The 56,595-nt window shown below is 70.1% G+C and carries 52 protein-coding genes and 1 pseudogene (2 of these 53 running past the window's edge); 28 read left to right on the forward strand and 25 right to left on the reverse strand.

The genetic code is table 11. The annotated features are described in order from the left end of the window. The 4 genes in view from TN53_RS00455 to TN53_RS00470 are tightly spaced (at most 10 nt apart) and all read left to right on the forward strand, a layout consistent with a single transcriptional unit that may run on beyond the window. Positions 1–402, forward strand: partial view of an SDR family NAD(P)-dependent oxidoreductase gene (locus tag TN53_RS00455; RefSeq protein ID WP_046256233.1) — the 3' end only. Its footprint begins 516 nt before the window's first position; the window shows 402 of its 918 coding nt (coding positions 517–918); the start codon falls outside the window, past its left edge; it ends in the stop codon at positions 400–402. Positions 403–404: 2 nt separating this feature from the next. Then, positions 405–1,289 (forward strand): amidohydrolase family protein, encoded by an 885-nt coding sequence (locus tag TN53_RS00460; RefSeq protein ID WP_046256234.1) that lies wholly within the window; start codon positions 405–407, stop codon positions 1,287–1,289. A gap of 10 nt (positions 1,290–1,299) precedes the next feature. After that, entirely contained in the window at positions 1,300–2,814 is a 1,515-nt protein-coding gene (locus TN53_RS00465; protein ID WP_046256235.1) for an acyl-CoA synthetase, read from the forward strand. Further along, positions 2,811–3,266 carry a MaoC family dehydratase gene (locus tag TN53_RS00470; RefSeq protein ID WP_046256236.1) on the forward strand — a complete coding sequence of 152 codons (456 nt, stop codon included), beginning with the start codon at positions 2,811–2,813 and terminating at the stop codon, positions 3,264–3,266. The genes TN53_RS00465 and TN53_RS00470 overlap by 4 nt, the downstream gene beginning before the upstream one ends. On the opposite strand, the gene TN53_RS00475 is transcribed toward TN53_RS00470, so the two are convergent. The 9 genes from TN53_RS00475 to TN53_RS00515 form a co-directional block, all read right to left on the reverse strand. Next, positions 3,257–4,087 carry a PaaX family transcriptional regulator C-terminal domain-containing protein gene (locus TN53_RS00475; protein WP_095046216.1) on the reverse strand — a complete coding sequence of 277 codons (831 nt, stop codon included), beginning with the start codon at positions 4,085–4,087 and terminating at the stop codon, positions 3,257–3,259. The two genes, TN53_RS00470 and TN53_RS00475, sit on opposite strands and share 10 nt — an antisense overlap. Positions 4,088–4,299: 212 nt before the next feature. Beyond that, positions 4,300–5,142, reverse strand: coding sequence for a hypothetical protein (locus TN53_RS00480; RefSeq protein WP_046256237.1), 843 nt, complete (start codon positions 5,140–5,142; stop codon positions 4,300–4,302). After that, a complete protein-coding gene (locus tag TN53_RS00485; RefSeq protein WP_046256238.1) occupies positions 5,142–6,809 on the reverse strand; it encodes a PHP domain-containing protein in 1,668 nt (555 codons plus the stop codon). Before TN53_RS00485 ends, TN53_RS00480 begins: the two co-directional genes overlap by 1 nt. Before the next feature lie 20 nt (positions 6,810–6,829). Then, positions 6,830–8,653: a LamG-like jellyroll fold domain-containing protein gene (locus tag TN53_RS00490; RefSeq protein WP_046256239.1), complete on the reverse strand. Its 1,824-nt coding sequence runs from the start codon at positions 8,651–8,653 to the stop codon at positions 6,830–6,832. A 35-nt stretch (positions 8,654–8,688) separates the two neighbouring features. Continuing rightward, positions 8,689–11,622: a glycoside hydrolase family 2 TIM barrel-domain containing protein gene (locus TN53_RS00495; protein ID WP_046256240.1), complete on the reverse strand. Its 2,934-nt coding sequence runs from the start codon at positions 11,620–11,622 to the stop codon at positions 8,689–8,691. Continuing rightward, positions 11,619–12,458, reverse strand: coding sequence for a carbohydrate ABC transporter permease (locus TN53_RS00500; RefSeq protein WP_046256241.1), 840 nt, complete (start codon positions 12,456–12,458; stop codon positions 11,619–11,621). Before TN53_RS00500 ends, TN53_RS00495 begins: the two co-directional genes overlap by 4 nt. Before the next feature lie 12 nt (positions 12,459–12,470). Further along, positions 12,471–13,421: a carbohydrate ABC transporter permease gene (locus TN53_RS00505; protein WP_046256242.1), complete on the reverse strand. Its 951-nt coding sequence runs from the start codon at positions 13,419–13,421 to the stop codon at positions 12,471–12,473. After that, positions 13,421–14,707 carry an extracellular solute-binding protein gene (locus TN53_RS00510; protein ID WP_046256243.1) on the reverse strand — a complete coding sequence of 429 codons (1,287 nt, stop codon included), beginning with the start codon at positions 14,705–14,707 and terminating at the stop codon, positions 13,421–13,423. Before TN53_RS00510 ends, TN53_RS00505 begins: the two co-directional genes overlap by 1 nt. Before the next feature lie 51 nt (positions 14,708–14,758). Continuing rightward, a complete protein-coding gene (locus TN53_RS00515) occupies positions 14,759–15,778 on the reverse strand; it encodes a carbohydrate kinase family protein (protein WP_046256244.1) in 1,020 nt (339 codons plus the stop codon). A gap of 152 nt (positions 15,779–15,930) precedes the next feature. Between TN53_RS00515 and TN53_RS00520 the strand changes: the two genes are divergently transcribed. The 5 genes from TN53_RS00520 to TN53_RS00540 all read left to right on the forward strand — a co-directional run bounded on the left by TN53_RS00520 (position 15,931) and on the right by TN53_RS00540 (position 22,636). Next, on the forward strand, positions 15,931–16,695 hold the full coding sequence (locus tag TN53_RS00520) for a DeoR/GlpR family DNA-binding transcription regulator (protein WP_046256245.1): 765 nt from the start codon (positions 15,931–15,933) through the stop codon (positions 16,693–16,695). Continuing rightward, complete coding sequence (locus TN53_RS00525; RefSeq protein ID WP_046256246.1) at positions 16,692–18,029, forward strand: 6-phospho-beta-glucosidase; 1,338 nt, start codon at positions 16,692–16,694, stop codon at positions 18,027–18,029. The genes TN53_RS00520 and TN53_RS00525 overlap by 4 nt, the downstream gene beginning before the upstream one ends. A 91-nt stretch (positions 18,030–18,120) precedes the next feature. After that, positions 18,121–21,174, forward strand: coding sequence for an alpha-mannosidase (locus TN53_RS00530; RefSeq protein WP_046256247.1), 3,054 nt, complete (start codon positions 18,121–18,123; stop codon positions 21,172–21,174). 3 nt (positions 21,175–21,177) lie between these two features. Then, on the forward strand, positions 21,178–22,428 hold the full coding sequence (locus TN53_RS00535) for an alpha-L-fucosidase (RefSeq protein ID WP_046256248.1): 1,251 nt from the start codon (positions 21,178–21,180) through the stop codon (positions 22,426–22,428). Between the two features lie 28 nt (positions 22,429–22,456). Next, the gene (locus TN53_RS00540; protein WP_046256249.1) at positions 22,457–22,636 is read left to right on the forward strand and encodes a hypothetical protein; all 180 of its coding nucleotides are present in this window, start codon (positions 22,457–22,459) and stop codon (positions 22,634–22,636) included. Here the strand turns inward: TN53_RS00540 and TN53_RS00545 are convergent. Then, positions 22,626–24,305: a carbohydrate binding domain-containing protein gene (locus TN53_RS00545; RefSeq protein ID WP_046256250.1), complete on the reverse strand. Its 1,680-nt coding sequence runs from the start codon at positions 24,303–24,305 to the stop codon at positions 22,626–22,628. The genes TN53_RS00540 and TN53_RS00545 overlap by 11 nt on opposite strands. A gap of 184 nt (positions 24,306–24,489) precedes the next feature. Continuing rightward, complete coding sequence (locus TN53_RS00550) at positions 24,490–25,629, reverse strand: ATP-grasp domain-containing protein (RefSeq protein WP_046256251.1); 1,140 nt, start codon at positions 25,627–25,629, stop codon at positions 24,490–24,492. Positions 25,630–25,901: 272 nt separating this feature from the next. On the opposite strand from TN53_RS00550, the gene TN53_RS00555 reads away from it, so the two are divergent. Continuing rightward, positions 25,902–26,810, forward strand: a complete 909-nt coding sequence (locus tag TN53_RS00555; protein ID WP_046256252.1) for a metallophosphoesterase family protein — start codon at positions 25,902–25,904, stop codon at positions 26,808–26,810. Further along, positions 26,758–27,432: a 4'-phosphopantetheinyl transferase family protein gene (locus tag TN53_RS00560; protein ID WP_046256253.1), complete on the forward strand. Its 675-nt coding sequence runs from the start codon at positions 26,758–26,760 to the stop codon at positions 27,430–27,432. The genes TN53_RS00555 and TN53_RS00560 overlap by 53 nt, the downstream gene beginning before the upstream one ends. A gap of 9 nt (positions 27,433–27,441) precedes the next feature. On the opposite strand, the gene TN53_RS00565 is transcribed toward TN53_RS00560, so the two are convergent. Then, positions 27,442–27,669, reverse strand: a complete 228-nt coding sequence (locus TN53_RS00565; RefSeq protein ID WP_046256254.1) for a hypothetical protein — start codon at positions 27,667–27,669, stop codon at positions 27,442–27,444. 222 nt (positions 27,670–27,891) lie between these two features. On the opposite strand from TN53_RS00565, the gene TN53_RS00570 reads away from it, so the two are divergent. Next, the gene (locus TN53_RS00570; protein WP_046256255.1) at positions 27,892–28,914 is read left to right on the forward strand and encodes an alpha/beta fold hydrolase; all 1,023 of its coding nucleotides are present in this window, start codon (positions 27,892–27,894) and stop codon (positions 28,912–28,914) included. A gap of 16 nt (positions 28,915–28,930) precedes the next feature. On the opposite strand, the gene TN53_RS00575 is transcribed toward TN53_RS00570, so the two are convergent. Both TN53_RS00575 and TN53_RS00580 read right to left on the reverse strand, forming a co-directional pair. Next, entirely contained in the window at positions 28,931–29,461 is a 531-nt protein-coding gene (locus TN53_RS00575; protein WP_046256256.1) for a hypothetical protein, read from the reverse strand. Positions 29,462–29,493: 32 nt separating this feature from the next. Then, a complete protein-coding gene (locus tag TN53_RS00580) occupies positions 29,494–30,150 on the reverse strand; it encodes a helix-turn-helix domain-containing protein (RefSeq protein ID WP_046256257.1) in 657 nt (218 codons plus the stop codon). A gap of 237 nt (positions 30,151–30,387) precedes the next feature. Between TN53_RS00580 and TN53_RS00585 the strand changes: the two genes are divergently transcribed. The 13 genes and pseudogenes from TN53_RS00585 to TN53_RS00645 form a co-directional block, all read left to right on the forward strand. After that, positions 30,388–31,047 (forward strand): hypothetical protein, encoded by a 660-nt coding sequence (locus tag TN53_RS00585; protein WP_046256258.1) that lies wholly within the window; start codon positions 30,388–30,390, stop codon positions 31,045–31,047. A gap of 110 nt (positions 31,048–31,157) precedes the next feature. Continuing rightward, the gene (locus TN53_RS00590) at positions 31,158–32,318 is read left to right on the forward strand and encodes an NAD(P)/FAD-dependent oxidoreductase (RefSeq protein WP_046256259.1); all 1,161 of its coding nucleotides are present in this window, start codon (positions 31,158–31,160) and stop codon (positions 32,316–32,318) included. After that, positions 32,315–32,617, forward strand: coding sequence for a (2Fe-2S)-binding protein (locus TN53_RS00595; RefSeq protein ID WP_046256260.1), 303 nt, complete (start codon positions 32,315–32,317; stop codon positions 32,615–32,617). Before TN53_RS00590 ends, TN53_RS00595 begins: the two co-directional genes overlap by 4 nt. After that, the gene (locus tag TN53_RS00600; RefSeq protein ID WP_046256261.1) at positions 32,610–34,001 is read left to right on the forward strand and encodes an NAD(P)/FAD-dependent oxidoreductase; all 1,392 of its coding nucleotides are present in this window, start codon (positions 32,610–32,612) and stop codon (positions 33,999–34,001) included. The genes TN53_RS00595 and TN53_RS00600 overlap by 8 nt, the downstream gene beginning before the upstream one ends. Positions 34,002–34,043: 42 nt before the next feature. Continuing rightward, on the forward strand, positions 34,044–34,949 hold the full coding sequence (locus TN53_RS00605; protein ID WP_046256262.1) for a dihydrodipicolinate synthase family protein: 906 nt from the start codon (positions 34,044–34,046) through the stop codon (positions 34,947–34,949). Between the two features lie 37 nt (positions 34,950–34,986). Further along, the gene (locus TN53_RS00610) at positions 34,987–35,988 is read left to right on the forward strand and encodes a proline racemase family protein (RefSeq protein WP_046256263.1); all 1,002 of its coding nucleotides are present in this window, start codon (positions 34,987–34,989) and stop codon (positions 35,986–35,988) included. Positions 35,989–36,083: 95 nt separating this feature from the next. Beyond that, positions 36,084–36,779, forward strand: a complete 696-nt coding sequence (locus TN53_RS00615) for a GntR family transcriptional regulator (protein WP_046256264.1) — start codon at positions 36,084–36,086, stop codon at positions 36,777–36,779. Between the two features lie 85 nt (positions 36,780–36,864). After that, positions 36,865–37,860 carry a LacI family DNA-binding transcriptional regulator gene (locus TN53_RS00620; RefSeq protein WP_199924478.1) on the forward strand — a complete coding sequence of 332 codons (996 nt, stop codon included), beginning with the start codon at positions 36,865–36,867 and terminating at the stop codon, positions 37,858–37,860. Positions 37,861–38,006: 146 nt separating this feature from the next. Beyond that, positions 38,007–39,353 carry an ABC transporter substrate-binding protein gene (locus TN53_RS00625; protein WP_046256266.1) on the forward strand — a complete coding sequence of 449 codons (1,347 nt, stop codon included), beginning with the start codon at positions 38,007–38,009 and terminating at the stop codon, positions 39,351–39,353. Between the two features lie 5 nt (positions 39,354–39,358). Continuing rightward, positions 39,359–40,318: a carbohydrate ABC transporter permease gene (locus tag TN53_RS00630; RefSeq protein WP_046256267.1), complete on the forward strand. Its 960-nt coding sequence runs from the start codon at positions 39,359–39,361 to the stop codon at positions 40,316–40,318. Then, positions 40,315–41,175 carry a carbohydrate ABC transporter permease gene (locus TN53_RS00635; protein ID WP_046256268.1) on the forward strand — a complete coding sequence of 287 codons (861 nt, stop codon included), beginning with the start codon at positions 40,315–40,317 and terminating at the stop codon, positions 41,173–41,175. The genes TN53_RS00630 and TN53_RS00635 overlap by 4 nt, the downstream gene beginning before the upstream one ends. Positions 41,176–41,208: 33 nt before the next feature. Then, positions 41,209–42,792: a glycoside hydrolase family 13 protein gene (locus TN53_RS00640; protein ID WP_046256269.1), complete on the forward strand. Its 1,584-nt coding sequence runs from the start codon at positions 41,209–41,211 to the stop codon at positions 42,790–42,792. A 198-nt stretch (positions 42,793–42,990) separates the two neighbouring features. After that, positions 42,991–43,470: pseudogene (locus TN53_RS00645) on the forward strand (discoidin domain-containing protein); the annotation flags it as partial. Here TN53_RS00645 and TN53_RS00650 read toward each other — a convergent pair. From TN53_RS00650 to TN53_RS00665, 4 genes are read right to left on the reverse strand one after another with little or no spacing between them, the layout of a single operon-like run. Then, positions 43,439–44,257 carry an ABC transporter ATP-binding protein gene (locus TN53_RS00650; protein WP_199924479.1) on the reverse strand — a complete coding sequence of 273 codons (819 nt, stop codon included), beginning with the start codon at positions 44,255–44,257 and terminating at the stop codon, positions 43,439–43,441. The pseudogene TN53_RS00645 and the gene TN53_RS00650 overlap by 32 nt on opposite strands. A 20-nt stretch (positions 44,258–44,277) precedes the next feature. Beyond that, entirely contained in the window at positions 44,278–45,090 is an 813-nt protein-coding gene (locus tag TN53_RS00655) for an ABC transporter permease (RefSeq protein ID WP_420719064.1), read from the reverse strand. Further along, positions 45,054–45,827, reverse strand: coding sequence for an ABC transporter permease (locus tag TN53_RS00660; protein ID WP_046256272.1), 774 nt, complete (start codon positions 45,825–45,827; stop codon positions 45,054–45,056). The genes TN53_RS00655 and TN53_RS00660 overlap by 37 nt, the downstream gene beginning before the upstream one ends. After that, a complete protein-coding gene (locus TN53_RS00665; RefSeq protein WP_046256273.1) occupies positions 45,824–46,795 on the reverse strand; it encodes an ABC transporter substrate-binding protein in 972 nt (323 codons plus the stop codon). The genes TN53_RS00660 and TN53_RS00665 overlap by 4 nt, the downstream gene beginning before the upstream one ends. 146 nt (positions 46,796–46,941) lie before the next feature. On the opposite strand from TN53_RS00665, the gene TN53_RS00670 reads away from it, so the two are divergent. Beyond that, entirely contained in the window at positions 46,942–47,796 is an 855-nt protein-coding gene (locus tag TN53_RS00670; protein ID WP_046256274.1) for an IclR family transcriptional regulator domain-containing protein, read from the forward strand. Here TN53_RS00670 and TN53_RS00675 read toward each other — a convergent pair. Genes TN53_RS00675 through TN53_RS00680 form a run of 3 tightly spaced genes read right to left on the reverse strand, consistent with a single transcriptional unit; the run spans position 47,711 to position 49,886 of the window. Then, positions 47,711–48,649 carry a PDR/VanB family oxidoreductase gene (locus tag TN53_RS00675; protein WP_046256275.1) on the reverse strand — a complete coding sequence of 313 codons (939 nt, stop codon included), beginning with the start codon at positions 48,647–48,649 and terminating at the stop codon, positions 47,711–47,713. The two genes, TN53_RS00670 and TN53_RS00675, sit on opposite strands and share 86 nt — an antisense overlap. Further along, on the reverse strand, positions 48,646–48,816 hold the full coding sequence (locus tag TN53_RS47745) for a hypothetical protein (RefSeq protein ID WP_095046218.1): 171 nt from the start codon (positions 48,814–48,816) through the stop codon (positions 48,646–48,648). Before TN53_RS47745 ends, TN53_RS00675 begins: the two co-directional genes overlap by 4 nt. Further along, positions 48,813–49,886, reverse strand: a complete 1,074-nt coding sequence (locus TN53_RS00680; RefSeq protein WP_199924480.1) for an aromatic ring-hydroxylating dioxygenase subunit alpha — start codon at positions 49,884–49,886, stop codon at positions 48,813–48,815. Before TN53_RS00680 ends, TN53_RS47745 begins: the two co-directional genes overlap by 4 nt. A gap of 367 nt (positions 49,887–50,253) precedes the next feature. Here TN53_RS00680 and TN53_RS00685 point away from each other — a divergent pair, with 367 nt between their 5' ends. Then, complete coding sequence (locus TN53_RS00685; protein ID WP_046256276.1) at positions 50,254–52,305, forward strand: phosphocholine-specific phospholipase C; 2,052 nt, start codon at positions 50,254–50,256, stop codon at positions 52,303–52,305. A 15-nt stretch (positions 52,306–52,320) separates the two neighbouring features. On the opposite strand, the gene TN53_RS00690 is transcribed toward TN53_RS00685, so the two are convergent. Then, positions 52,321–53,325, reverse strand: coding sequence for a hypothetical protein (locus TN53_RS00690; protein WP_046256277.1), 1,005 nt, complete (start codon positions 53,323–53,325; stop codon positions 52,321–52,323). Next, positions 53,322–54,128 (reverse strand): phosphatase PAP2 family protein, encoded by an 807-nt coding sequence (locus tag TN53_RS00695; RefSeq protein ID WP_046256278.1) that lies wholly within the window; start codon positions 54,126–54,128, stop codon positions 53,322–53,324. The genes TN53_RS00690 and TN53_RS00695 overlap by 4 nt, the downstream gene beginning before the upstream one ends. Before the next feature lie 224 nt (positions 54,129–54,352). Here TN53_RS00695 and TN53_RS00700 point away from each other — a divergent pair, with 224 nt between their 5' ends. Beyond that, positions 54,353–54,967 (forward strand): TetR/AcrR family transcriptional regulator, encoded by a 615-nt coding sequence (locus TN53_RS00700; protein ID WP_046256279.1) that lies wholly within the window; start codon positions 54,353–54,355, stop codon positions 54,965–54,967. 147 nt (positions 54,968–55,114) lie between these two features. On the opposite strand, the gene TN53_RS00705 is transcribed toward TN53_RS00700, so the two are convergent. Further along, entirely contained in the window at positions 55,115–56,122 is a 1,008-nt protein-coding gene (locus TN53_RS00705; protein WP_046256280.1) for a DUF2510 domain-containing protein, read from the reverse strand. 123 nt (positions 56,123–56,245) lie between these two features. Then, positions 56,246–56,595: the 3' portion of a GNAT family N-acetyltransferase gene (locus TN53_RS00710; RefSeq protein WP_046256281.1), read on the reverse strand. The gene runs 187 nt beyond the window's last position; the window shows 350 of its 537 coding nt (coding positions 188–537); its start codon lies beyond the right edge, outside the window — the gene reads right to left on this strand; it ends in the stop codon at positions 56,246–56,248.

Genomic DNA, 56,595 nt, shown 5'->3' on the forward strand with positions numbered 1-56,595 from the left:
TCCATGGAGCTGGGCCGCGCCGGCATCACCGTCAACGCGATCGTCCCCGTCGCCGCGACCGCGATGACCGAGACCATCCCCGCCTTCGCCCCGTACATCGAGGCCATGAAGCAGGGCGAGCCGCTCCCGGACTTCCTCCGCAAGGGCGAGGGCTTCGGCACCCCCGAGGACTGCGCGGCCCTCGTCCCCTTCCTCGCCTCCGAGGCCGCCCGCGCCATCACCGGCCAGGCCATCGGCATCGGTGGCGACAAGGTGGCACTCTGGTCGCATCCGCAGGAGATCAAGGCGGCCTACGCCGACGGCGGCTGGACCCCCGACACGCTCGCCGACGCCTTCCCGACGTCGGTGGGCGCCGAGCTCCAGTCCGTCGGTATCCCGGCACCCAAGTTCCCGGAGGCGTGACCATGGCGACCCTCAACGTCGAGGAACTCGTCGCGATCGACGTCCACACCCACGCGGAGGTCTCCTCCAAGGGCCACTCCTCCCTGGACGACGACCTCCACGACGCCTCCTCCGCCTACTTCAAGGTCGAGGGCAAGCGGAAGCCGACCCTTCAGGAGACGGCCGCCTACTATCGCGAGCGGAAGATGGCCGCCGTGATCTTCACGGTGGACGCCGAGTCCGCGACCGGCACCGCGCCCGTCCCGAACGAGGAGGTCGCCGAAGCGGCGGCCGCCAACTCCGACGTCCTGATCCCCTTCGCCTCCATCGACCCCTTCCGCGGCAAGGCGGGCGTCAAGCAGGCCCGCCGCCTGGTCGAGGAGTACGGGGTGAAGGGCTTCAAGTTCCACCCCAGCATCCAGGGCTTCTTCCCCAACGACCGCTCGGTGGCGTACGACCTCTACGAGGTCATCGAGGAGACGGGCACCATCGCCCTCTTCCACACCGGGCAGACGGGCATCGGCGCCGGGGTCCCGGGCGGCGGCGGGATCAGGCTCAAGTACTCCAACCCCCTCCACGTCGACGACGTGGCGGCCGACTTCCCGCACCTGAAGATCATCCTGGCGCACCCGTCCTTCCCCTGGCAGGACGAGGCCCTGGCCGTCGCCACCCACAAGCCGGGCGTCCACATCGACCTGTCCGGCTGGTCGCCGAAGTACTTCCCTCCGCAGCTGGTGCAGTACGCGAACACCCTGCTCAAGGACAAGGTCCTCTTCGGCTCCGACTTCCCCGTCCTCACCCCCGACCGCTGGCTCGCGGACTTCGAGAAGCTGTCGATCAAGGACGAGGTCAAGCCGAAGATCCTCAAGGAGAACGCCGCCCGTCTGCTCGGGCTGACGAAGCCGTAAGGGGCCCCGCATGCGCAACGAGGGACTGGGGTCATGGCCCGCACGCCGGGCCCGCAAGACCCCGCACCGCACGGCTCTGGTCCACGGCGAACAGTCGACCGACTACCGCACACTGCATACACGAACCACGCGCCTGGCCCACGCCCTGCGCGCCAGGGGCGTCCGCCGCGGCGACCGCATCGCCTACCTCGGCCCGAACCACCCCTCCTACCTGGAGACCCTGTTCGCGGCAGGCACCCTCGGCGCGGTCTTCGTCCCGCTCAACACCCGACTGGCGGGCCCCGAGATCGCCTACCAGCTCGCCGACTCCGGGGCCAAGGCCCTCGTCTACGGGCCGTCGCACGCCGGGCTGGTCGCCGGGCTCCCGGGCAGCACCGACGTGCGCATGTACGTCGAGGTCGGCGCCGAGTACGAGGAGGCGCTGGCGTCGGCCTCCGAGGAGGCCATCGACCAGCCGGTCACCCCGGACGACACCTGCATCATCATGTACACCTCGGGGACGACCGGACGCCCCAAGGGCGCCATGCTCACCCACGCGAACCTGACCTGGAACGCGATCAACGTCCTCGTCGACACCGACCTGATCGCCGACGAACGCGCCCTGGTCTCCGCCCCGTTGTTCCACACGGCCGGGCTGAACATGCTGACGCTGCCGGTCCTGCTCAAGGGCGGCACCTGTGTCCTGGTCGAGGCCTTCGACCCGGCGGCCACCCTCGACCTGATCGAACGGCACCGGATCACCTTCATGTTCGGGGTGCCGACGATGTTCGAGCAGGTGGCCCGGCATCCGCGCTGGGCCGACGCCGACCTCTCCTCCCTGCGGATCCTGACCTGCGGCGGCTCCCCGGTGTCCACACCGCTGATCGCCGCCTACCAGGAGCGAGGTCTCACCTTCCTTCAGGGCTACGGCATGACGGAGGCGAGCCCCGGCACGCTGTTCCTGGACGCGGAGCACGCGCTCAGCAAGGCGGGCTCGGCGGGCGTACCGCACTTCTTCAGCGACGTACGGGTGGTCAGGCCCGACCTCACCCCCGCCGACGTCGGCGAGACCGGCGAGGTCCACGTCCGCGGACCCCATGTCATGCCCGGCTACTGGGGGCTGCCCGAGGAGAGCGCAGCCTCCTTCGCGGACGGCTGGTTCCGCAGCGGGGACGCCGCCCGGGTCGACGAAGACGGCTACGTGCATATCGTCGACCGCATCAAGGACATGATCATCTCCGGTGGTGAGAACGTCTATCCCGCCGAGATCGAGGACCTGCTCCTCTCCCACCCCGACATCGTCGAGTGCGCGGTCATCGGAGTGCCGGACGACAAGTGGGGCGAGGTACCGCGCGCGGTCGTCGTGCCCCGTGAGGGTGCCTCGCTCGACGCCGACGAGGTGCTGGCCGCCCTGTCGGGCCGCCTCGCCAAGTACAAGATCCCGAAGTCGGTGGTCATCGCGGACGAACTGCCGCGCACCGCCTCCGGAAAGCTCCTCAAGTCCCGTGTCCGTACCCGGTACGGCAACAGTGAAGGAACCTCATGAGCATCACCGTGAACGGCATCGACGAACTCAAGAAGCTGGCGGGCAGCGACCTCGGAACCAGCGAGTGGATCGAGGTCACCCAGGAGCGCATCAACACGTTCGCCGACGCCACGGGCGACCACCAGTGGATTCACGTCGACCCCGAGAAGGCCGCCGAGGGGCCGTTCGGCGCCCCCATCGCGCACGGCTATCTGACCCTCTCCCTCTTCATCCCGCTCTTCACCGAGCTGCTGGACGTCCAAGGCGTCACGACGAAGGTCAACTACGGCCTGAACAAGGTCCGTTTCCCCTCGCCGGTGAAGGTCGGCTCGCGCATCCGTCTGGTCGGCAGGCTGGCCGAGGTCGAGGACGTGGCGGGCGGGGTGCAGATCACCGTCGACGGCACGATCGAGATCGAGGGCGGGGCCAAGCCGGCGGCCGTGCTGCAGAGCCTGTCCCGCTTCTACGCCTGATCAGGGCGTACGGGCACCAGGTCGAGGAGACGTTCCGAGGCGTCCCGCGCCAGCGGGGTGAGCCGCTCGTACACCGCGCGGAACGTCTTCTCCGCCTGCTCCGCCGGCCAGTCGTCCGGCAGGTGCTTGACCGGCAGTCGCGGATCGCGGCGGATGACCCGCAGCCACTCCGCCTGGAGCAGCAGCCGCTGAGCCAGGGCCTCGTCGGCTTCCCGCGCCCGGGTCTCCCAGGGCTGCCAGCGTCGTACGAACTGCTCGTAGCGCTCGGCCAGTTCGGCCAGCTCCCAGGTCTCCTCGATCATCGCGCCGATGTCCATGCCGGTGTCGGCGTGCGCGCGGAAGACCTTCACATGGGCGGACAGGCCCAGGTCGGCGACGAGTTCCGCGACGTCGACCTCGCCGGGCGCGATCCACAGGCCGCTGAAGAGCGGGCCGAAGCCGCTCCAGGTCAGCTTGGAGCGCAGGTCGTGGCGCTGCCGCTGCCAGGACTCGGGGAGCGAGAAGCCGAGCAGCGTCCAGGTGCCGTCCCACTGCCGGTTGACGGCACCGGTCTGCCAGATGCGCCGCTCACCGTCGCGCAGCACGGCCTCCGAGTGCTCGGTCAGCCCGAAGTACATGCGGCGGCCCTCACGCTGGCGGCGCAGCAGGCCGCGATTCACCATCCGCGTCAGTGTCGAGCGCGTCGCCTGCTCGCCGATCCCGGCGCGGGCGAACACGTCGATGACGCTGCCCGAGTACACGCACACATCACGCCCCAGTACCTGGTCGCCCAGGAACGTGAGCATGAGGGGCTGGGGCCGCAGCGACTCTTCCGTGGTCACGCGGCCACCGTACCTCGCTCCGATCAGCCTGTGACCCAAGGCCCTGCCGCCGGACTCCCGCCTGCTCGGAGGGGTCCGGCACGCACGCTCGCCGCGTTGCCGGAAGGCCCTAGCAGCTCCGCTACGAGGACCTTCCGGCGCCTTGCGATCGCACGCACCGGACCCCTCCGAGCCTGCCCTGCGGGCGGACGACGGGAGTCCGGCGGCAGGGCCTAGCGGTACGAGTACACGGCCGTGGCGACCGCACACGCGCCCGGCGGAATCATCTCCGCCCGGAGCGTGCCGCTGGTCGGGTCGTAGTCGACGCCCTCGGTCTCGAAGGAGCCGTCCGTGCAGACGCTGCGCTGCGGCAACGCGAAGAGGCTCCTCACCGCGCCCGTGATCGGCTGCCCGTCCAGCTTGCGGGGCAGGTCGACCTGGAGCAGCGGACGGATCTGGGGGAACAGCGTCCCCGTGGCGTCGTTCGAGGCGCACACCAGCCGCGTGTCCGTCACGAAGTCACAGCCCTGGATGTCGCGCACCGGCTTGTCCAGGGTGATCTGCCAGGCCTCCTTCAGTGCCCCGCCGGTGGGCGGGGTGGCCGGGTTGAGCAGGGGAGCGGGGAAGACCTGGAGTCTGTTCTGGTCGCCCCACTCGCCCGACACCAGCCACTGCCCGTCCGGCGAGACGGTCGCGAAGGAGTTGTTCAGCTTCTCGCCCGGGTCGAGCCGGTGGACGTACTCGTAACGCTTCCCGGCCGGTGTGGTGACCGCGAACATCTTCGACGTGGCGGTGTCCGGGCCCTGGTAGGCGTCGAAGGTGTACCCGCGCGCGATGTCCGGGTCGCCGACGTGGTTCCAGCCCTTGAGCCGCAGGTCCAGCGGGATGGAAGCGAGCCCGCGGTACAGCAGCGTGCCGTCCGCGCGGCTCGCCAGTCCCTGGCCGCCGCCGAGTGTGTCCGTGTAGGCGGTGCCGGTCTCGACCCAGTGCGGTTCACCGGTCGCCGACGCGGTGCCCGCGGCTCCGAGTACGAGTGATCCTAATAAGCAGCCCAGGGTGAGGAGATGACGCTTCATCAGGCACCTGCCACGTCGATGAACACCGGGTTGGAATAGAACCACGTATCCGCCCACGGGTCACCGTTCCCGGGCTCGTGCGGGATCGGCCCGTTCGGGTCGATCGAGGCGCCGAGGTACCCCGCACCATGGCGGTTGCCGTCGCTGCCGCGCAGCCGGACGTAGAAGGACTCGTCCCCGGCGGTGAGCGGGATGCGCAGGGTGTACGTCCCCTTGCGGCCCGACACATCCTTCGTCTGGACGACCTTGGTGTCCGGCGCCTTCCACGTGTCCCGGTCGGTGACCGCGCCGCGCACCGCGCCCCGGATCACGTCGACGTGCTGGAGCTCCGGCAGGATGCCCTGCGCGTTGGGGCGGGAGGCGGTGGTGACGGTGACGTACAGGCTGATCCTCTCGCCCTTGCGCACGCGCAGCCGGCCGCCCAGCGTGACGCCCCGCCCCGCGTCGCAGTCCCGCTTGACCCGTACGTCGAGCCCGTCGAGCAGATGCCCGTGGTCCAGCCAGACGCGGCCCGCGCGCAGGCCCGCCATGACGGCGCGGTAGCCGTAGCGGGTGGTGCCCACGTGGGTGCGGCTGAACTGGCCGGGCCAGAAGTCGCTTCCGGCCTGCGGGGTGTCGGTGTTCACCGGGTCGGGGAGCCTGCCGGTGTTGTCGAAGTTCTGGCCGGCCGGCCAGTCGCCGTTCTTCCACGTGTCGAAGACGGTGCGGTGGTTGTCGGAGTTGGTGGTGATCGAGAACAGCCTGCCCTCGGCCAGCAGCGCGTCCCACAGCCCGCCGACGGTCGCCGTCGCCCAGTCGAAGCCGCCGTAGGTGAGGTAGGCGTCCGCCGGATAGCCGGACCAGGACTGGGCGGACGGCTTGTTCTCGTACTCGCCGCGGATCGAGGTCGTGCCGCGCCAGCCGGGGATGGCCGCGCCCTGCGCGCCCGGCGCCCCCTCCATGCCGATCATGATCTCGGGGGCCGCGTCCCGCCAGTTGCGCATCTCGTGCGGGGAGTCGATGCCGAGTCGCAGCGGGTGGTTGGCGAGGACGAGGACGTCGTCGACATAGCCCGAACGGCGCTGCTCGGCCAGCCACTTGATCGCCTTGACGGCATGCGCCTCGTTGCGCGCGGTGTCGGTCGCGCCGGCGGAGCCCTCGGTGTAGTTGAGCAGCTTGCCGTCGTAGGCGAGCTCGAACTGCGTGAGCAGGTCCACCTCGTGGGGGCCGGGCGCCGCGAACACCGTGCAGTGCTCGGCCGCCGGGATGTACCACTCAAGACCCTGGAAGATCAGCTGACGCGGGTTCTCCGCACGGGCCTTGAGGATCTCCTCGTGCTCCAGCTTCGCACCGTAGTAGGCATGTCCGAAGTTGGAGTGCTCGTTGAACACCATCCAGTCCAGGCCGTACCGGGCGGCCGCCTTCGCCTGCTGGGAGAACGTGTACTTGGCGTCGTGGCTGTAGACGGAGTGGACGTGGTGGTCGCCCACCAGATACGCCAGCCTCGGGTCGTCGCCCCCGAAGCGCTGCGGGGAGGCGGCGGCGGGCACGGCGGCCGAGCCGAGAGTGAAGGCGGCGCCGAACAGGCCCGCGCGGCGCAGGAGTCCGCGCCTGGACAGCCCCTGCGGGTCGAGTGCGGCGGGCGAGACGGAGGGGTCGGCCCAGTCGGGCAGTTGCTGCTCGGTCATGGTGATCCTCGAGAAGGGGGTCAGTGCGTCATGAAGGAGGTGACGGGCAGCGCCCGTTCGACGATGCGGACGTCGCCGAGGCGTCCGTGCAGGATCTGGTCGATCTTCCCGCCGTACTCGTAACCGCCCAGCAGCCACGGGAGTCCGACGGAGGCGATGCCGATCGAGGTGGCCTTCGGATTGCGGACCACGGGGCACCCCTCGACGTAGAGAGTGGTGTGCCTGCCGTCGTTGACGACCGCGAGGTGCCACCAGGTCTCCAGCGGGGTCTCCTGGCCCCAGTTGGTGGCGATGCCCTGCTGGTTGAGCGGGCGCATCGCCCACTGCGGCTCGCGGTCGTTGGACAGCGACAGCGTGGCCAGCGGCTCGTCGGGGTCGTCGCCCGTCTTGCCGGCGGCGCCGCCCGTGCCGGTGCGGCTGACGATGCCGGACCAGGCGTGATGGGAGGGGTCCCAGTCGGCGGGGAGCCGGTAGAAGGCCTCGATGGTGTAACCGGCCTTGAACGTCGCCGAGTTGAGCGGGGCGCCGTCGACCGTGCGCAGATACGCGCCCTTCAGCGGGGACTTGTAGCCCTGGAACTCCAGGCTGCCGTGCCCGGGTTGATCGGGGTGGTGGTCGGCGGACCAGCCCAGCGTGCCACCGCCCACGGTGACCAGGGAGAGGTCGTTGCCGCGGCCGGACAGGTCGCGGACGGTGTCCTTCGCCGCCGACTCGAAACGCCAGTAGGCCACCGTGCCCGGTATCAGGAGCCGCGACACCGGGCGCTCGGCCCGCGCGGGCACCGGATCGAATCCGGAGAACCGCTCGGCGAAGTCGACCTCGACCGTGAACCGGTCGGCGTCACCGCTGAGTTCGATCTCCTGCCGCTCCAGCTCGTTGAGGCCCCTGCCCGCCCGGCCCAGGATCCACGGCGAGACCGTCTCGACGTCGATGACGTTGCGGTCGAGGTCGAAACGGTAGAGGCGGATCATCGCCGCGCCGCCGAAGTAGCGGTTCTGGTAGTTCGTCAGATGCAGGTGGACGTCATGTCCCGCCGCGTTCTCGCGGGTTGCGCGACCGGCGGGCCAGTAGTGGCCGTTGAGGGTGAGGAAGATCTGGTCGTGGTCCTCGATCAGCTGGTCCCACAGCTGCTGACCGTAGGCCGACAGGGTGTCGTCCTCGACGACCAGCTCGTGGGTGGTGAGGATGACGGGTGTCTTCGGGTGCTGCGCGAGGACGTCCTTCGCCCACGCGTACCCCTTCGCCGACAGCCGCCAGTCCAGCGCCAGGACCATCCACTCGCGGCCCGCGGCCTTGAACAGGTGGAAGGTGTTGTAGCCGTCGGAGGAGGCCCCGCTGTAGGTCGACTTGCCCCGGAACCGGTCGGGCCCGAAGGCGTCCAGATACGGCGTCGAACCGCGCTGGTCGTCCGTCGACGACTTCACGTCGTGATTGCCGGCCAGGACGCTGTAGCCGACACCACGCCGGTCCAGCAGCTCGAACGCCTCGCTGATCGCGGCGACTTCGGCCGCCGCACCGTTCTGAGTGAGGTCGCCGAGGTGGGACAGGAAGACGAGGTTCTCGTCCTTCCCATGGTCCAGGAGATAACGCAGGGACGCCTCGACGGGTGCCTTGTCGATGCTCGGCCCGTCGAAGAGGTACTGCGTGTCGGGCATCACCGCGAGGGTGAAGCGCCGACTGTCGGTGTCGGGCCGCCAACGGCTGTGGGCGGCGGCCTCGGCCACGCCCGGCAGCGCGACACCGGCCGTGGCGGCGGCGCCGAGCAGCGCGGTCGCCCGGAGGAAACTGCGGCGTCCGGCGCCCGCCTGGGCATGCTCGGACCCGTGCTCATGCGAAGTGCACACGTGTGCTCCGTAAAAGGGGTGAAATCCGGTGGAGTTCAGAGAGTGCGCAGGGTCCAGCTCCAGCGGTGGACACCCGGTGCGACCAGGTAGGAAGGGAAGGTGTCGGGGCCGCACGAAGCCGTGCCGAGACCCCGGTGGGCCGCGTCGAGGTGCACCACGCACCCGGCACGCGGCGCCAGTTGGTCGTGATGGGTGACGGAGGTGAGGTCCTCGGCCCGGTAGCGGGTCACGGAGACCTGGCGCGGCTCGTCCAGCGCGACCGTCAGCCCGTTCGCGTCGGGCGCCGAGAGCGTGAAGCGCCGTACGCCGTGGCGGCCGCCGCTCTCCTGCGGACGCAAGTAGGGGGTGAACAACTCGTCGACCGGCACGCGGTGATGGCCCACGGGCGCGCCCGCGCTCCGGTCGGGGTACGACTCCCAGGGCCCCTGCCCGAACCACTCCAGCAGGTCCAGGCCCGCCACCGTCTCGAACACCGACCCGACCCGCGCCACGTCGTGGAACTCCGCCGGCAGCTCGGCCTCCTCGTCGATCCGTACGCCGCCCTCGACCGGCGTGAGAACCTGCCGGTGCCGCACGACGCCGAGCGTGCCGGCGTACTCCGCGACCACGGTCGTCCGGCCGTCGTCCTCGCGCACCGACACCGCCTTGCGGACGAGCGAGTCGAGCCCCCAGGTCCGCCAGCGCAGCGCCGTGCCGCCCAGCTCGTCGTTGTCGGTGGGCGCCCGCCACAGGGACAGGATGGGGGCGGCGGTGAGCAGGGGGTGGACCAGCAGCCCGTCGGCGTCGACCTCGACGGAACGATTCTCCGGGGAAGCGGGGACCGTGGCCGCCTCGCGCAGCCGCACCTGAGGCAGACACACCACCGTGCCCCGCGGCGCCCATGCCTCGTCCCGCGCGGTCGTCACCCTGAGCGTCAGCCAGGCCTCGCCGCCCTCACGCGGTACCTCGAAGGGCAGCGGCACGACCGCCGTCGCACCGGGCCGCAGATCCGGCAGCTCGGCGGGCGCGGTCACCGTGTCGCCGTCGGCGAGCGACAGCTCCCACTCGCCGGCCAGCCAGTCCAGGCCGCGGAAGTGCTGATGGTTGCCGAGCACGATGCCCTCGTGCTTGAAGCACTCGATACGCACCGGCGCCGCGATCTCCCGGTGCTCGTACATCGCGGGCTTGGGCGTGCGGTCGGGGAACACGACGCCGTCGGCGATGAAGGCGCCGTCGTGGATGGTCTCGCCGAAGTCGCCGCCGTACGCCCAGCGATGGCCCGGCGCGGCGACACCGTTGTCATAGAGCCCGGCGCCCCCACGCCCGACCGGTCTTCCGTCGTTCACACCTTGGAGGATGCCGTGGTCCCAGAACTCCCAGATGAACCCGCCCTGAAGACCTGGCGTTGACTCGATGGCCGCCCAATGGTCCGCCAGCGTGCCGTTGCTGTTGCCCATGGCGTGCGAGTACTCGCACTGGATGAGCGGCCTGGTCTGCTCGCCGGACAGCGCATGGGCGACACAGTCCTCCAGCGGCGCGTACATGGGGCAGGCGATGTCGGAGGCGTCGTCCGTCGCCGCCCAGTCGAGCTTGGCCGCGCCCTCGTACTGGATCGGCCGCGTCGGATCGTGCCGGCGCACCCAGCCCGCCGCGGCGTCGTGGTTGGCGCCGTAGTCGGACTCGTTGCCCAGCGACCAGGTGATCACCGACGGATGGTTCTTGTCGCGGAGCACCATCCGCGAGACCCGGTCGACGAAGGCGTTCAGATAGCGCGGATCGTCGGCGATCTCATGGGCATGGTCGTGGGACTCGATGTCCGCCTCGTCGACGACGTAGAAGCCGAGTTCGTCGGCGAGGTCGTACAGCCCGGGGTCGTTGGGGTAGTGGGCGGTGCGGATCGCGTTGAAGCCGAACCGCTTCAGCAGGACGAGATCCGCGCGCATGTCGTCGTACGACACCGTCCGGCCCGTCAGCGGATGGAAGTCGTGCCGGTTCACGCCGCGGATGTACACCCGCTCGCCGTTGACGAGGAGGTTGCGGCCGACGATCTCGACGTCGCGGAAGCCGATGCGGTGGTACGAGGTGTCGGCGACCGTCGCGTCGGCGCGGTGCAGGCGGACGGTCAGGCCGTACAGCTCGGGCGTCTCGGCGTTCCAGGTGCGCACGTCGGGCACGGTGGTGTGCAGCCGTACCTCGCCGAGGAAGTCGGAGACCCGCTCGTCCTCGACGTTGGCGCGGTCGAACTCCGCGTCCTGGGCGAGGAGGCGTCCGTCCAGCTCGCCGGTGACGTACCACCCGTCGGGCAGCACGCCACCCGTGTCCCGCACCCGGCAGTCGACGCGCAGCTCTCCGCTGTACGCCGCCTGTACGGTCACGTCCGCGAGATACAGCGGGTCGGTCGCGTACAGCAGCACCGAGCGGGTGATCCCACCGTGCCACCACTGGTCCTGGTCCTCGATGTGGGAGGCGTCGGACCACTTGACGACGGTGAGGCGTACGGTGGCGCGCTCGCCGGGCCGGACGAAGGGCGTGAGGTCGAAGTCGGCGGCGAGGTGGGAGTCCTTGGAGATGCCGACAGGCCGCCCGTCCACCTGCACGAGCAGCACGCTCTCGGCGGCGCCGACCTGGAGCACGATCCGGCGGCCGGTCCACTCGGCTGGGACGTCGACCGTGCGCTCGTACACACCCGTCGGGTTTCTGTATACAGGCGACAGGGGCGGGAATTCCGCATACGGCATACGGATGTTCGTGTACTGCGGCAGGTCGTCAGCGCCCTGAATGGACTGCATGGTCCAGACACCCGGTACGTATGCCGTCGACCATGCACCGCCGACCGGCGCGTCCGGAGCTGGCAGCAACCGGAAGTTCCAGTCGCCGTCCAGGGGGAGTGCTCCGGAGCGCCGGTCGACGGCGTTCATGGGCAGTCGCCCCCAGGAGGTCACCTCGGGTGCCTCCCAGGGACGCAGGGCGAGCAGGGGATCGCTCGTCATCCGCGCACGGCTCCCTTCGCGAGGTCGCCGATGATCTGCTTGGCGCCGATCGCGAACACGATCAGCAGCGGGATGAGGGCGAGCAGGGCGCCGGTCATCACGATGCCGTAGTCGGTGGTGCCGTGGGTGCCGTTGAGCTGGGACAGCGCGACCTGGAGGGTCACGTTGTCCGGGTTGGTGAGGGCGATCAGGGGCCAGGCGAAGTCGTTCCACTGGCCCATGAAGGTGAAGATGCCGAGGAAGGCGAGGCCGGGGCGGACCACCGGGAGCGCCACGTGCCAGTACTGGCGCAGGAAGTTCGCGCCGTCGAGCCTGGACGCGTCGAGCAGTTCGTCGTGGATGGCGGTCTTCATGTACTGGCGCATCCAGAAGATACCGAAGGCGTTGGCGGCGGCCGGCACAACCAGCGCGGTCATCGAGCCGATCCAGCCGATCTTCGCCATGAGGACGAACTGCGGGATGACCGACAGCTGCGCCGGCACCATGAAGATGACCATGAGCAGTCCGAACAGCGGTCCCTTGCCGGGGAATTCGAACTTCGCGAAGACGAAGGCGGCGAGGGAGTCGAAGAGCAGGACCAGGAAGGTCACCGACGCCGCGACCAGCAGCGAGTTCCCCATCGACCCGAAGAAGTCGATGGCGTCGAAGAGATTGCGGACGTTCTGAAGGAAGTGCGTGCCCGGCAGCAGCTTCGGCGGGTAGGAGAAGATCTCCGAGGAGCTGTGCGTCGACATGATCACGGCCCAGTAGAACGGGAAGGCCGAGATCAGCGTGCCGAGGAGCAGCGGGAGGTGCAGCGCGATCCCTCTGCGGCGGGACCCCTTGATGGATGGCATGATGCGCCCTTCCTAGTCGCCCCGGCGCTGCACGAGGCGCCAGTTGATGATCGAGAAGAGGACGACGACGAGGAAGATGCCCCACGCCACGGCGGCGCCGTACCCGAAGTCGTTGTTGTCGAAGGTCTGCTGGAAGAAGTAGAGGACCATCGTCTGGCCCGAGTGGCCCGGACCGCCCGCGAACGTCGAGTCGTTGGACGAGGTCTGGAGCAGGACCTGTGGTTCGGAGAAGCTCTGCAGGCCGGTGACCGTCGAGACGACGAGCACGAAGAGCAGCGTGGGCCGCAGCAGGGGCAGCGTGATCCGGAAGAAGGTCTGGAGGGGCCCGGCGCCGTCCATGCGCGCCGCCTCGTACAGGTCGCTCGGGACGGTCTGGAGGCCGGCGAGGAAGATGATGGCGTTGTAGCCGGTCCACTGCCAGGTCATCAGCGCCGCGATGGTGACCTTGATGCCCCAGGGCGTGTTCAGCCAGGCCACTTGGTCGATCCCGACCGCGTGCAGGACCGCGTTCACCATGCCGGCGTTGGTGGAGAAGATCGAGCCGAAGACGATCGCGATGGCGACGACCGAGGTGACGTTCGGGAGGAAGTACGCGACGCGGTACAGGCTCTTGAACCGGACCGCAGAGTTGAGCATCACGGCCGTGATCATCGCCAGAAGGATCATGGGGAAGGTGGCCATGGCCCAGATGATGATCGTGTTGCCGATCGAGTTCCAGAAGTCGCTGTCGCTCAGCAGGTACTGGTACTGCGAGAGCCCGGCCCACTCCATCGAGCCGAGCCCGTCCCAGCGGTGGAAGGACAGATAGAGCGAGAAGCCGACCGGGAACAGGCCGAAGCCCAGGAAGATCAGATAGAAGGGGGAGATGGCGGCGTAGAGGTGCCAGTACTTGCGAAAGCCCTTCTTCGGTCCGGCCGCGGAGGGCTGGACCACGGCGGGCGGGGTCTGCTCGAGGACGGCCATCAGTAGCTCACCCCCAGGTGCTTCGCGATGCGACGGCACTTGCTCATGGCGTCACTCCAGGCCTTCTTGGGGTCCTTGCCGAGGACGCCGACGTTCTTGATCTCGTCCTTGATGGGCTGCCCGAGCGCGATGTCGTACGGGCTGTTGTAGGCGACGACGATCTTCTGTGCGGCGGGTCCGAAGATGTCGGTCGTGACCTGGCCGCCGAAGAAGTCGTCCGGCTCCTGCATCTGCTTGAGTTCGTAGGAGGCGGGCGTGGAGGGGAAGAGGCCCGCGTCGACGTAACCCTGCGCCTGGTTGGCGGAGTTGAGCATCCAGGTGATGATCTGGAAGGCCTGCTCGGGCTCCCGGCACGCCTTGGTGATCGACAGGAACGAACCGCCGTTGTTGGCGGGCCGCACCGGCATGTCGGCCACCCTCCACCTGCCCTTGGTCTTCGGCACGCCGTTCTTGATGTCGAAGCTCGCCCAGGAGGCGCCCAGTTGGCTCGGCAGCGTGCCGTCCTGGATGGCGGAGAGCTGGTCCGGGGTGCCGCTGACCAGGTCCGAGACGATCCCGCGCCGCTTGGCCTCGACGGCCAACGCCCAGGCGTCGCGCACATGTTGCTGGTCACCGATGAACTGGCGGTCCTTGTCGACGTACCGCTTGCTGCCCTGGTTCACCACGTTGTCGAAAACGGAGTTGACGTCGGTGAGCAGCCTGGCCTTCGGGATGCGCTTGCCGAGCTGCACGCCCGCGTCGAAGAACTTCTCCCAGGTGTCGAGCTCCTTGGACACGTCGGCGGGTTCGTACGGCAGCCCCGCCTTGCGGAACACGTCGTACTGGTAGAAGTGCGCGACCGGCCCGCAGTCGATCGGGAAACCGACCATCGTGCCGTCGTCGGCGACGCCCTGGTCCCACTTCCAGGGCAGGTACTGGTCCTTGTACTTCTGCGCGCCCAGCGTCCGCAGATCGATGAACTGGTCCGCGTTCGGCAGATAGGCGGCCATGTCCTCGCCCTTGAGCCCCGCGATGTCGGGGATATGGGCCTTGCCGGTGATCGTGGTGATGAGCTTGGAGCGGTACTGGCCGCCGATCTGGATGGCCTGGAGGTCGACCGAACTGTCGTAGCGGGCCTTGGCGTTCTTGACGACGGTGTCGCTCAGGCCGCCGCTCCAGTACCACAGGACCATGTTCCGGCCGGTCGAGCCGGTCGGAACGGCACAGCCGGACGCCAGGCCGCCGAGCGCCGTGGCGGCCGTACCGGCCAGGCCCGCGCGGAGCAGGCCTCTTCGTGAGAGCCGCACAGCTCCCACCGCCTTTCGGGGGTTTTCGGGTCTTCGCATATGTACGGGGGGTCAGAACTGCCGTGCGGGGGGAGTGACGGGGGCGTACTGGACGGGAGGCCCGGGGTCGGCCGGGATCCGGTCGGACAGAAAACCGTATGCAGTCTTCAGTTCGCGGTCGGCGAGCGACCGCCACCAGCGGTCGACGCCGTACCAGCCGGGTGCGGCCGGCGCCCCACCCGGATGCTGGACGGACAGCCCGGCCGCGAGCGCCGCGAACCGCAGCCGCTCCTCGAGCGGCCAGCCGCCGAGCGAGGCCGCGACGAAGCTCGCGCCGAACACGTCCCCGGCGCCCGTCGCGTCCAGGACATCGATGTCGAGGGCCGGGACGTCCGCGTATTCGCCCGTGGTCTGGTCCACGGCCAGCGCGCCGGCCCCGCCCCGCGTGACCACGGCGACCGGCACCAGCTCGGAGAGCGTGCCGAGCGCCGCGACCGCGCTGTCGGTGCGGGTGTAGGCCATCGCCTCGGTCTCGTTGGGGAGGAAGGCGTGGCACAGCTTCAGCTGGTCCAGCAGGTCCGTGGACCACTGCCGGGTGGGGTCCCAGCCGACGTCGGCGTAGATGTGGGTGCCGTTCGCGGCGGCCTTGGCGATCCACTCGCGGGGTTCGGCCTCGAGGTGCACGAGGGCGGTGCGCGCCTCGGGCGGGTCGCCCATCAGCGTGTCCTGCGAGTACGGGGGCTCCTGGCCGTGGGTGACCAGGGCGCGGTCGTTCCCGTGGGCGAGGGAGACGGTGACGGGGGTGGGCCAGCCGTCCGCGGTACGGGAGAGCGAGAGGTCGACGCCCTCCTGGTCGTCGAGGATGTCGCGGCAGTACTCGCCGTAGAAGTCGTCGCCGAAGACCGTCGCCAGGGAGGTCCGCAGGCCGAAGCGGGACGCGGCGACCGCCAGGTTGGCGATGCCGCCGGGGCCGCAGCCCATGCCGGCCGTCCAGATCTCCTCGCCCGGCGTCGGCGGCCCGCCCAGACCCGTGAGGACGAGGTCGTAGAAGAGCAGCCCGGTCAGCAGTACATCGGGCCGGTCGTCGTCCACGCGCACGTCCTCTCGTCCGGCGCTCCATCACGGAGCTCGTCAAAACTCTTCAAATTCGATGACCGGAATCGTGCGCCGCTCCGCGACATTGGTCAATACCTGAGCAGAAGTGAGCATGGAAATGATTGGCAATGACGAGTACTGTTCACGTCGTGCTGGCAGAACGACGACATCAACTCATCCTGCGGGCCCTGCGCTCCGGCGGTCCCGCGGCCGTGACCGACCTCTCCGAGCAGCTGGGTGTGAGCCCCGCCACGATCAGGCGTGACCTGGTCAAACTCGAGGAGGACGGGCTGCTCACCCGCGTCCACGGCGGTGCCCGCGCCGAGGAGGGCGACCAGCCCTTCGCCGAGGTCGCCGAGGTGCGCGTGGCCGAGAAGGACGTCATAGCCGCGCATGCGGCGGGGCTGATCGAGGACGGTCAGTCGGTGCTGCTCGACATCGGCACCACCGCCTACCGCCTGGCCCGCCAGCTGCACGGCCGCCGTCTCACCGTGATCACCAGCAACCTGGTGGTCTACGAGGAGCTCGCCGACGACGAGGGCATCGAGCTGGTCCTGCTCGGCGGCATGGTCCGCCGCGAGTACCGCTCCCTGGTCGGCTTCCTCACCGAGGACAACCTCCGCCAGCTGCACGCCGACTGGCTCTTCCTCGGCACCAGTGGAGTGCGCCCCGGTGGGCAGGTGATGGACACGACGGTCGTCGAGGTGCCGGTCAAGCGCGCCATGATCAAGGCGAGCGAGAGGATCGTGCTGCTCGCCGACGCGGCGAAGTTCCCGGGTACGGGGATGGCGAAGGTCTGCGGTCCCGAGGACCTGGACGTGGTGGTGACGAACGCGCCGGTGAACGCGGCGACGCGGGCCTCCCTTGAGGAGGCGGGCGTCGAGGTGGTCGTGGCAGGAAAGGTTCAAGTGTGAAGCTGACGATTCTGGGCGGCGGCGGATTCCGCGTGCCGCTCGTGTACGGGGCGCTCCTGACGGACCGCGCCGAGGGCCGGGTCACGGAAGTCGTTCTGCACGATCTGGACGACAGCCGACTGTATGCAGTCGCCCGGGTACTGGCTGAACAGGCGTCGACCGTCGACGACGCCCCCACGGTCACCGCCACCACCGACCTCGACGAGGCGCTGCGCGGCGCCGACTTCATCTTCTCCGCGATCCGCGTCGGCGGCCTGGAGGGCCGAGCCGACGACGAGCGGGTGGCCCTCGCCGAAGGTGTCCTCGGCCAGGAGACGGTCGGTGCCGGCGGCATCGCCTACGGTCTGCGCACGGTCCCCGTCGCCGTCGACATCGCCCAGCGGGTCGCCCGGCTCGCCCCCGACGCCTGGGTCATCAACTTCACCAACCCGGCAGGTCTGGTCACCGAGGCCATGTCCCGCCACCTCGGCAACCGCGTCATCGGCATCTGCGACTCACCGGTCGGCCTCGGCCGCCGTATCGCCCGGGTGCTCGGCGCGAACCCGAACGAGGCGTGGATCGACTACGTCGGCCTCAACCACCTCGGCTGGGTCCGCGGCCTGCGTGTCGCCGGCCGTGACGAACTGCCGCGTCTGCTCGCCGACCCCGGACTCCTCGGCTCCTTCGAGGAGGGCAAGCTCTTCGGCGTCGACTGGCTGCAGTCGCTCGGCGCGATCCCCAACGAATACCTGCACTACTACTACTTCAACCGTGAGACCGTCCGCGCCTACCAGCAGGCCGAGAAGACCCGCGGCGCCTTCCTCGCCGACCAGCAGGCCGCCTTCTACGAGGAGATGCGCCGTCCGGACGCGGCCGCCCTCACCGCCTGGGACCGCACCCGCGCCGAGCGCGAGGCCACCTACATGTCCGAGAACCGCGAGAGCGCCGGCGCCGGCGAGCGCGACGCCGACGACCTGTCCGGCGGCTACGAGAAGGTCGCCCTCGCCCTGATGCGGGCCATCGCCCGCGACGAGCGCACCACCCTGATCCTCAACGTCCGCAACCAGGGCACCCTCTCGGTGCTCGACAACGATGCCGTGATCGAGGTCCCGTGCCTCGTCGACGCCAACGGCGCCCACCCGGTCGCCGTCGCCCCGCTGCCCGACCACGCGAGCGGCCTGGTCTGCTCGGTCAAGGCGGTCGAGCGCGAGGTGCTGGCCGCCGCCGAGTCCGGCTCCCGTACGACGGCGGTCAAGGCGTTCGCGCTGCACCCGCTCGTCGACTCCGTGAACGTCGCCCGCCGACTGGTCGAGGGATACACCGAGGTCCATCCGGGCCTGGCGTACCTTAAGTGAGCACACGAGGGGAAAGCGCTTTCCCCTCGTGTGCCCCACCCGGCCCGCCCCCTCCGCTTCCGCCCGCTCGCTACCTTCCTGGAGACTCCTCATGCACGACGAACGCCGCCGGATCGAGGAACGCGTAGAGCGCCTCCACAACCAGCGCATCAAGCCCGCGATCTACGCGGCCACCGTCCCCTTCGAGGTCGAGGCCTGGCAGGCGCCGGGGGAGCCGGTCCCGTTCGAGGAGGCCGCGGCGGCCCGGTACGCGCCCTTCGCGATGGACACCCCGTGGGGTCCGCCCTGGGGCACCACCTGGTTCCGGATGCGGGGCGAGGTGCCCGCCGAGTTCGCCGGGAAGCGCGTCGAGGCGGTCATCGACCTCGGCTTCGTGGGCGACTGGCCGGGCAACCAGGCCGAGGCGCTGGTCCACCTGCCCGACGGCCGTCCCCTGAAGGCGGTCAACCCGCTCAACCAGTACGTGCCGATCGCCAACCCGGCGACGGGCGGGGAGCAGATCGACTACCTGGTCGAGGCGGCGTCCAACCCCGACATCCTGGCGAACAACTTCGAGGCTCCGACACTGCTCGGCGATGTACTGACCGCAGGCGACCGTCCACTGTATACATTCCAGCGCGCCGACATCGCCGTCCTCGACGAGGAGGTCTGGCACCTCGACCTCGATCTCCAGGTGCTGCTCGGCGTCATGGTCCACCTCGGTGATCACGAGCCGCGCCGCCACGAGATCCTGCACGCCCTGGACCGGGCCATGGACGCCCTCGACCTGGACGACATCTCCGGCAGCGCGGCGGCGGTCCGCGAGGTGCTGGCCCCGGTCCTGGCGAAGCCCGCCCACGCCAGCGCGCATACGGTCTCCGGCGTCGGCCACGCCCACATCGACTCGGCCTGGCTGTGGCCCATCCGCGAGACCAAGCGCAAGACGTCCCGCACCTTCTCCAACGTCACGTCCTTGGCCGAGGAGTACGACGACTTCGTCTTCGCCTGCTCCCAGGCCCAGCAGTACGAGTGGGTGCGCGACAACTACCCGCACGTGTGGGCCCGCATCCAGGAGTCCGTGAAGAAGGGCCAGTGGGCCCCGGTCGGCGGCATGTGGGTCGAGTCCGACGGCAATCTGCCCGGCGGCGAGGCCATCGCCCGCCAGCTGGTCCACGGCAAGCGGTTCTTCATCGAGCACTTCGGCATCGAGACCAAGGGCGTCTGGCTGCCGGACTCCTTCGGCTACAACGCCGCCTACCCGCAGCTCGCCAAGCTCGCCGGCAACGAGTGGTTCCTCACCCAGAAGATCTCCTGGAACCAGACCAACAAGTTCCCCCACCACACCTTCTGGTGGGAGGGCATCGACGGCACCCGCATCTTCACCCACTTCCCGCCGATCGACACCTACAACGCCCGTTTCAGCGGCGAGGAGATGGACCGCGCCGTCCGCAACTACGCCGAGAAGGGCGCCGGTTCGCGCTCCCTGGCCCCCTTCGGCTGGGGCGACGGCGGTGGCGGCCCCACCCGCGAGATCATGGAACGCGCCCGGCGCCTCGCCGACCTGGAGGGCTCGCCCAAGGTCGTCGTCGAACACCCCGACGAGTTCTTCGCCAAGGCCCGCGCCGAGTACGAGGACGCCCCCGTCTGGAACGGCGAGCTCTACCTGGAGCTCCACCGCGCCACCTACACCTCCCAGGCCCGCACCAAGCAGGGCAACCGCCGCAGCGAACACAAGCTCCGCGAGGCGGAGTTGTGGGCGACGACGGCCGCCCTGCACGCGCCGGGCTACGCCTACCCGTACGAGAAGCTGGACCGCCTCTGGAAGACGGTCCTGCTGCACCAGTTCCACGACATCCTGCCGGGGTCCTCCATCGCCTGGGTGCACCGGGAGGCGGAGGCCGAGTACGCGCGGGTGGCCGAGGAGCTGGAGGTGCTGACCGGCGAGGCGATCGCCGCGCTCGGTGGCGGTGAGCCGCGAGTGTTCAACACCAGCCCGTTCGATCGGCGCGAGGTGGTACGTCACGGGGACGGCACGACCGGCTGGGTTCAGGTCCCGGCGAACGGCAGCGCTGCCGTGGACAACGCCGTGCCCGACGACCTCGTCATCGTCGAGGACCGCGCCCTCGACAACGGCTACGTCCGCGTCGAACTCGCCGAGGACGGCACCCTGGCCTCCGTCTTCGACCGGCGTGCCAAGCGTGAAGTCCTCGCCGACAAGGGCAACCTGCTCCGCCTCCACACGGACCTGCCCAACTACTGGGACGCCTGGGACATCGACAAGCACTACAAGAACCGCTACACGGACCTCGTGGACATCGAGTCCGTGCAGGCCATCGAGCGGGACGCGCTGGTCGGCTCGATCCGCGTCACCCGCGCCTTCGGCAAGGGCTCGAAGATCACCCAGACGATCACCGTCCGCGCCGGCAGCCCCCGCATCGACTTCGAGACCGAGATCGACTGGCACGAGGCCGAGAAGATCCTCAAGGCGGGCTTCCCGATCGACATCCGCGCCCCGCACTCCTCCGCGGAGATCCAGTTCGGCCATATCCAGCGCCCCACCCACACCAACACCAGCTGGGAGGCGGCCCGTTTCGAGGTCTCCGGCCACCGCTGGGTGCACGTCGCGGAGCCCGGCTACGGTGTCGCGGTCATCAACGACTCGACGTACGGCCACGACGTCTCCCGCACGGTCCGCGAGGACGGCGGTACGACGACCAGGGTCAGCCTGAGCCTGGTGCGCGCCCCGCGCGTCCCGGACCCGGAGGCCGACCAGGGCAAGCACCGATTCACCTACTCGCTGCTTCCCGGCGCGAGCATCGAGGACGCGGTCGCCGAGGGGTACGCCCTCAACCTGCCCCTGCGCGTGGCCGATTCGGCGGGCGAGCCGGATCCGGTCGTCTCCGTCGACGGCGAGGGCATCACCGTCGAGGCGGTCAAGCTCGCCGACGACACCTCGGGCGATGTGGTCGTACGGCTCTACGAGTCCCGCGGCGGCCGAGCCCAGGGCGTCCTGCGCACCGGCTTCCCGCTCGCCGGCGCCAAGGTGACCGACCTGCTGGAGCGACCGCTGACCGAGGACGAGGCCGCCGTCGACGGCACGGTCCCCGTGACGCTGCGCCCCTTCCAGATCCTCACCCTGCGACTGAAGCGTGCCGAGGTGAACTGACCCATGCCCATGCAACCCTGGTTCACCGACGCCAAGTTGGGGATCTTCGTCCACTGGGGCATCTACGCCGTCGACGGCGTCCAGGAGTCCTGGTCGTTCTACGACGACATCGTCCCGCACGACCGGTACATGTCCCAGCTGGAGCGCTTCACCGGCGCCAAGTACGACCCTCGCGCGTGGGCCGACCTGTTCGCCCGCGCCGGCGCCCGGTACGCCGTCCTGACAACCCGTCACCACGACGGAGTGGCCCTGTGGGACACGGAGTTCGGCGATCTCAACCTCGGCAAGGACTACATCGGCCCCTACGCCGAGGCCCTGCGCGAGAAGGACCTCAAGGTCGGCTTCTACTACTCGCACTCCGACTGGAACCACCCCGACTACGCCACCACCCGCAAGCCGGGCCGCCCACCGGAGCAGGAGGACAACCGCTACTCCGAATGCTCGGCCGAGGACGAGGACCTGGCGGCCTGGAAGCGGTTCATCGCCTACCGGGACGGGCAGATCCGCGAGCTGTCCTCCCGCTACCGGCCCGACCTGATGTGGTTCGACGGCGAGTGGGACCGCAGCGAGGAGCAGTGGCGCATCCCCGAACTCGCCGCGCTCATACGCTCGTACAACCCCGACGTCGTCTTCAACGCCCGCATGCTCAGCGAGGGCGACTACGCCACCCCCGAGCAGGGCGCCCCGATCGAACCGCCCAGCGGACCCTGGGAGTTGTGCCTCACCATCAACGACTCGTGGGGTTACCAACACCAGGACCACAACCACAAGTCGCTCACCCAGCTGATCCGCTACTTCACCGAGACCATCGGCGGGGGCGGCAATCTGCTGCTCGACGTCGGCCCGATGGAGGACGGCACGATCCCGCAGCCGCAGGTGGAGCGTCTCGAAGGGCTGGGGGAGTGGATCGCGAAACACGCGGAGGCGGTGTACGGGACGGTGCGCGGGCTGCCGGCCGGGCACCACTACGGGCCCAGCACCCTCTCCGCCGACGGCCGGACGCTCTACCTCACCCTGTTCGACATTCCCCGCGCCGAGATCGGCGTCCGCGGCCTGGCCACCCCGGTCCGCAAGGTCACCGTCCTCGGCACCGGCACCGATCTCGCCCACCGTGTCGTCGGCGGACTGCACGAGGCCGTCGGCGTGCTGTGGATCGATCCGCCCGCCGAGGCCGACCTCGACCCGCACGCCACGGTGCTCGCGGTCGAACTGGACGGGGAACTGGAGCTGTACCGAGGCGCGGGACGGTTCTGACGACGCCACAAAGAGCGAGCTGGAGCACATGCTCCGGGGCCGGGTCCTGCACCTCGAACTCGCCCGCAGCGGCAAGGACTGGTCCAAAACCATCAGGTCGGGACGCATCCAGCCGGCCTGCGAGGCCGACGCCGTCGTCGAACCGCCCCCACGCCTGGCCGTGTTGGCGCAGGCGTGGGGATACCCGATCGTTCGACTCAGCCGGTGAAACCGGCCGTGATCGAGGTGAACTGCCAGTTGCTCTGGCTGATGCCGGAGCAGTTGCTGACCACGCCGCCGCCCGGGCACGGCCGGTCACGGTTGACCGACCAGAACGCGAGCCGCGCGATGTGGTGGGAGTTCGCCCAGTCACGGATCGAGGTCCAGGTCGCGGTCGAGGTGAGCTCCTGCTGGTCGGAGAGCCCGTTCATACCGGAGATGCCGATGTGGGCGTAGGCGGTCGCGTCGTCCCACCCGAAGGTGGACTTCAGCTTGGTCTTGAGCCCCTCCGTCGCGTTCACGGTGTTGCCGTACATGTCGGCACCGCCGCCGAAGTCGAACGGCATGATCGTGAACACGTCGATGCCGGCGTTCAGCGCCTTGGCCTGCTCGATGAGCCGGCCGCCCCAGTAGGTGGGACCGGTCGTCGACGTCCCGAAGGTCAGGACGGTCCGCAGCCCCGGGTTGTTCGCCTTGACGATCTTCAGGGCGTTCAGGATCCGGTCCTGCACGGTCGCGTTCTCGAATTCGTCCGTGTTCTCGATGTCGACGTCGATCGCCTTGAGCCCGTAGGCGTCGATCACCTTCTGGTAGGCGCCGGCCAGCGCCTCGGCGCTCGAGCAGTTCGGCCCGAGCTTGTTGCCGCTCCAGCCGCCGATCGACGGCACGATGTCGCCGCCCGCGGAACGGATGGAGTTGATGACACTCTGGTCGTTTCCGCCGGTCAGCGGTCTGCTGCCGTCCCAGGCCGGGTTGCAGCCGCCGGAGGACAGGATGAACGCCATCGTGTACCACTTGATCCCGGTCGAGCTCATCACCGAGGTGGCGCTCGGCGGATCACCCCAGCCGAGATACAGATAGGGCGCGGCCTGCTTGAACCCGGTCCCGCCCCCGCCGCCGGCGTCCGTCGTGACGCCCACGGCGTTGGAGGCCGCCGAGGAGTTCCCGGCCGCGTCCCGCGCCCGCACGGTGAACGTGTAGGCGGTGCTCGCGGAGAGCCCGCTCACGGTGGCGCTCGTACCGGAGACGCTGAGCACCTGGTTCGACCCGCTGTAGATGTCGTACGCCGTGACACCGACGTTGTCCGTCGAGGCGTTCCACGCCAATGACACGCTCGACGACGTCTTCCCGGTGGACCGCAGACTCGCCGGCGCGGTCGGCGCCTGAGTGTCCGAACCGCCGCCCGGGCCATCGAGGTTGATGTCGTCGGCGTAGTAGGTGCCCTGCGCGTACCAGCCGTGGGTGTAGACGGTGGCGCTCGTCTGCGAGGCACCGGTCGTGAAGGACACGCTGAGTTGGCTGTATGCCGACGGCGACGAGGTCCACGTGGAGGAACCGCCGTCCACGCCGAGGTAGACGTAGCTGCCGCGCACCCAACCGCTCAAGGCGTACGCGGTGTTCGGCCGTACGGCGACGGTCTGGCTGCACTTGGCGATGTCACTCGAACTCACCGCGCCGGCAAGCGCCTTGGAGCCGCCGTGCACGGGGGAGGAGGCGACCGACCCGAGATTGCCGGTGCAGGACCAGGGGCTCAGGGCCCCCGACTCGAATCCGGGATTGGTCAGAACATTGGCCGCTTGGGCCGTACCGGGAAGAGCCACAGCCCCGGCCAGTGCGAGAGCCGCGGTACCCAGGAAGGCGAAGAGACGTCTGGAACGCCGTGGAAGTGGAGTGCGCACATGATCTCCCTGAAGAAATGGGGGTGTTCGGGAGTACAGGGAAGTGCGCAACACAAGTTGGTATGGACCAATCCGCCTGTCAAGGGTGAGGGAGGGAATTGGTCCATACCGGTGAGTGGAGATGCCTCAAGGGGTGCGGGGAACTGCGCGACAAGCCACGACGCACCCGCACCCGGCCGACAAGCTACAGCGGCAGTACCTGACCCGCGGCCGAGACGGAGTCGACGGCAACCGCCTGTGCCTCCGCAGGCGCCGGCACGGGAAGAGGTTCGGAAACCTCCGCCCTCTGATGCGGAATGGCCACAGGCCGAAGGTGCCGCGGCCCCGACACCACCGTGTAGTCCTGACCCAGGAACGGCGGAGCCATCTCCCCCGGGTCCTCACCCAGCGCCAACTGCACAGCGGCCCAAGGCGCGTTGACCCCGCACAGCGACAGCTGATGCAACCCGCCCGCGGGCCGGGTGTTGACATCCATCAGTACCGGCGTGTCACCGAACATCCGGAACTGGATGTTGGACAGGTAGTGCAGCCCGAACCCCTCCGCGATCATCCGCGCCGGCTCCAGCCACTGCTCGTGCAGCGTGAACCCACGACGGCGCCCGTTCTTGGTGCGGCCCACCGCCAGCCGGATCCGGTTGTCGGTCCCCGTGAGGCAGTCGACCGAGACCTCCGGCTGCTCCAGACGCGGCATGACCAGCCAGTCCACCGACTCGTCGGCCTGCGTCAGCGCCTCCACGACCGTGTCCAGCGGTACGTACGGGCTGGGAAAGCCGTTGAGGTGATCGAGTGAGAAGGGGGCGCGCGTGATCACGCGGAAGCCCACCCCACCCGCACCGGACGCCGGCTTGAAGCACGCCTTGTACCCGCCCGCCTCCAACTCCTCGACAGCGACGACGAGTTCCTCCGCGGTCCGCACCCGGTACCACGGCGGCACGGGCACTCCGATGGCCTGGACGGCCTCGTACGCGATCACCTTGTCGTGGAAGACGGCCACGGCCTCCGGCGGCGGCGCAAGCAGTGCCGTACCGGCCGCCTCGAACTCCGCGCGGTGCGCCACGATCGCCGACTGGTGCAGCCGGGGCACGAAGACGTCGATGCCGCGGCGGGTGCACTGGTCGAGCGCGTACTCGACGTACGCGGCCGGGGACAGGCCCTCCGGCTCCAGCTCGGCGGTGTCGGCGGCGGCCAGCACGGGGGAGTCCGCGTCGCCGTGCGTCGCATGGATCTTGACGGCGCGATCACCGGGATTTCGGCGCAGCTGATCCATGAAGAACACGTTCTCCGCGTACGTGCGGTTGAGCCAGACGCGTACGCGAGAGATCATGCAGGGGCCGCCTTTCGGGGTTTTCGGGCACGGCGAAGCAGGCCGAACCCGGCCAGGGTGTGAGGAGGGTCACCAAACCGCCCTGCGCGAAGGGAAGTTCATGGCGGTGGTGTTGGGGCGATCATACGGCTTCCCGAGGCCCCGGCGTGCAACGCGCGTGTTACGGATTATTCGATCTTGATCGATGCCTCTGCGGGCCGTGCCGGGCCGCTTGTCCGGGCGCTGTGAATGTGCTGTCGTGGTCCCATTCGGGTGCTCGGAGGGGGCCAGAGGTGACATCGAGGGCCGGTGGTTCCGGACAGCTGCTGGCCATCAGTGACCTGCATGTCGGCTACCCGGAGAACCGCGCCCTCGTCGAGGAGATGCGCCCGGGGACGGACGAGGACTGGCTCCTGGTGGCCGGAGACGTCGCCGAGACCGTGTCCGCGATCCGCTGGACCCTTCAGACGCTCGCCGGCCGCTTCCGCAAGGTCCTCTGGGCTCCGGGCAACCACGAACTGTGGACCCACCCCGACGACGAGGTCACCCTGCGAGGCGTCGAACGCTACGAACACCTCGTCGCGCTCTGCCGCGACCTCGGTGTCACCACCCCCGAGGACCCCTATCCCGTCTGGGAGGGTCCCGGCGGCCCGGTCGCCGTCGCCCCGCTCTTCCTGCTGTACGACTACTCCTTCCTGCCCGCCGGCTGCACGACCAAGGAGGAGGGGCTGGAGTACGCGTACGGCACCGGCATCGTCTGCAACGACGAGCACCTGCTGCACCCCGACCCCTACCCGAGCCGCGAGGCCTGGTGCCGGGCCCGCGTCGAGGCGACCGCCCGCAGACTCGCCGAGCTGCCCGACGACCTGCCCACCGTGCTCGTCAACCACTACCCGCTGGACCGGCACCCGACCGAGGTGCTCTGGTACCCCGAGTTCGCCATGTGGTGCGGCACGCGGCTCACCGCGGACTGGCACCGCAGGTTCCGCGTCGAGACCATGGTCTACGGTCATCTGCACATCCCGCGGACCACCTGGCACGACGGTGTCCGCTTCGAAGAGGTGTCGGTCGGATACCCCCGGGAGTGGCGCAAACGCCCCGACCCGCCGGGACGGCTGCGCCGCATCCTGCCCAAGGAGGTCGGGCCCCTTGATCGAGGAGCTGCTGCCGGACACGGTGGTGGCCGTGGAGACGTACGGTGACGACGGGACCGCGCCGCTGTACCCCGAGGAAGCGGCGGTCGTGGCGCGGGCGGCGGACAAACGCCGACGCGAGTTCGCCGCGGTACGCTCCTGCGCCCGTCGGGCCATGGAGAAGCTCGGCGTCCCGCCCCAGCCTGTCCTGCCCGGCGCCGGCGGCGCCCCGCAGTGGCCCGCCGGACTGGCCGGCAGCATGACCCACTGCGACGGCTACCGCGCCGCCGCCCTGGTCCGCGCCGCCGACCTGGCCTCCCTCGGCATCGACGCCGAGCCCCACGAGCCGCTCCCCGACGGAGTCCTGGCCTACACCTCCCTGCCCGCCGAGGCGGACCGGCTGCGCAGGCTGGCCGAGGAGCGGCCCGACATCCACTGGGACCGGCTGCTGTTCAGTGCCAAGGAGTCCGTCTACAAGGCGTGGTTCCCGCTCACCGGGAAGTGGCTCGACTTCACCGAGGCCGACATCGAGCTCTTCGCCCACCCCGGCGAAGGGCTCGGCGGCGGTCTCAGCGCCGAACTCCTCGTACCCGGACCGACGGTGGGCGCCCGGCGGCTGAGCCGCTTCGAGGGCCGCTGGACCGTCCGGCGCGGACTCGTCGCGACGGCCGTCGTGGTGCCGCACGCCTGAGCCGGGCTCTCACGGACGCGGGAACCAGCTCTGCAGCAGCCGGAAGAACTCCTCCTCGTTGCCCACGAGGCCCGCGTCCGCCAGGGCCTGCTCCGCCTCCGCGAGCACGGCGGGCGGCACGACGGGTGGCCGCAGCGCGTCCGGCGGACCGTCGAAGGCGGCGCGCACGGTGTGCAGAAGCCGCAGGTAGGCCTGGACGGCGGTGCGCTCGCGGTCGGTCAGTACGGCGGTGTGCATCGGTCGGCTCTCCCCAAGTCGGCTCATCGGTCACGCACCCGTACAAGGGGGTGCAACTCCAGCTTGCCGCCCACCACTGACAATGAGGCCCGCCCACTCCCCGGTTCGCCCGCTTAGCGGAGGTGAAACCTCGGCGAAATCACCGGTGGGAAAGCCGTCCTACGCTGAGGACAAGGGCTTTCGGCCGCTGCTCGGCGGCCCAGGGAACGGGGAGGCACGTGCGTGGTCGACGTCCCGCACCGGCGCCCGGCGCGCACCGTACGGCTGCGCTCGGTGGGCGACGGTGAACTCGAGTTGCAGTACCGGGTCGTGCACGGCTACCGCCGTGCCTTCCGGATGGCCGGCGAGGGGCCCGCGCTGGTCCTCATCCACGGCATCGGGGACTCCTCCGCCACCTGGGGCGAGCTGATCCCCGACCTCGCCCGCACCCACACCGTCATCGCCCCCGACCTGCTCGGCCACGGCGCCTCGGACAAACCGCGCGCCGACTACTCGGTGGCCGCGTACGCCAACGGGGTGCGCGATCTGCTGACCACCCTCGGCATCGAGTCGGCGACTCTGGTCGGGCACTCGCTGGGCGGCGGCGTGGCCATGCAGTTCGCCTATCAGTTCCCCGAGCGCACCGAGCGGCTCATCCTGGTGAGCGCGGGCGGCGTGGGGCGCGAGGTGAATCCCGTGCTGCGGATGGTGTCGCTGCCCGGGGCCCATCTGATGCTGTCGTCGTTGCGGCTGCCGGGGATGCGGTGGCAAGTGGGGCTCGCCGTAGGGCTGATGAAGCTGCTCGACACCGATCTCGGGCAGGACGCGCCCGACCTGCTGAACCTCGTGGACGCGTTGCCGGACGAGACCTCACGCAACGCCTTCATCCGCACGTTGCGCGCGGTGGTCGACTGGCGGGGACAGGTGGTGACCATGCTCGACCGGTGCTATCTGACCGAGGGCATGCCGACGATGCTGCTGTGGGGCGACCGGGACAGTGTGGTGCCGGTGCGGCACGCGTTCGGGGCGCACGAGGCGATGCCGGGGAGCCGGCTGGAGATCTTCGAGGGTGCGGGACACTTTCCGTTCCACGCCGATCCGGGGCGGTTCGTCTCGCTGGTCGAGGAGTTCACCGCGACCACGGCTCCGGCGGACTGGAGCCGTGAGCACTGGCGCGAGCTGCTGCGCGAGGGACGGCCCGGCATCCCGCTCAGCCGTGCCACCGAACGCGACCTGCGCGAGGCGAGCGAACGCAGCGCGACCTGACCGGCGGCGGTGCCGGTCAGCTCTGCGGACCGAGGTAACCCAGCGACGCCTCGATACGGCCGGCCAGGCGGTCGCGCTGCACCGGCCCCCGGGTCGGCGAACCGTCGAGCCAGGTCAGGCACTTGCTGGCGAGCAGCAGGCCGAAGCGTTCGGCCTCCTTCTCGTCGGCCTGGTCGAAGCGGCTGCGGGCGGCGACCTTCAGGACGGTGGCTCGCAGGTCGGCGTCGTCGCTGAGCATGCGGGCCGCGACCGCGGCGCCCTCGACATGGTGACTGCAGTGCCCGGCCTTCATGTGCCACAGCTCATGGCCGAGGATGACCAACTGGTGGCCGGGAGCGGTGCGTTCCTCCACGACGACGAGGTCCTGGTCGGCCATGTCGAGCCACAGTCCGCTCGCGGTGTCGGGCGGGAACGCGGCCGTACGGAAGTGGACCGGGCGGCCGCGGCGCCGGCTCATCGCCGCGCAGAGTCCGGTGTACAGGTCCACCGGACGCGCCGGTGCGGGGAGGGTGAGTTCCGCTACCAGCTCGGCGCACAGGCGGCGCATTTCCCTACCGATGCCCACAGTTATCCCCCGGCTCACGACTCGGGCCGTTTGACGCTCTCCAGGAGCATGTCCAGCCATTCGGCGACCTTGTCGCGGTGCTGGTCGGTGGGCAGCTGCGCGGCCCGCCAGGCGATCCCGCGGACGCCGTGGTCCTGCAGAAGCCGTTCCAGCGGATCGCCTGCCGCCGCCGTCGCCTCCTTCTCACGGTCGGCCAGCTTCTGCAGAAGCTCCTGCTCCGTGCGCTGCAGGGCCCCGGCGAGCGCCTCGGGGTCCTCGGCCGTCAGGAAACCGGCGTGCACGCGGAAGAAACGCTGGATGGCGTCGCAGTGCTCCATGGTGGGACGCCGGTCGCCGTTGATGAGGGCACCCGCCTGCTGCCGTGACATGAAGGCGCCGTCGGCGATCTCCTGCTGGGTGTACTTGCGGCCGTTGGGCTTGAGCCGGGTGCGGCGCAGCAGGTCCAGACGCTGCAGGAATCGGGCCTGTACGTCGGGTTCGCCCGCGGGGCGGCCGCTGAGCAGGGACTTGACCACGGGCTCGGGGACGCCGGAGGCCACCGACAGGCGGCCGGTGTGGAAGACCTCCGCGTGCGGCACGCCGAGCCGGTCGGCGAGCGCGGTGACCCGGGCGACGACGCCCGGCAGCGCGGCCGTCACCACGGCGGCCGGATTCGCGAAGCCATCCGTCACCGACAGATCTCCTACGTCTCTCACGGGCTTCTCACAAGAAGATCATCACAAGCGGTTGCCGTGAACTCCCGGGAGAGTAGCCCCTCGTTCGAACTTACATCCAGGTCTCGCCACAACTGTGGCCAATTTCAGCCGTCAACCGGCACGAAATGCCACGATAGTTGACACGCCTCGCGCCCGGGCAGCAGGATCAGGGCGCCGCGTGAAGGCCGCATAGGCAAGAGGGGTGACCTCCCGATGGCACAACAGGCAGGAGGGCAGCGGCCGGAGCCGCGGCCCGTCCCCGAGAGTCTTGAGGCCCGGGCGTATCTGCAGGACTACGCCACCCTCCTGGAAGCGGTCCCCTTCCCCTCGGTCGTTCTCGACCACCGGTGGGACGTCGTGCTGTCGAACACTGCTTTCGAGACACTTTTCCGTGGTGTGGGCCCGCACCCCACCGCCATGCCCGACGACAACTTCCTCAGGTTCGTCCTGTTCCACCCGGACGCGGGCACGGTTCTCGGTGAGCACGAGTCCAGTTGGTGCCTGCCGATGCTCGCCCGCTTCGCGGCCGCCGTGGAGCGCAACGGCCATGACCAGGGGCTGCAGTCGATCCGCCGGGACATCGCCCAGGACCCCATCATGGAGGCCGCCTACCGGCACGGTCTGCCGCACTGGATCCGCGCGGTCGGCGAGCGGGCCTTCGCCCACGACGGGGGGGTCCGCCCGGTCCTGCACCCCGACCCGCGCTGGGGCGCCACCGACTGCCGTGTCGTCGACGAGACGTCCTCCACCCTCCGGGAGCTGGGCTACGCCCGACTGACCCTGGTACTGCGCGAATCGCGTCCCGCGTCGACCAGGCCCCGCGGCGCACGCCGTGCCGCCGGCCACCTGACGGTCGTCCCCGCGGCGGAGTGAGTACGGGGGCCGCCCTGGCGTTCCCGTCCCTCCCGCTCTACGTCATCCCGATTGCGTCGCTCAGCGTGGTGACATACCCCAGATAGAGAAGTATGTGACATAGTACTGTGGTGAGCAAGCGACTGACCTGCGATGTCGTGGTCGTCGGAGCCGGAATGGTGGGCGCGGCCTGCGCCCTGTACGCGGCCCGGGCGGGTCTCGACGTGATCCTGGTGGACCGTGGCCCGGTGGCCGGCGGCACGACCGGAGCCGGCGAGGGGAACCTCCTCGTCTCGGACAAGGAACCCGGCCCGGAGCTGGACCTGGCCCTGTTGTCGGGGCGCCTGTGGGCGGACCTCGCCGAGGAGTTGGGGGAGGCCGTCGAGTACGAGGCCAAGGGCGGTGTGGTCGTCGCCTCGACGCCGGACGGGCTCGCCGCGCTCGAGCGGTTCGCCGACACACAGCGCGCCGCCGGGGTCGTCGCCGAAACCGTCGTAGGAGACGGACTGTACGACCTCGAACCGCACCTCGCCCCCGGTCTGCCCGGCGGGGTGCTGTATCCGCAGGACTGCCAGGTCATGCCCGCGCTGGCCGCCGCCCACCTGGTCCGCGCCTCCGGAGCGCGGCTGTTCACCGGCCGGAGCGTCACGGACGTACTCCTCACCCCGGACGGCGCGGTGTGCGGCGTCCGCACGGGCCGGGGCGACATCGATGCCCCGGCGGTCGTCAACGCGGCCGGCACCTGGGGTGCCGAACTGGCCGAGCTCGCGGGAACCCGCCTCCCCGTCCTTCCGCGGCGCGGGTTCGTCCTGGTCACCGAACCCCTCCCGCGGATGGTCCGGCACAAGGTGTACGCCGCCGACTACGTGGCCGACGTGGCCAGCGACTCGGCCGCGCTGCAGACCTCGCCGGTCGTGGAAGGGACGGCCGCGGGGCCCGTGTTGATCGGCGCGAGCCGGGAACGGGTCGGCTTCGACCGGTCGTTCTCGCTGCCGGTCATGCGAGCCCTGGCGGCGGGCGCGACCCGGCTGTTCCCGTTCCTCACGGACGTCCGGGCGATGCGCGCCTACCTCGGATTCCGCCCGTACATGCCCGACCACCTCCCCGCCATCGGCCCCGACCCGCGCGTCCCCGGTCTGCACCACGCCTGCGGGCACGAGGGCGCGGGCATCGGACTGGCCACCGGCACCGGGCAGTTGATCGCCCAGGCGCTGACCGCGAAGACGCCCGAGCTGGACCTGACGCCGTTCCGACCCGACCGCTTCCCGGCCCCCGTGGAGGAGACCGCGTGAGATCCCCGCTCGAACTGGCCGACGCCCGGCCGGGCCCGGCCTTCACGGTCACCCTCGACGGCCGCGAGATCGAGGCGCTGCCCGGACAGACCGTCGCCGCAGCGCTCTGGGCCGCCGGTGTCACCTCCTGGCGCACCACCCGCCAAGAGGGCCGGCCGCGCGGTGTCTTCTGCGGCATCGGCGTCTGCTTCGACTGCCTGGTGACCGTCAACGACCGTCCCAACCGGCGGGCTTGCCTGGTGCCGTTGCACCCGGGCGACGCGATCCGTACGCAGGAGGGGACGGGCCACGATGACTGACCGGCCGCACCTCGCGGTGATCGGCGCGGGCCCCGCCGGGCTCGCCGCCACCGGCGCCGCCGCTTCCCGGGGCGTACGGGTCACCTTGATCGACTCGGCCACGGAAGCCGGCGGACAGTTCTACCGCCGGCCCGCCGCGGGCCTCGGGGCTCGCCGCCCGCAGGCCCTGCACCACCGGTGGCGCACCTGGGAGCGGCTGAGGGACGGACTGCGAACCCACGTACAGGCAGGTGCCGTACGGCACTTGACGGACCATCATGTGTGGTTCGTCGAGCGGCAGGACGTCGGCTTCACCGTGCACGCCCTGCTCGGCCCCGAGCAGGAGCACCCCGTCGCGGTCCGCGCCGACGCCGTTCTCCTCGCCACCGGCGGCTACGAGAAGGTCCTGCCGTTCCCCGGCTGGACCCTGCCCGGTGTCATCACCGCGGGCGGCGCCCAGGCCATGCTCAAGGGCACCCTCGCCGTGTCCGGACGTATCGCCGTGGTCGCCGGCACCGGCCCGCTGCTGCTTCCCGTCGCGACGGGTCTCGCCGCGGCCGGCGTGGAGGTGGCCGCGCTGGTCGAGTCCGCCGACCCGAAGGACTTCGTGCGGCGGACCCGCGCCCTGGCGGTCCAGCCCGGCAAAGTCGCCGAAGGCGCCCGGTACGCGGCCCAGTTGCTCCGGCACCGGGTGCGCACCCTCGTCCGCCACACCGTCGTAGAGGCCCACGGTGCGCGAGGCCTGGAGGCGGTGACCGTCGCCGCGCTCGACGCCGACGGGCGGGTCAGGTCCGGCACCGAGCGCCGTATCGTCTGCGACACCCTCGCCGTGGGGCACGGCATGCTTCCGCACACCGATCTCGCGGAGACGCTGGGCTGCCGGCTCGACGGGATGGACGTGCACGTCGACGACGAGCAGCGCACCGACGTCCCCGGTGTCTGGGCCGCGGGCGAGACCACCGGCATCGGCGGCTCCGCCCTCTCCCTCGCCGAGGGACACATCGCCGGCCGGTCGATCGCGGCGCGCCTGCACGGCATCGAGCCCCGCGCGCGCGACTGGGCCGCGACCGCGAGGACCCGTACCCGGCTGCGCGCCTTCTTCGCCGCGCTCGACGCCGTCCACGCACCGCCCGCCCACTGGAGCGAGCAGATCACCGACGACACCGTCGTCTGCCGCTGCGAGGAGGTCACCGGGGGTGCGATCCGCGAGGCCGTCGACGAGCTGGGCGCCGGGGACGTACGGACCGTGAAGCTGCTGACGCGCGCCGGGATGGGCTGGTGTCAGGGGCGGGTGTGCGGACCCGCGGTCGCGGGGCTCGCCGGGTGCGCGCTCACGCCGACGCGTCGGCCGTTCGCCGGACCCGTACCCCTCGGCGTCCTGGCCGCCGAGCCCGAGCACGGCTGAGTCAGTACAATGTCACACCCTATTGATGAGACGGGATCCCAGATGACCAGCACCGAGAACACCGGCAGCCGCCCCTGGCGCGGCGTCCTCGTCGCCACCGCCCTCCCGCTGAACGACGACCTCTGCGTCAACCACGACAAGTTCGCCGAGCACTGCGTCTGGCTGGTCGAGAACGGCTGCGACGGCGTCGTACCGAACGGGTCCCTCGGCGAGTACCAGGTCCTCACCCCCGAGGAGCGGGCCGAAGTCGTCGAGACCGCCGTGGCTGCCGTCGGCGGGGAGCGCGTGATGCCGGGTGTCGCCGCCTACGGCTCCGCCGAGGCCCGCCGCTGGGCCGAGCAGGCCAGGGACGCCGGCTGCGCCGCCGTGATGCTGCTGCCGCCCAACGCCTACCGCGCCGACGAGCGGTCCGTGCTGGCCCACTACGCCGAGGTCGCGAAGGCGGGCGTCCCGGTCGTGGCGTACAACAACCCCATCGACACCAAGGTCGACCTGGTCCCGGAGCTGCTGGCGAAGCTGCACGCCGAGGGCCACATCCACGCGGTCAAGGAGTTCTCCGGCGACGTTCGCCGCGCGTACCGGATCGCCGAACTCGCCCCCGGCCTCGACCTGTTGATCGGCGCCGACGACGTCCTCCTGGAGCTGGCGATCGCCGGTGCCAAGGGCTGGGTGGCGGGCTACCCGAACGCGCTGCCCCGCGCGAGCGTGGAGCTCTACCGGGCGGCCGTCGCGGGCGACCTGGCCACCGCGAAGAAGCTGTACGAGCAGCTGCACCCGCTGCTGCGCTGGGACTCCAAGGTCGAGTTCGTCCAGTCCATCAAGCTGTCCATGGACATCGTCGGCCGGCACGGCGGCCCCGTCCGTCCGCCCCGCGTCCCGCTGCTGCCCGAGCAGGAGGCCGCGGTGCGCGCGGCCACCGAGCGGGCGGTCGCCGCCGGACTCGCCTGACCGTCCCGTCGGATCCCCCAGGTTCACCAGGAGCGTCATGCGCAGCAAACTCGTCCTGCACGCCGTCGACTCGCACACCGAGGGCATGCCCACCCGCGTGATCACCGGCGGCATCGGCACGATCCCCGGCGCGACCATGAACGAGCGGCGGCTGTACTTCCGTGAGCACCGCGACGACATCAAGCAGCTCCTGATGAACGAACCCCGGGGCCACTCGGCGATGAGCGGCGCCATCCTCCAGCCGCCCACCCGCCCGGACTGCGACTGGGGCGTCATCTACATCGAGGTCTCCGGCTATCTGCCGATGTGCGGACACGGCACCATCGGGGTGGCCACCGTCCTGGTGGAGACCGGCATGGTCGAGGTCGTCGAGCCGGTCACCACCATCCGGCTCGACACCCCGGCGGGCCTCGTCGTCGCCGACGTCGAGGTCGAGGACGGCGCCGCGAAGACGGTCACGCTCAAGAACGTGCCGTCCTTCTCCGCCGGCCTCGACCGCAAGATCACACTCGCCGACGGGCGCACGGTGACATATGACCTGGCATACGGCGGCAACTTCTACGCCATCCTGCCGCTGGAGGAGTTCGGGCTGCCCTTCGACCGCTCCCGCAAGGACGACATCCTCCGGGCCGGCCTCTCCCTCATGGAGGCGATCAACGCCGAGGAGGAGCCCGTCCACCCGGAGGACCCCTCGATCCGCGGCTGTCACCACGTCCACCTGTACGCCCCCGGCGCCAGTGCCCGGCGCTCCCGGCACGCGATGGCGATCCACCCCGGCTGGTTCGACCGTTCCCCCTGCGGCACCGGCACCAGCGCGCGCATGGCCCAGCTCCACGCGCGCGGCGAACTCCCCCTGAACACCGAGTTCGTGAACGAGTCCTTCATCGGGACACAGTTCACCGGCCGCCTCCTCGGCACCACCGAGGTCGCCGGCGTCCCCGCCGTCCTGCCCAGCTTCACCGGCCGGGCCTGGATCACGGCCACCGCCCAGTACCTGCTCGACCCGACCGACCCCTTCCCGGCCGGGTTCGTCCTCTAGGCGTTCCCCCAGGCGCCCTTGGCGTCCTGGCAGGTTCCCCGGAGGCCGATAATGACGATGTCGCGTGACATTGCACCACTAGGAGAGTCGCCCTCATGGCTGCCCAGCGCACCAGCGCCCCCACCCCTGCCACCGCCCCGGCCCTGCCCGTTCTCGGCGGCAAGAAGAGCAGCTACCGGGAACGCGTCGCCGACGCCCTGCGGGCCGCACTGGTCGCCGGTGAACTGCTGCCCGGCGAGGTGTACTCGGCGCCGACCCTCGCCGCCCGCTTCGGTGTCTCGGCGACGCCGGTGCGCGAGGCGATGCTGGACCTGGCCAAGGAGGGCCTGGTCGACACCGTCCCCAACAGGGGGTTCCGGGTCACCGCCGTCTCCGACAGACAACTCGACGAGTACACCCACATCCGTGCGCTCATCGAGATTCCCACGGTGACGGAGCTGGCCAGGACCGCCGACCCGGTCTCGCTGGAGGCGCTGCGTCCGGCGGCCCGGGAGATCGTGCAGGCCGCGGCGGCCGGCGACCTCGTGGCGTACGTCGAGGCCGACACCCGCTTCCACCTGGGCCTGCTCGCCCTCGCCGGCAACGCCCATCTCGTCGAGGTCGTCGGCGACCTGCGCAAGCGGTCCCGCCTCTACGGGCTCACGGCACTGGTCGAGGCCGGCCGTCTGCTGGCCTCCGCCGAGGAGCACCTCGAACTCATCGACGCACTGATCGCACGCGACGAGCAGGCGACGCGCACAGTGATGGCACGTCACCTCGGGCACGTCCGCGGTCTGTGGGCGGCGAAGTAGCGGCGCTCCGGCGCGACCGGAAAGCGCGCAAGAGCGGCCCACTGGTACGCAAGCCATTTGCGTTTCTTGCGCTATTCTTGCGCGCATGACGCGACGACTTGCCGAGGTGGCGAAGAAGGTCGGGGTCAGCGAGGCCACGGTCAGCCGGGTGCTCAACGGCAAGCCCGGAGTCTCCGCGGTCACCCGGCAGGCGGTGCTGAGCGCCCTGGACGTGCTCGGCTACGAGAGGCCCACGCAGCTGCGCGGGGAGCGCGCGCGGCTCGTGGGCCTGGTGCTGCCCGAGCTGCAGAACCCGATCTTCCCCGCGTTCGCCGAGGTCATCGGCGGGGCGCTGGCCCAGCTCGGCCTGACCCCGGTGCTGTGCACGCAGACCAAGGGCGGCGTCTCCGAGGCGGACTACGTGGCGCTGCTGCTCCAGCAGCAGGTCTCCGGCGTCGTCTTCGCCGGTGGCCTGTACGCCCAGGCCGACGCCCCGCACGACCACTACCGGCTGCTCGCCGACCGCAACATCCCGGTCGTCCTCGTCAACGCGTCCATCGCCGACCTCGGCTTCCCCGGGGTGTCCTGCGACGACACGGTCGCCGTCGAGCAGGCCTGGCGCCATCTCGCCTCGCTGGGCCATGAGCGCATCGGGCTGGTGCTGGGACCCGACGACCATGTGCCGTCGGCGCGCAAGCTCGCCGCCGCCCGCGGTCTGGGGGAGCTCCCCGACGAGCATGTCGCCCGGGCCATGTTCTCCATCGAGGGCGGTCACGCCGCCGCCGCCCGGCTGATCGACCGGGGGGTCACCGGGATCATCTGCGCCAGCGACCCGCTCGCCCTCGGCGCGGTCCGGGCCGCCCGCCGCAAGGGACTCCGGGTCCCCGCGCAGGTGTCGGTCGTCGGCTACGACGACTCCGCGTTCATGAACTGCACGGAACCCCCGCTGACCACGGTCCGCCAACCTATCGAGGCCATGGGCCGGGCGGCCGTGGAACTGCTGAACACGCAGATCGGCGGCGGTTCCGTGACCCCGGAGGAGTTGCTCTTCGAGCCGGAACTGGTGGTCCGGGGCTCCACGGCCCAGGCGCCGCGTAGCTGAGATCCACCCGTCTGTCGAATAATTCCATATTCTGCGCGACATCTTGCGGACGGATGTCGCCGGTGCTTGAGTGTGCGGCGCCAGCACGGCGGGCTTGCTCCGCCCGTCGCCGTGCCCTCCTTGCTCATGCCCAGAGGGGTCCACCGATGAGAAGCACCGGGTTCCGCCGTACGTTCGTCGCGCTCAGCATCTGCTCCCTCGTCCTCACCGCCTCCGCCTGCGGGTCGGACGACGACTCGGGAAGCGGCAAGACCCGCATCACGGTCAACTGCATGCCGCCCAAGAGCGCCAAGGTCGACCGGGCGTTCTTCGAGGAGGACGTCGCCGCCTTCGAGAAGCAGAACCCGGACATCGACGTCGTCGCCCACGACGCCTTCCCCTGCCAGGACCCGAAGACCTTCGACGCCAAGCTCGCCGGCGGGCAGATGGAGGACGTCTTCTACACGTACTTCACCGACGCCAAGCACGTCGTCGACATCGACCAGGCCGCTGATCTGACGTCGTACGTCAAGGAGTTGAAGAGCTACGACACCATCCAGCAGCAGCTGAGGGACGTGTACACGGTCGACGGCAAGGTCTACGGGATCCCGCGCACCGGCTACTCCATGGGGCTGATCTACAACCGCGCTCTGTTCGAGAAGGCGGACCTCGACCCCGACCGGCCCCCGGCCACCTGGGACGAACTCCGTGCCGCCGCCAAGGAGATCGCCGCCCTCGGCGACGGCACCGTCGGCTACGCCGACTACAGCGCCCAGAACCAGGGCGGTTGGCACTTCACCGCCGAGCTGTACTCCCAGGGCGGCGACGTCGTGAGCGACGACGGCAAGAAGGCCACCGTCGACACCCCCGAGGGCCGGGCCGTCCTCCAGAACCTGCACGACATGCGCTGGAGCGACGACTCGATGGGCAGCAAGCAGCTCCTCGTCATCAACGACGTCCAGCAGATGATGGGTTCGGGCAAGCTCGGCATGTATCTCTCGGCGCCCGACAACATCCCGATCCTGGTGAAGGAGAAGGGCGGCGCGTATCAGGACCTCGCCCTCGCCCCCATGCCCGGCGGACAGGGCACGCTCATCGGCGGCGACGGCTACATGTTCAGCAAGAAGGCGAGCCCCGCCCAGATCCGCGCCGGACTGAAGTGGCTCGACCACATGTTCCTCACCCCCGCAGACGGCTTCCTCGGCGACTACGCCCGCGCCAAGAAGAACGACGCCCCGGTCGGCCTCCCCGAACCGCGTCTGTTCACGGGCGCCGCCGACACCAAGGACCAGCAGGTCAAGAAGGCCAACGCCAATGTCCCGGTGGAGAACTACCAGGCCTTCCTCGACGGCAACCAGGATCTCGACATGAAGATCGAGCCACCGCACGCCCAGCAGATCTACTCCGTCCTCGACGGCGCCGTCTCCGCCGTCCTCACCAAGAAGGACGCCGACATCGACGGGCTCCTGAAGGACGCCTCCGCGAAGATCGACGGCATCCTGGCCCGGGGCTGACCCCGATGACCAGGACGGCCCATCGGCGACCGGTCGAAACGATCCCCGTACGACCGGTCCAGGCGCCGCCCCCGGCAGGGGACCGGAGGCGGCGCCGCCTCACCGACCAGCTCCGCGCCCACGCCTTCCTCCTCGGCGGCCTCCTCTGCTTCGCCGTGTTCTCCTGGTACCCGGCGCTCCGCGCCATCGTGATCGCCTTCCAGAAGTACACGCCGGGCTCGTCACCCGAATGGGTCGGCACCGACAACTTCAGCCGTGTGTGGCACGACCCGGAGTTCACGGCAGCCTGGCGCAACACCCTCACCTTCACCGTGCTGGCCCTGTTGATCGGCTTCGCGATCCCCTTCGTACTGGCCCTGGTGCTCAACGAGTTGAGACACGCGAAGGCCTTCTTCCGAGTCGTGGTCTATCTGCCTGTGATGATCCCGCCGGTCGTCAGCGCCCTGCTGTGGAAGTGGTTCTACGACCCCGGGGCCGGCCTCGCCAACGAGGCGCTGCGGTTTCTGCACCTGCCCACCTCGATCTGGTCCAACGGGGCGGACACGGCCCTCATCTCCCTGGTCGTCGTGGCCACTTGGGCCAACATGGGTGGCACCGTCCTGATCTACCTGGCCGCGCTCCAGTCCATCCCAGGCGAGCTGTACGAGGCCGCCGAGCTGGACGGCGCGAGCCTCCTCCAGCGCGTCCGTCATGTGACGATCCCTCAGACCCGCTTCGTCATCCTCATGCTGATGCTCCTTCAGATCATCGCGACGATGAAGGTCTTCACCGAACCGTTCGTCATCACCGGCGGCGGCCCCGAGAACGCCACCGTCACCGTCCTCTACCTCATCTACAAGTACGCCTTCCTCTACAACGACTTCGGCGGCGCCTGCGCGCTGAGCGTCATGCTCCTGATCCTGCTCGGGGCCTTCTCCGCCGTGTATCTGCGCCTGACCCGCTCCGGAGAGGGGGACGGCGCGTGAGCACCCGGACCCTCGTCTCCCCGGCGACCCTGGCCCGTCCCCGCGGCAGGGCCCTGTACTGGAGCGTCTTCACAGGCGTCGTCCTGCTCTTCACGCTCGCCTTCCTCTTCCCCGTCTACTGGATGGTCACCGGCGCGGTGAAGTCCCCGGACGAGGTGGCGCGGACGCCACCCACCCTCGTCCCGGAGCGGTGGCACCCGGACGGCTACCGCGACGCCTGGGACCTGATGCAACTGCCCCAGCACCTGTGGAACACGGTGGTCCAGGCGGCCGGCGCCTGGGCGTTCCAGCTGGTCCTGTGCACGGCCGCCGCCTACGCGCTGTCCAGGCTGCACCCGGTCTTCGGCAAGGTGATCCTCGGCGGCATCCTGGCCACCCTCATGGTCCCGGCGCAGGCCCTGGTGGTGCCGAAATACCTGACCGTGGCCGACCTGGGCCTGCTCAACGACCCGCTCGCCATCTGGCTCCCGGCCGTCGCCAACGCCTTCAACCTCTACCTGCTCAAGCGGTTCTTCGACCAGATCCCGCGCGACGTCCTGGAGGCCGCGGAGATCGACGGCGCCGGAAAGCTGCGCGTCCTGCGGTCGATCGTGCTGCCGATGTCACGGCCGGTCCTCGGGGTGGTGTCGATCTTCGCGCTCGTCGCCGTCTGGCAGGACTTCCTGTGGCCATTGATGGTCTTCTCCGACACCGACAAACAGCCCATCAGCGTGGCACTCGTCCAGCTGTCCCAGAACATCCAGCTGACCGTGCTCATCGCCGCGATGGTGATCGCCAGCATCCCGATGGTCGCCCTGTTCCTGGTCTTCCAGCGGCACATCATCGCCGGGATCAGCGCGGGCGGCACCAAGGGCTGACGCCGACGCCCCGTCCACAGAAAGGGAAGCCCAGTGGGACAGCCCACCCGTGCGCCGAAGGAGTGGTGGCGCTCCGCCGTCATCTACCAGGTCTACGTCCGCAGCTTCGCCGACGGCGACGCGGACGGCACCGGTGACCTCGCCGGCGTCCGCGCCAGGCTGCCGTATCTCGCCGAACTCGGCGTGGACGCCCTGTGGTTCAGCCCCTGGTACCTGTCCCCGATGAAGGACGGCGGCTACGACGTCGCCGACTACCGCGCGATCGACCCGGCCTTCGGCACCCTCGCCGAGGCCGAGAAGCTGATCGCCGAGGCCCGCGAACTGGGCATCCGCGTCATCGTCGACATCGTCCCCAACCACGTCTCCGACCAGCACGCCTGGTTCCGCGCCGCCCTGGCCGGCGGACCCGGACGCGAACTGTTCCACTTCCGGCGCGGGCGCGGTCCGCAGGGCGAACTCCCGCCCAACGACTGGCAGTCGCAGTTCGGCGGGCCGGCCTGGAGCCGCCTCGACGACGGCGACTGGTATCTGCATCTCTTCGCCCCCGAACAGCCCGACCTCAACTGGGCCCACCCCGCGGTACGCCAGGAGCACGAGGACATCCTGCGCTTCTGGTTCGAGCGGGGCGTCGCAGGCGTGCGGATCGACTCGGCCGCCCTCCTGGTCAAGGACCCCCGCCTGCCGGACTTCGTCGAGGGACGCGACCCGCACCCGTACGTCGACCGGGACGAACTCCACACCGTGTACCGCTCCTGGCGGGCGATCGCCGACGAGCACGACGGCATCTTCGTGGGCGAGGTCTGGCTCCCCGACACCGAACGCTTCGCCCGCTATCTGCGCCCCGACGAACTGCACACGGCCTTCAACTTCTCGTTCATGACCTGCCCCTGGGACGCGCGGCGACTGCGCCGGTCCATCGACGAGACGCTCGCCGAGCACGCCCCGGTGGGGGCACCCGCGACCTGGGTCCTGTGCAACCACGACGTCACCCGGACCGTGACGCGCTACGGCCGAACGGACACGGGCTTCGACTTCGCCACCAAGGCCTTCGGCACCCCGACCGACCTCACCCTGGGCACCCGCCGCGCCCGCGCCGCCGCACTGCTGTCGCTGTCGCTGCCCGGGGCGGTCTACGTGTACCAGGGAGAGGAGCTGGGGCTGCCCGAGGCGGAGGTTCCCGTCGACCGCATACAAGATCCGATGCACTTCCGGTCGGGCGGCGTCGATCCGGGGCGCGACGGATGCCGGGTGCCGCTGCCGTGGACGGCCGAGGCGCCGTATGCGGGATTCGGTTCGCGGGAGACACCGTGGCTACCGCAGCCAGTCGACTGGACATCGTATGCAGTCGACCGACAGCAGGATGATCCCTCCTCCATGCTCGCCCTCTACCGCGAGGCGATCCGCCTCCGTCCCGCACTCGGCGACGGCCCGCTCGCCTGGCTCCCGGCACCCGAGGGTGTCCTCGCCTTCACCCGGGGCGCCACCGTCCTGTGCGTGGTGAACCTGGCCGACGCTCCCGCCGAGCTGCCCGCCCACACCGAACTGCTCCTCGCCAGCGGTCCACTGCATACGGACGGCAGTCTGCCGAGGGACACCGCGGTCTGGCTCCGCGTCTGAGCCCGGCCGCACGCACTCCGCTATTTCCCTTGCACCCCCACTCCGAAGGGATCAGCACATGAACCGAACTGTCAGGGGCATGCCAGCCGTTATGGTGGTGGTCCTCTCCGCCGGGCTGCTCGCCGCCACCGCGCCCACCGCGCACGCGGCCGTTGGTGCCACGCTCCCCTTCACCCGGCGGGCTGTGCGGTGGCCGCGGCGGACTGCTCGACCTGGCCGCAGCCCGGCCAGGGCAACCCGGACCCCGACCCGGCCCGCAACCTCGCCAGAAGCCGGCCGGCCACCGCCACCGGATCGCAGGACGTCTACACGCCGGGCAAGGCGGTCGACGGCGACGCGAACAGCTACTGGGAGTCCGCCAACAGCGCCTTCCCGCAGTCCTGGACCGTCGACCTGGGCTCCACGGAAGCCGTACGGCGGCTGGTGCTGAAGCTGCCGCCCTCCTCCGCGTGGGGCGCCCGTACGCAGACCGTCACGGTGCTGGGCAGCACCGATGGCTCGACCTACGCCACGGTCGTGGGGTCCGCGGGCTACCGCTTCGACCCCGCCACCGGCAACACGGCCACCGTCTCCCTTCCCGGCAGTACGAGTCTTCGCTATCTGCGCCTGTCCGTGAGTGCCAACACAGGCTGGCCCGCAGGGCAGTTCAGTGAGGTGGAGGCGTATCGGACTTCGTGAGCGCGTCCTGCGGGGCCCCGCGCTTCGCCGCCTGGATCTGCTCGTACACATGGGTCCGGAGCTCGGCGAAGCGCGGGGCCACCCGTGTGTGCAACTGGTCGCGCTCGTCGGGGAGATCGATCTTCAGCTGTTCCTGTACGACGGTGGGGGAGGCCGACAGCACGATCACCCGCTCGCCCAGGTACACCGCCTCGTCGATGTCGTGAGTGACGAACAGGATGGTGATGCCGCGCTCCCGCCACAGCCGCCGTACCAGGTCCTCCAGATCGGCGCGGGTCTGGGCGTCGACGGCCGCGAACGGTTCGTCCATCAGCAGCACTTCGGGCTCGTACGCCAGCGCGCGGGCGATCGCCACCCGCTGCTGCATGCCGCCGGACAGCTGCCAGGGATACGCCCCGGCGGCGTCCGCGAGGCCCACCGACTCCAGCGCGTCGGCGACCAGCTCCCGGCGTCGCGCCTTGCTCAAGTCCTTCTGCTTCAGAGGAAGTTCGACGTTCTCACCGACCCGCTTCCAGGGGAACAGGCTGCGCCCGTACTCCTGGAACACGAACGCCATGCCGGGCGGCGGGCCGTTCACCTTCCGGCCCGCCAGCAGGACTTCACCGCCGGTCGGCTCAAGGAGGCCGCCCATGCACTTCAGCAGCGTCGTCTTGCCGCAGCCCGACGGGCCGACCAGGCAGACGAGTTCGCCCGCCTCGACGGTGAAGGTGAGGTCGCGCACCGCCTCCACACGGCGCCCGGACCCCTCGTAGACCTTCTGCAGGCCGGATACGACGAGTGCTTGCATGGACCGCCCTTTCGTGAGCGTCACGGGGACCGCCGGGTCGAGGCCCGCAGTCCGTGGTACCAGCCGAGGACCCGCCGCTCGACCAGTTGGAAGACGACGGAGAGCACGAAGCCGAGCAGACCGAGGACGAGGATTCCGGTCCACATCTCGGGGACCGCGAAGCTGCGCTGGAACTGCACGACGGTGAAGCCGAGGCCGTCGCTGGCCGCGAACATCTCGCTGATGACCATGAGGATGATGCCGATCGACAGGGCCTGCCGCAGCCCCGCGAAGATCTGCGGACTCGCCGAGCGCAGCACCACGTCCTTGAGGCGGGCGATGCCCGTGATGCCGTACGAGCGGGCCGTCTCCGTCATCACGGAGTCCACCGCGCGCACCCCCTCGACGGTGTTGAGCAGGATCGGCCAGACAGAGCCGCTGGCGATCACGACGATCTTCATCGTGTCGTCGATGCCCGCGAACAGCATGATGACCGGAACGAGGACCGGCGGCGGCACCGCCCGCAGGAACTCCAGGACCGGCTCGCACACCGCCCGCACCCGCCGGTAGGAGCCGATGACCGTGCCGATGGCGACACCCGCGACGGCGGCCACGGCGTACCCGGCCGAGAGCCGGAGCACGCTGGGCAGCACGTCGTTCTTGAACCGCTCGCCCGTCCACACGTCCGGGAAGGTCTGCAGGATGGTCCGCAGGGGCGGCCAGAACACGTCGGTACTGCCGTCGGACGCGAACCACCAGATCGTGAACAGCAGCGCGGGCAGCGCGAGTACGAAGAACAGCCGCAGCACAACGCCCTTCACACCGCCACCTCCCCGCGCACCGACTGATGCCATGCCAGGGCCCGTCGCTCCACGGTACGCGCGCCCACGTTGATGAGGAGCCCCAGAACCCCGGTCACCACGATCAGCGCGTACATCTCCGGTACCGCCTGGGAGTTCTGCGCCACCGCGATGCGGGCGCCCAACCCCGGTGCGCCGATGACGAGTTCGGCGGTGATGGCGAGGATCAGTGCGACGGCGGCGGCCAGCCGGATGCCGGTCATGACGTACGGCAGCGCGGTCGGCCACAGGACGTGCCGGACCCGTGCCCAGGGACCGAGACCGTAGGACCGGGCCGTCTCCTCGGCGACCGGGTCGACGTCCTGGACGCCGTACAGGACCTGGATCAGCACCTGCCAGAACGAGGCGTACACGACGAGCAACAGCACCGAGCGCAGTTCGGTGCCGTACAACAGCACCGCGAGGGGGATCAGGGCGACCGAGGGGATCGGGCGCAGGAACTCGATCGTGGAGGCCGTGGCCTCGCGCAGATACGGCACCACCGCGATGGCGACGCCGAGGACGATGCCCGCCGTCGAGGCGATGACCAGGCCCAGCGCCCAGCCGGTGAGGGTGTCTCCGAGCGCCGTCCAGAAGGTGTCGTCGGAGAGCTCGGTGCCCAGGGCGTCAGCGATGCGACTGGTCGGCGGGAAGTAGGCCTCCTTGACGAGGCCGAGCCGCGGCGCCGCCTCGCCCAGGGCGAGGAAGGCCGCGAGTCCGGCGGCGCCGAGGGCGATGTTGAGGCCCCTCACGGCAGCAGCTTGTCCAGGTCGGGTGCCGTCTTGAAGAGGCCGTCGTCCTGGCCGAGCTTCTGCAGCGCGTCGAGGGAGGCACGGTCCGGTTCGGCCGGCCAGGCGGGCAGGGTGACCTTCGCCAGCACGGCCGCCGGGATCTTCGTGTACGTGGTGACGATCTGGCGGGCCTCGTCCGGGTGGGCGTCCGCGTAGGCGAGCGACTCGGCGACGGCGGCCTGGAACCTCTTCACGACGGCCGCGTTCCGCTGCTCGTACGACGTCGACGTGAAGTACATGGCCACGGTGAGGTCGGGGGCGACGTCCACGAGGGGCGAGGCGATCTCCCGGGCGCCCTGGCTCTTCACGGTCGCGAGGGCCGGCTCGACCACCATGGCCGCGTCGATCTGCCCGCTGTCCAGGGCGGCCGGCATCTGGTCGAAGGCGAGCTCGACGAACTTCACCTTGTCCGGGTCGCCGCCCGCCTTGCGCACCGACTCGCGCACCGCGGTCTCGTTGATGTTCTTCAGGGTGTTGATCGCGACCTTCTTGCCCTCCACCTGGTCGGCCGACTTGATCGAGCTGTCGCCCTTCACGGTGAGGGCACCGAAGTCCTTGCCCTGCACGCCCGTTGAGGCGATGCCGTTGGAAACGACCTTCACCGGCACGTTGTTGGACTGGGCGATCATCAGCGAGGTCGAGTTGGAGAAGCCGAACTGGTACTGACCGCTGGCGACGGCGGGCACGATCGCCGCGCCGCCCTGCGCGAGCGATACCTCCAGCTCCAGACCCTGCTTCTTGAAGAAGCCCTTCTCCTGCCCCAGATAGAGCGGGGCGACGTCGACGATGGGGATCACGCCGACCTTGACCTTGGTGGTGCCGCCGGACGACGACGCCTTGTCCGATCCCGTACTGTCCCCGGACGAGCCACAGGCCGACGCGGTGACCAGGAATGCTCCGGCCGCTAGAGCGGCGAGCACACGACGCATGGCTCCTCCTGTGCAGACTTCATTGTTCCGACAGGGTGTGCGCACAGCGCACAATAGTGCACAGTGCGAAAGGTAGAGTTTTTGTGCTCCGCGGTCAACGCCCTTGGCTGACAATATTGTTGACAGTTGTTGAGGTGGAGGCGACGATGCCTGCAGCAGCCCGCACCCCGCACTTCGTCCGCTCCTTCGAGCGGGGCCTCGCCGTGATCCGCGCATTCGACGCGGAACACCCGGAACTGACGCTCACCGAGGTCGCGCGCACCTGCGGACTGACCCGCGCGGCGGCCCGACGATTCCTGCTCACGCTCGTCGACCTCGGATACGTGCACGCCGACGGCCGGGCGTTCCGGCTCACGCCACGCGTGCTGGAACTCGGCTACTCCTATCTCGCGGGCTTCTCGCTGGCGCAGATCGCCGAGCCGCATCTGGAGCAACTGGTCGACCGCACAAGGGAGTCGTCGTCCCTGTGCGTTCTCGACGGGGACGACATCGTGTACGTCACCCGGGTGCCGGCACGCCGCATCATGACGGCCGCGATCACCGTAGGGACCCGCTTCCCGGCGTACGTCACGTCGGTGGGCCGGGTGATCCTCGCCCATCTACCGGACGGGGAACGGGAATCGAGGCTGTCACGGGCCGACCTCCGCCCCCTGACATCGCGCACGATCACCGACGCGGACCTGCTGCGCGCCGAGCTCGAAAAGGTGCGGGCGCGCGGATACGCCGTCGTCGACCAGGAGTTGGAGGAGGGACTGCGCTCGGTCGCCGCCCCGGTGCGGGACCGGGGCGGCGAGGTGGTGGCGGCGGTGAACATCCCGGTGCACGCCAGCCGCAACACCGTGGCGTCGGTCCGCCGTGATCTGCTGCCGCATCTGCTGGACACGGTCGCCGCGATCGAGCGGGACCTGCGGATGGCTACAGGTCGAGGACGAGCCGCTTCCCCCGACACCGGGACACACAGATCATCATCGTCTCCCCGGCCTCCCGCTCCGCGTCCGTGAGCACCGAGTCCCGGTGGTCCGGGGCCCCTTCGAGGACATCGGTCTCGCACGTCCCGCAGGTGCCCTCGGTGCAGGAGAAGAGCACCTCCACACCGGCGCCGCGCACGGCGTCCAGCACCGAGACGTCTGCCGGTACGGTCACCGTCCGGCCGCTCTGCGCCAGCTCGACCTCGAACTCGGTGTTCTCGCCCGTTTCCTGCTCCTTCGGTGTGAACCGCTCCAGGCGCAGCATCCCGGCCGGGCAGCGCGCCTCCACCGCGTCCAGCAGGGGACCCGGACCGCAGCAGTAGACGAGCGTGCCCTCGGGGACGTCGTCGAGCACCGACGCAAGGTCGAGCAACCCGGTCTCGTCCTGCGGCGCTACGGTGACCCGGTCGCCGTAGCGGCTCAACTCCTCGGTGAACGCGAGGGAGTTACGGGAGCGTCCGCCGTACAGCAGGGTCCACTCCGCACCGCGGGACTCCGCTTCCGCCAGCATCGGCAGGACGGGCGTGATGCCGATGCCGCCCGCGACGAACCGGTAGCGGGGCGCGGGCTCGAGGGCGAAGTGATTGCGGGGCCCGCGCACCCGCACCTTGTCGCCCTGCCTCAACTGCTCGTGCACATGGGCGGATCCGCCGCGCCCGTCCGGCTCGCGCAGTACGGCGATCCGCCAGGCGGTGCGGTCGGCCGGGTCGCCGCACAGGGAGTACTGGCGTTCGAGGCCGGGGCCGAGCACGACGTCGATGTGGCCGCCGGGCTCCCAGGCCGGGAGCTGCTCGCCGAGGGGGTGGCAAAGGGTGAGGGCGAGCACGCCGTCGGCCGCGGTCTCCCTTCGGCCGACGACGAGTTCGGCCTCGTACACGTCACTCATGAACTGTTTCCTCGCGGCTCGTGTCCTTGCGGGTGGGCGAGCATCCACTCCCACATCTCGATCGGGTCCTGCGAGGTGTGCTCGCGGCCGCAGTGACAGGTGCCGTGCAGCACGTCCGTGCCGGGCAGCCAGTCGATGCGGTAGATCTCTCCCGTCGGACTGCTCACTGGACCTTCTCCACCGGCTTGGCGCCCTCCTCGACCAGCCGGGCGAGGATACGGCGGGCGGCCAGGCCGCCGGTGTCGATGTTGATGCTCAGCTCCTGGTACCCCGTCCGCTCGGTGCCGAGCGTCCTCTGCAGCAGGTTGAGGGCGTCCACGTCCTGCATGACGACGGTGTGGTTGTTCTTCCGCAGGAACTCGGTGACCTCGTCGTCCTCGGTCGCCCAGTCGCGCGAGACCATCCAGAAGTCGTACACCTTGCCGTCGCCGGACGGCGTGATCGCGTACGTCACCTCGGTGTGGAAGCCGTTCGGGTCGCTGCCGTCCGCCTCGGGCACCACACCGACGGGCGCGACGCGACTGTGGAGCAGATACAGGCAGGGCGCGCTGTACTCGATGTCCTGCCAGCGGGTGATCCGGCCTTCTATGCCGGTGGACTTGGCGTAGAACGGCGGGCACTCGGCGTCGTCCATGTGCCGGCTCACCCGGACGATCCCCGCACCCTCGTCGACCTCGGTCGTGATCGGCGTCTCGGCGACCTCGGGAGTCCCGATGTAACCGCCGTGCAGATACGTCTCGTGGGAGAGGTCGAGGAGGTTGTCGACGAGGAGCCCGTAGTCGGCGTCGATGGGCTCCATGCCGCGCACGGTCGTCCAGCCGGGGGAGTCCAGGTGCCTGGCCCGCGGAATGGTGTCGGCGTCCGCGAGGGCCGGGTCGCCGATCCACACCCAGATCAGGGAGTCCAGCTCGGCGATCGGGTAGGAGGCGACGCGCGCCGTACGCGGGACGCGTTTCTGCCCCGGCACATACACACACGTGCCCGTCGTGTCGTACGTGAACCCGTGGTACCCGCACACGATCCGGTCACCGTCGAGCCGGCTCGGCTTCTCGTGCAGCGGGAACCGGCGGTGCACACAGCGGTCGGCCAGCGCGACGGGCGTGCCCTCCTCCTCGGTCCGGTAGAACACGAGCGGCTCACCGAGGATCGTCCGGCCGAGGAGCTCCTCGCGGCCCACCTCGTGGCTGTAGGCGGCGACGTACCACTGATTCCTGGCAAAAGCGGTCATGTGCGGCATGGCAGTTCCCGTCCCTGTCGGCGAGGCGCCGTCGCCCCGCGTGCCGTGGTTGGACCCAGGTTCGTGAGGCGTGCGGGGGCTCGGCAAGGCGGCTTCCGTCAGGCGGAAGACGTTCCGTGAAAAGGCAGGTCAGGCAGGAGGCGGCAAGAGTCTCGGCCGGCCCGGCCCCGCGCGGGGGCGCGGCCGGACGGCAGCTTCGCGTCCCGCTCCCCGGGCACCCGCCCCGGCGCACCTCCCGTACCGCTGACTTTCACACGAGCGCCACCGGACCCTTCCCTGACGTTTGGTGCCCTTGGAACACTCGCACCGCGCGCATTGCGTCATGTTCCGGCCATCCGCACCCCTGGATGAGAGGCAGTACCCACCCATGCCCGAAGTCAACCGGCGCAGGTTCCTTCAACTCGCGGGCGCCACCTCGGCGTTCACCGCGCTGTCGAGCAGCATCCAGCGCGCCGCCGCGCTCCCGGCGAACCATCGCACGGGGTCGATCGAGGACGTCGAGCACATCGTCGTCCTGATGCAGGAGAACCGCTCCTTCGATCACTACTTCGGCGCGTTGCGGGGCGTTCGCGGCTTCGGCGATCCGCGCCCGGTGAAGCACGAGAACGGCAGGTCGATCTGGCACCAGTCCGACGGCAGCAAGGACGTCCTGCCCTTCCACCCGGAGGCCGACGACCTGGGCATGCAGTTCCTGGAGGGTCTGCCGCACGGCTGGACCGACGGCCAGCAGGCCTACAACGGCGGCAAGTACGACAAGTGGGTGCCGGCGAAGGGCACCACGACGATGGCGTACCTGACCCGTGAGGACATCCCCTTCCACTACGCCCTCGCCGACGCCTTCACCGTCTGCGACGCCTACCATTGCTCGTTCATCGGCTCGACCGACCCGAACCGCTACTACATGTGGACGGGGTACACCGGCAACGACGGTGCCGGCGGCGGCCCGGTCATGGGCAACGACGAGGCCGGCTACGGCTGGACGACCTACCCCGAGCGCCTGGAGCAGGCAGGCGTCTCCTGGAAGATCTACCAGGACATCGGCGACGGCCTGGACGCGGCGGGCTCCTGGGGCTGGATCGCGGACGCCTACCGGGGCAACTACGGCGACAACTCGCTGCTCTACTTCGACAAGTACCGGAACGCCCGGCCCGGCGACCCCTGGTACGACAAGGCCCGCACCGGCACCGACGTCAAGAACGGCGACGGCTACTTCGACCGGCTGAAGGCCGACGTCAAGGCCGGCACGCTGCCCCAGATCTCCTGGATCGCCGCCCCGGAGGCGTTCTCCGAGCACTCCAACTGGCCCTCCAACTACGGCGCCTGGTACATCGCGCAGGTCCTCGACGCCCTCACCTCCAACCCGGAGGTCTGGTCGAAGACGGCCCTGTTCATCACCTTCGACGAGAACGACGGCTTCTTCGACCACGTGGTACCGCCGCTCCCGCCCAAGTCCGCCGCGCAGGGCAAGTCGACCGTCGACGTCTCGCTCGACCTCTACCCGGGCGACGCCAACCGGCCGGCGGGCCCCTACGGCCTCGGCCCCCGAGTACCGATGCTGGTCGTCTCGCCGTGGAGCAAGGGCGGTTACGTCAACTCCGAGACCCTGGACCACACCTCGATCCTGCGGTTCATGGAGCGCCGCTTCGGCGTCAGGGAGACGAACATCTCACCCTGGCGCCGGGCCATCTGCGGCGACCTGACCTCGGCCTTCGACTTCTCCCGCAAGGACAGCCGCCCCGCCGCGCTGCCGGAGACGGACGAGTACGAGCCCCAGGACCGTGAGCGGCATCCCGACTACCGGCCGACGCCGCCGGCCGATCCGGACATGCCCAGGCAGGAGCGCGGTCTGCGTCCGTCCCGCCCGCTCAAGTACGCCCCGCACGTGGACGGTTCCGTGGACGCGGCGGCCGGCAAGTTCACGCTGACGTTCGCCTCCGGCGCCAAAGCCGGTGCCGCCTTCCACGTCACCTCCGGCAACCGCACCGACGGCCCGTGGACCTACACCACGGAGGCCGGCAAGACGATCGCGGACACCTGGAACTCGGCGTACTCCGGCGGCTCGTACGACCTGACCGTGCACGGCCCGAACGGCTTCTTTCGCTCCTTCAAGGGTGCGAACAAGGCGGCCGGACCCGAGATCACCGCACGGCACACCGGTGACGACGTCGAGCTGACCTTCACCAACAAGGGCGCCGGCACGGCCCGGCTCAAGGTCACCAGCGGCTACGGCGGCCGCGCCCGCACCCTCACCGTGCGGCCCGGCACCACCGTCAGGCACTGCGTCGACCTCGCGGCGAGCCGGCGCTGGTACGACCTGACCGTCACGTCCGACACCGACCCGGCGTTCCTGCGGAGGTTCGCCGGGCACGTCGAGAACGGGCGGCCCGGGGTGAGCGACCCGGCGATCATCACCGCCTAGCCGGAACCGCGCAGGTCAGAGCGGTGTGAGGTGCCCCGGGCCGGGCTGCCGGGGCATCAACACCGACTCGGGCGACACTTTCGCGGCTTCCAGCGCCAGAACGGCCGCGACCGGGTGGTCGGCATCGGAGACCGTGATGCCGTCGTCGTGCGGCCGATCCGCCCCGACCACGTCGTCGTACGCCTGATCCACCGCCACCACGTCCGGCGCCACCCGGCTCAGCAGCACCACACCCCACGCCGAGAGTCCCGCCCCGGCCAGTGCGAGGAGGATGCCCGACGCGCCGCCCTGGAGGCGTTCGCCCAGCAGCGACAGTCCGATGACCGCGGCCGCCACCGGATTCGCCAGGGTCACCACCGCCAGCGGAGCACCGAGGCCACCCCGGTAGGCGACCTGGGACAGCAGCAGACCGCCCGCCGCGAACGCCGCGACGAGCAGCGCGACGCCGATGACCTGCACGCTCAGCAGGGAGCCCGAGCGGTCCGTCGCGGCCACGGTCACGGTCTGGGTGAGCGCCGAGGCGACCCCGGAGGCGAAGCCCGATGCGGACGCGTGCCGCAGGCCGGGACGGGTGCCCCGGCGCGCCAGCAGGCCGATCACCGCGGCCGTCGCACCGGCGACCGCCAGCGCCTGCTCCACGCTGAGGACGTCGTCGGGCGCCTGCCCGGACGCCGTGACGAGGATCGCGGCCAGGCCGATCAGGGTGTACGCCGTACCCCGCCACTCCGTCGCGCTGACCCGCCGCCCGGCGACCCGCGCGCCCATGGGCACCGCGGCGACCAGGGTGAGCGCGCCGAGCGGCTGGACCACGGTCAGCGGGCCGTACTTCAGGGCCACCACGTGCAGCAGCGCGGCGCAGGCGTTGAGGGCGACGGACCACCACCAGGCGCCCGAGCCGAGCAGCCGCAGCATCCCCGAACCGGGGTTGCGGGAGGCCAGCCGCTCCTGGGCGACGGCCGCGCCCGCGTAGGCGACGGCGGAGAACAGGGACAGGACGACGGCGAGGGCGGTGGCGCTCATCGGCCGGCTCCGACCAGGACGTTCTCCTCGACCGGTGCCGGAGTTTCCTGTGTTTCCCGGGGCTGCCCCGCGGTCGTCGTCGTGCGCCGCGGCGGGCGGAGCACCGCGAGCGCGATGCCGAGCATGGCGGTCGCCACGATCGCGTCGAGCCAGTAGTGGTTGGCGGTCCCCACGATCACCACCAGCGTCACCAGCGGGTGCAGCAGCCACAGCCAGCGCAGACGGGAGCGGGTGGCCGCGATCAGGCCGATCGCCACCATCAGGGCCCAGCCGAAGTGCAGCGACGGCATCGCCGCGAACTGGTTGGAGAGGTGGTCCGAGGACGGCGGGCCGTAGACCGACGGCCCGTAGACGTGCGCGGTGTCGACGAGTCCCGTGGCGGCCAGCATCCGCGGCGGCGCGAGCGGGAACACGAAGGGCAGCACCAGGGCCGCGGAGGTGAGCGCGGCGAGGACCCGCCGGGCCCACACGTAGTGCGCCGGGCGACGCAGGTACAGCCAGACCAGGAAGGCCGCGGTGGCCGGAAAGTGGACCGTCGCGTAGTAGGTGTTCGCGATGTGAACGAGGGAGTCGCCGTGCAGCAGCAGGTTCTGGACATCGCCCTCGCCGGGCAGATGGACGGCTCGTTCCAGGTCCCACACGCGGTGGGCGTTGCGGAACGCTTCGCCGGTGTGACCGGTCGCCAGCTGACGGCCGAGCTTGTAGACGAGGAAGAGTCCTACGACGAGCAGGAGCTCACGGACGAGCGGCGGCCGCGCTGTCGCGCGGGTCTCCACTTCGGAAGGCTCGGTGCGGGCATTCATCCCCCGGCCCCTTCGCTGACGGTGGTGCGGGCTGAGCTGGTGACTCGTCTGGTGCGGCGAACTCATCGCGCTCATCGATACGGGTGCGTACCGATACGTCAGTGTACCGATACGGTCGTGTACCGGTACACTCACGTATCGATAGACGTACGCCACACTGGAAGCAGCCCCGCACCACCTTGTATGAAGTCGCTCAAGCCCCACTCGAACGAGGAGAAGAGCCGATGACGTCGCAGGCCGCGGACGGACCGGAGACGGTCGCCGCCTCGCGCCGCTCCAAAATCACGCCCGAGCGTGAGCAGGAGTTCTACGACGCCGTGCTCGAACAGGTCCGCGAATGCGGCTATGAGGCCGTGACCATGGAGGGTGTCGCCGCCAGCACCCGGTGCAGCAAGTCCACGCTCTACCGGCAGTGGAAGACCAAGCCGCAGTTCGTGGTGGCCGCGCTGCGGTCCCGGCGCCAGTCGAAGTTCGACGGCATCGATACAGGATCGCTCGCGGACGACTTGCGCGAGGTGGCGCGGGCCGCTGGCCGCTGGTCGAATGGTGACACCAAGCTGCTCCAGGCCCTCGGACACGCCGTCACGCAGGAACCGGAGCTGGCGAAGGCACTGCGGGAGGCGCTCGTCGACCCGGAGATCGCGTCGCTGAAGGAGATCCTCCAGCGCGGGGTCGACCGGGGCGAGGTCACCGCCGGCCATCCGGCGCTGGAGTACGTCCCGGCCCAGATGTTCGGCGTGATCCGGGCGCGGCCCATCCTGGACGGGGAGTACGCCGATCCGAACTACCTGGTCTGCTTCGTGGAGGCCGCGGTGCTGCCCGCACTGGGGCTCACATAAGACCCAGGCCGCCGTCCACGGGATGACTGGACGGTGACCTGCACGCGCCGCACCGTGGGGACGGGGGCGGCGCGCACCCCCCGGCCGGGTGGGGTTCCTCTTGAGCGGAGAGGCGCCCCACCCGGCCGACGGATTTCCCCGGGGGTGTCAGACGTCCTGGCCGCTGCCGCCGCCCGTGGACACCTTGATCCCCTTGGTGATCTCGTCGATGACGGACTGCTTCTCGCCGACGTCGACGCCGAAGCGCACGACGACGATCTGCTGCGCGTTCGCGGGGGAGGGGAAGGCCAGCGACTCGACGTAGCCGTCGGCGCCCTTGCTGGTGACCGCCTTCCAGCGGACCAGGTAGCCCTTCTGCCCGGCGACGGTCACGGCCTTGGAGGCCAGCACGTCGTGCGAGGTGATCGAACCGTAGGTCTTGCCGCCGTAGGACTGCTCGGCGTTCGCCTCGATGTCCGCCTTGGCGACCTGCTCGGCCGTCGAGCCGGCGGTGCCGAGCAGTGTCGCGGGGGCCGAGTACGCACCGCCCTTCGTGCAGTTCTGGGAGGTGTCGCCGGGGCACTGGTAGGAGTCGTTCGACGTGACCGACGCACCGGCCTGGATCTGCTGGCCGTACCAGTCGTCCGGGATGGGGATGCTGATCCCGCTGATCGCGTCGGTCACCGAACCGCTCTCGATCTTCGGTGCCTCGGACTGCTCGGGCGAGGGCGAGGCCCCGCCGGAACCGCCGGAGCCACCCGGGCCGCCGTTTCCGCCCGGCCCGCCCTGGCCACCCGTGGAGCCGTCCTGGCCCCCGTTTCCACCCTGCCCGCCGCCCGGCCCCTGCGGCGAGCTCACGCTGCCGCCGTCCGAGTCGTTGCCGGCCAGTGCCCACACGCCCACACCGATGGCGGCGAGGACCGCGACCGCCGCCGCGACGGCTATGCCGGTGCGCAGACCGCGCCGTCCGCCGGCCGGCGGCTGACCGGGATAGGCCGGATACGTGGGATACGCCCCCTCGGCGGGCGCCTGCGCCGCGGGACCCCAGAGGGCGGCCGAGCCCGCGGGGCGGGTCTGGTCCGTCCATGCCCTGCCGTCCCACCAGCGCTCGGTGGTGGGACCGTCACTTGTCTGTCCGGGATCGGGGTACCACCCGGGAGGAGTCACCTGCGTCATGCCCCCACCGTATGAGGCGTCGGTGAAAGTCGGATGAGAGGGGCGGGCCGCATGAACCTCGATTGGTCTCCTCGCGCCATCCCGGCTTCATCGCGGTGAGTACGGAAACCGCCGAGCGCAACCTCAGTTGGATAGCGAGCCCGGGGACCACATGCCGAACCACTGTTCGGCGCCGTAGGCCTCGAACCGCTCTACCTCGGTGAATCCGAGCTTCGCTGCGAGGCGCATCGAGCGGACGTTGGCGGTCTGGGTGGCGAGCACTACCGGTTCGCCGGGAAGCACGCCGGTGAACCAGTCGAGTGCCGCGGCGCACGCCTCGGCGGCGTATCCGCGCCCCCACGCATGCGGCAGGAACAGGTAACCGAGCTCGGCTTTCCCGGCCGCCTGAGGAAGGTGTCCCGTTTCTTGGGTGAGCGTGATCTGGCCGATCATCGATCCGTCGAGATCGACTGTGAAAAGGCCGGGGCGCCGGC

This window comes from Streptomyces sp. WM6386 (genome assembly GCF_000972385.1).
Taxonomy (GTDB): domain Bacteria; phylum Actinomycetota; class Actinomycetes; order Streptomycetales; family Streptomycetaceae; genus Streptomyces.

What these genes read in the sequence shown, in the direction of transcription:
- TN53_RS00460 (WP_046256234.1), top strand. Translation starts at nt 405, where the DNA reads ATGGCGACCCTCAACGTCGAGGAACTCGTCGCGATCGACGTCCACACC.
- TN53_RS00465 (WP_046256235.1), top strand. Translation starts at nt 1,300, where the DNA reads ATGCGCAACGAGGGACTGGGGTCATGGCCCGCACGCCGGGCCCGCAAG.
- TN53_RS00470 (WP_046256236.1), top strand. Translation starts at nt 2,811, where the DNA reads ATGAGCATCACCGTGAACGGCATCGACGAACTCAAGAAGCTGGCGGGC.
- TN53_RS00480 (WP_046256237.1), bottom strand. Translation starts at nt 5,142, where the DNA reads ATGAAGCGTCATCTCCTCACCCTGGGCTGCTTATTAGGATCACTCGTA.
- TN53_RS00485 (WP_046256238.1), bottom strand. Translation starts at nt 6,809, where the DNA reads ATGACCGAGCAGCAACTGCCCGACTGGGCCGACCCCTCCGTCTCGCCC.
- TN53_RS00495 (WP_046256240.1), bottom strand. Translation starts at nt 11,622, where the DNA reads ATGACGAGCGATCCCCTGCTCGCCCTGCGTCCCTGGGAGGCACCCGAG.
- TN53_RS00500 (WP_046256241.1), bottom strand. Translation starts at nt 12,458, where the DNA reads ATGCCATCCATCAAGGGGTCCCGCCGCAGAGGGATCGCGCTGCACCTC.
- TN53_RS00505 (WP_046256242.1), bottom strand. Translation starts at nt 13,421, where the DNA reads ATGGCCGTCCTCGAGCAGACCCCGCCCGCCGTGGTCCAGCCCTCCGCG.
- TN53_RS00530 (WP_046256247.1), top strand. Translation starts at nt 18,121, where the DNA reads ATGCACGACGAACGCCGCCGGATCGAGGAACGCGTAGAGCGCCTCCAC.
- TN53_RS00535 (WP_046256248.1), top strand. Translation starts at nt 21,178, where the DNA reads ATGCCCATGCAACCCTGGTTCACCGACGCCAAGTTGGGGATCTTCGTC.
- TN53_RS00540 (WP_046256249.1), top strand. Translation starts at nt 22,457, where the DNA reads ATGCTCCGGGGCCGGGTCCTGCACCTCGAACTCGCCCGCAGCGGCAAG.
- TN53_RS00550 (WP_046256251.1), bottom strand. Translation starts at nt 25,629, where the DNA reads ATGATCTCTCGCGTACGCGTCTGGCTCAACCGCACGTACGCGGAGAAC.
- TN53_RS00565 (WP_046256254.1), bottom strand. Translation starts at nt 27,669, where the DNA reads ATGCACACCGCCGTACTGACCGACCGCGAGCGCACCGCCGTCCAGGCC.
- TN53_RS00575 (WP_046256256.1), bottom strand. Translation starts at nt 29,461, where the DNA reads ATGCGCCGCCTGTGCGCCGAGCTGGTAGCGGAACTCACCCTCCCCGCA.
- TN53_RS00585 (WP_046256258.1), top strand. Translation starts at nt 30,388, where the DNA reads ATGGCACAACAGGCAGGAGGGCAGCGGCCGGAGCCGCGGCCCGTCCCC.
- TN53_RS00600 (WP_046256261.1), top strand. Translation starts at nt 32,610, where the DNA reads ATGACTGACCGGCCGCACCTCGCGGTGATCGGCGCGGGCCCCGCCGGG.
- TN53_RS00605 (WP_046256262.1), top strand. Translation starts at nt 34,044, where the DNA reads ATGACCAGCACCGAGAACACCGGCAGCCGCCCCTGGCGCGGCGTCCTC.
- TN53_RS00610 (WP_046256263.1), top strand. Translation starts at nt 34,987, where the DNA reads ATGCGCAGCAAACTCGTCCTGCACGCCGTCGACTCGCACACCGAGGGC.
- TN53_RS00615 (WP_046256264.1), top strand. Translation starts at nt 36,084, where the DNA reads ATGGCTGCCCAGCGCACCAGCGCCCCCACCCCTGCCACCGCCCCGGCC.
- TN53_RS00620 (WP_199924478.1), top strand. Translation starts at nt 36,865, where the DNA reads ATGACGCGACGACTTGCCGAGGTGGCGAAGAAGGTCGGGGTCAGCGAG.
- TN53_RS00625 (WP_046256266.1), top strand. Translation starts at nt 38,007, where the DNA reads ATGAGAAGCACCGGGTTCCGCCGTACGTTCGTCGCGCTCAGCATCTGC.
- TN53_RS00630 (WP_046256267.1), top strand. Translation starts at nt 39,359, where the DNA reads ATGACCAGGACGGCCCATCGGCGACCGGTCGAAACGATCCCCGTACGA.
- TN53_RS00650 (WP_199924479.1), bottom strand. Translation starts at nt 44,257, where the DNA reads ATGCAAGCACTCGTCGTATCCGGCCTGCAGAAGGTCTACGAGGGGTCC.
- TN53_RS00655 (WP_420719064.1), bottom strand. Translation starts at nt 45,090, where the DNA reads ATGGCATCAGTCGGTGCGCGGGGAGGTGGCGGTGTGAAGGGCGTTGTG.
- TN53_RS00665 (WP_046256273.1), bottom strand. Translation starts at nt 46,795, where the DNA reads ATGCGTCGTGTGCTCGCCGCTCTAGCGGCCGGAGCATTCCTGGTCACC.
- TN53_RS00670 (WP_046256274.1), top strand. Translation starts at nt 46,942, where the DNA reads ATGCCTGCAGCAGCCCGCACCCCGCACTTCGTCCGCTCCTTCGAGCGG.
- TN53_RS00675 (WP_046256275.1), bottom strand. Translation starts at nt 48,649, where the DNA reads ATGAGTGACGTGTACGAGGCCGAACTCGTCGTCGGCCGAAGGGAGACC.
- TN53_RS00680 (WP_199924480.1), bottom strand. Translation starts at nt 49,886, where the DNA reads ATGCCGCACATGACCGCTTTTGCCAGGAATCAGTGGTACGTCGCCGCC.
- TN53_RS00685 (WP_046256276.1), top strand. Translation starts at nt 50,254, where the DNA reads ATGCCCGAAGTCAACCGGCGCAGGTTCCTTCAACTCGCGGGCGCCACC.
- TN53_RS00690 (WP_046256277.1), bottom strand. Translation starts at nt 53,325, where the DNA reads ATGAGCGCCACCGCCCTCGCCGTCGTCCTGTCCCTGTTCTCCGCCGTC.
- TN53_RS00695 (WP_046256278.1), bottom strand. Translation starts at nt 54,128, where the DNA reads ATGAATGCCCGCACCGAGCCTTCCGAAGTGGAGACCCGCGCGACAGCG.
- TN53_RS00700 (WP_046256279.1), top strand. Translation starts at nt 54,353, where the DNA reads ATGACGTCGCAGGCCGCGGACGGACCGGAGACGGTCGCCGCCTCGCGC.
- TN53_RS00705 (WP_046256280.1), bottom strand. Translation starts at nt 56,122, where the DNA reads ATGACGCAGGTGACTCCTCCCGGGTGGTACCCCGATCCCGGACAGACA.